The 57,671-nt window shown below is 67.0% G+C and carries 48 protein-coding genes, 1 tRNA gene and 1 pseudogene (2 of these 50 cut by a window edge); 31 read left to right on the top strand and 19 right to left on the bottom strand.

The window, feature by feature from the left end; genetic code table 11:
* Positions 1-1,208, bottom strand: the 5' portion of a protein-coding gene (locus tag ACWDPV_RS02515) for an acyl-CoA dehydrogenase family protein (RefSeq protein ID WP_348806604.1). Its footprint begins 10 nt before the window's first position; the window shows 1,208 of its 1,218 coding nt (coding positions 1-1,208); its start codon is at positions 1,206-1,208; its stop codon lies beyond the left edge, outside the window.
* Positions 1,209-1,337: 129 nt separating this feature from the next.
* On the opposite strand from ACWDPV_RS02515, the gene ACWDPV_RS02510 reads away from it, so the two are divergent.
* The 14 genes from ACWDPV_RS02510 to ACWDPV_RS02445 all read left to right on the top strand — a co-directional run bounded on the left by ACWDPV_RS02510 (position 1,338) and on the right by ACWDPV_RS02445 (position 15,840).
* Positions 1,338-1,529 (top strand): ferredoxin, encoded by a 192-nt coding sequence (locus tag ACWDPV_RS02510; RefSeq protein ID WP_348806605.1) that lies wholly within the window; start codon positions 1,338-1,340, stop codon positions 1,527-1,529.
* A gap of 100 nt (positions 1,530-1,629) precedes the next feature.
* Positions 1,630-2,520 carry a 3-oxoacyl-ACP reductase gene (locus ACWDPV_RS02505; RefSeq protein ID WP_449741630.1) on the top strand — a complete coding sequence of 297 codons (891 nt, stop codon included), beginning with the start codon at positions 1,630-1,632 and terminating at the stop codon, positions 2,518-2,520.
* Positions 2,521-2,601: 81 nt separating this feature from the next.
* Positions 2,602-3,366: an MlaE family ABC transporter permease gene (locus ACWDPV_RS02500; protein WP_348806607.1), complete on the top strand. Its 765-nt coding sequence runs from the start codon at positions 2,602-2,604 to the stop codon at positions 3,364-3,366.
* Between the two features lie 4 nt (positions 3,367-3,370).
* The gene (locus ACWDPV_RS02495) at positions 3,371-4,222 is read left to right on the top strand and encodes an MlaE family ABC transporter permease (protein ID WP_348806608.1); all 852 of its coding nucleotides are present in this window, start codon (positions 3,371-3,373) and stop codon (positions 4,220-4,222) included.
* Between the two features lie 3 nt (positions 4,223-4,225).
* Positions 4,226-5,407: an MCE family protein gene (locus ACWDPV_RS02490; protein ID WP_348806609.1), complete on the top strand. Its 1,182-nt coding sequence runs from the start codon at positions 4,226-4,228 to the stop codon at positions 5,405-5,407.
* Positions 5,400-6,461, top strand: coding sequence for an MCE family protein (locus ACWDPV_RS02485; protein ID WP_348806610.1), 1,062 nt, complete (start codon positions 5,400-5,402; stop codon positions 6,459-6,461). Before ACWDPV_RS02490 ends, ACWDPV_RS02485 begins: the two co-directional genes overlap by 8 nt.
* Positions 6,458-7,696 (top strand): MCE family protein, encoded by a 1,239-nt coding sequence (locus ACWDPV_RS02480; protein ID WP_348806611.1) that lies wholly within the window; start codon positions 6,458-6,460, stop codon positions 7,694-7,696. The genes ACWDPV_RS02485 and ACWDPV_RS02480 overlap by 4 nt, the downstream gene beginning before the upstream one ends.
* A gap of 1 nt (position 7,697) precedes the next feature.
* The gene (locus ACWDPV_RS02475) at positions 7,698-8,969 is read left to right on the top strand and encodes an MCE family protein (RefSeq protein ID WP_348806612.1); all 1,272 of its coding nucleotides are present in this window, start codon (positions 7,698-7,700) and stop codon (positions 8,967-8,969) included.
* Entirely contained in the window at positions 8,969-10,237 is a 1,269-nt protein-coding gene (locus tag ACWDPV_RS02470) for an MlaD family protein (protein WP_449741629.1), read from the top strand. The genes ACWDPV_RS02475 and ACWDPV_RS02470 overlap by 1 nt, the downstream gene beginning before the upstream one ends.
* On the top strand, positions 10,237-11,715 hold the full coding sequence (locus tag ACWDPV_RS02465; protein ID WP_449741628.1) for an MCE family protein: 1,479 nt from the start codon (positions 10,237-10,239) through the stop codon (positions 11,713-11,715). The genes ACWDPV_RS02470 and ACWDPV_RS02465 overlap by 1 nt, the downstream gene beginning before the upstream one ends.
* Positions 11,712-12,644, top strand: coding sequence for a hypothetical protein (locus ACWDPV_RS02460; RefSeq protein ID WP_449741627.1), 933 nt, complete (start codon positions 11,712-11,714; stop codon positions 12,642-12,644). The genes ACWDPV_RS02465 and ACWDPV_RS02460 overlap by 4 nt, the downstream gene beginning before the upstream one ends.
* Positions 12,641-13,321, top strand: coding sequence for a hypothetical protein (locus tag ACWDPV_RS02455; RefSeq protein WP_449741626.1), 681 nt, complete (start codon positions 12,641-12,643; stop codon positions 13,319-13,321). The genes ACWDPV_RS02460 and ACWDPV_RS02455 overlap by 4 nt, the downstream gene beginning before the upstream one ends.
* Before the next feature lie 228 nt (positions 13,322-13,549).
* Entirely contained in the window at positions 13,550-14,527 is a 978-nt protein-coding gene (locus ACWDPV_RS02450) for an isopenicillin N synthase family dioxygenase (protein WP_449741625.1), read from the top strand.
* Complete coding sequence (locus ACWDPV_RS02445; protein WP_449741624.1) at positions 14,524-15,840, top strand: amidohydrolase family protein; 1,317 nt, start codon at positions 14,524-14,526, stop codon at positions 15,838-15,840. Before ACWDPV_RS02450 ends, ACWDPV_RS02445 begins: the two co-directional genes overlap by 4 nt.
* 57 nt (positions 15,841-15,897) lie before the next feature.
* Here ACWDPV_RS02445 and ACWDPV_RS02440 read toward each other — a convergent pair whose 3' ends face one another.
* The 3 genes from ACWDPV_RS02440 to mhuD all read right to left on the bottom strand — a co-directional run bounded on the left by ACWDPV_RS02440 (position 15,898) and on the right by mhuD (position 18,470).
* Positions 15,898-17,385, bottom strand: a complete 1,488-nt coding sequence (locus tag ACWDPV_RS02440) for an aldehyde dehydrogenase (protein WP_449741623.1) — start codon at positions 17,383-17,385, stop codon at positions 15,898-15,900.
* Between the two features lie 126 nt (positions 17,386-17,511).
* Positions 17,512-18,147, bottom strand: a complete 636-nt coding sequence (locus ACWDPV_RS02435; protein WP_449741622.1) for an LON peptidase substrate-binding domain-containing protein — start codon at positions 18,145-18,147, stop codon at positions 17,512-17,514.
* 14 nt (positions 18,148-18,161) lie between these two features.
* Complete coding sequence (gene mhuD, locus ACWDPV_RS02430) at positions 18,162-18,470, bottom strand: mycobilin-forming heme oxygenase MhuD (RefSeq protein ID WP_348806621.1); 309 nt, start codon at positions 18,468-18,470, stop codon at positions 18,162-18,164.
* Positions 18,471-18,600: 130 nt separating this feature from the next.
* On the opposite strand from mhuD, the gene ACWDPV_RS02425 reads away from it, so the two are divergent.
* On the top strand, positions 18,601-19,401 hold the full coding sequence (locus tag ACWDPV_RS02425) for an alpha/beta fold hydrolase (protein WP_449741621.1): 801 nt from the start codon (positions 18,601-18,603) through the stop codon (positions 19,399-19,401).
* A gap of 44 nt (positions 19,402-19,445) precedes the next feature.
* On the opposite strand, the gene ACWDPV_RS02420 is transcribed toward ACWDPV_RS02425, so the two are convergent.
* Positions 19,446-20,504, bottom strand: coding sequence for a hypothetical protein (locus ACWDPV_RS02420; protein ID WP_449741620.1), 1,059 nt, complete (start codon positions 20,502-20,504; stop codon positions 19,446-19,448).
* Between the two features lie 103 nt (positions 20,505-20,607).
* Positions 20,608-21,510, bottom strand: coding sequence for an A/G-specific adenine glycosylase (locus tag ACWDPV_RS02415; RefSeq protein WP_449741619.1), 903 nt, complete (start codon positions 21,508-21,510; stop codon positions 20,608-20,610).
* Between ACWDPV_RS02415 and ACWDPV_RS02410 the strand changes: the two genes are divergently transcribed.
* Together ACWDPV_RS02410 and ACWDPV_RS02405 are read left to right on the top strand one after the other, a co-directional pair.
* Positions 21,509-22,186, top strand: coding sequence for a carbonic anhydrase (locus tag ACWDPV_RS02410; RefSeq protein WP_348806624.1), 678 nt, complete (start codon positions 21,509-21,511; stop codon positions 22,184-22,186). The genes ACWDPV_RS02415 and ACWDPV_RS02410 overlap by 2 nt on opposite strands.
* Positions 22,187-22,306: 120 nt before the next feature.
* Positions 22,307-23,077 (top strand): hypothetical protein, encoded by a 771-nt coding sequence (locus ACWDPV_RS02405; RefSeq protein ID WP_449741618.1) that lies wholly within the window; start codon positions 22,307-22,309, stop codon positions 23,075-23,077.
* 38 nt (positions 23,078-23,115) lie between these two features.
* On the opposite strand, the gene disA is transcribed toward ACWDPV_RS02405, so the two are convergent.
* Positions 23,116-24,228, bottom strand: coding sequence for a DNA integrity scanning diadenylate cyclase DisA (disA, locus tag ACWDPV_RS02400; RefSeq protein ID WP_348806626.1), 1,113 nt, complete (start codon positions 24,226-24,228; stop codon positions 23,116-23,118).
* Between the two features lie 110 nt (positions 24,229-24,338).
* Between disA and ACWDPV_RS02395 the strand changes: the two genes are divergently transcribed.
* The gene (locus tag ACWDPV_RS02395; protein ID WP_449741883.1) at positions 24,339-24,890 is read left to right on the top strand and encodes a PaaI family thioesterase; all 552 of its coding nucleotides are present in this window, start codon (positions 24,339-24,341) and stop codon (positions 24,888-24,890) included.
* Between the two features lie 22 nt (positions 24,891-24,912).
* Here ACWDPV_RS02395 and ACWDPV_RS02390 read toward each other — a convergent pair whose 3' ends face one another.
* From ACWDPV_RS02390 to ACWDPV_RS02370, 5 genes are all read right to left on the bottom strand, one after another.
* Positions 24,913-25,905, bottom strand: a complete 993-nt coding sequence (locus ACWDPV_RS02390) for an alpha/beta hydrolase-fold protein (RefSeq protein WP_449741617.1) — start codon at positions 25,903-25,905, stop codon at positions 24,913-24,915.
* Positions 25,906-26,051: 146 nt separating this feature from the next.
* Complete coding sequence (radA, locus tag ACWDPV_RS02385) at positions 26,052-27,446, bottom strand: DNA repair protein RadA (RefSeq protein ID WP_449741616.1); 1,395 nt, start codon at positions 27,444-27,446, stop codon at positions 26,052-26,054.
* A gap of 76 nt (positions 27,447-27,522) precedes the next feature.
* Entirely contained in the window at positions 27,523-29,331 is a 1,809-nt protein-coding gene (gene selB, locus ACWDPV_RS02380; protein WP_449741615.1) for a selenocysteine-specific translation elongation factor, read from the bottom strand.
* A complete protein-coding gene (gene selA / locus ACWDPV_RS02375) occupies positions 29,331-30,662 on the bottom strand; it encodes an L-seryl-tRNA(Sec) selenium transferase (RefSeq protein WP_449741614.1) in 1,332 nt (443 codons plus the stop codon). The genes selB and selA overlap by 1 nt, the downstream gene beginning before the upstream one ends.
* Before the next feature lie 16 nt (positions 30,663-30,678).
* Positions 30,679-30,774 (bottom strand) — tRNA-Sec (locus ACWDPV_RS02370).
* Between the two features lie 912 nt (positions 30,775-31,686).
* Here ACWDPV_RS02370 and selD point away from each other — a divergent pair.
* Both selD and ACWDPV_RS02360 read left to right on the top strand, forming a co-directional pair.
* The gene (selD, locus tag ACWDPV_RS02365) at positions 31,687-32,685 is read left to right on the top strand and encodes a selenide, water dikinase SelD (protein ID WP_449741613.1); all 999 of its coding nucleotides are present in this window, start codon (positions 31,687-31,689) and stop codon (positions 32,683-32,685) included.
* Between the two features lie 72 nt (positions 32,686-32,757).
* Positions 32,758-33,687, top strand: a pseudogene (locus ACWDPV_RS02360) (GGDEF domain-containing protein); the annotation flags it as partial.
* A 202-nt stretch (positions 33,688-33,889) separates the two neighbouring features.
* Here ACWDPV_RS02360 and nrfD read toward each other — a convergent pair.
* Genes nrfD through fdh form a run of 3 tightly spaced genes read right to left on the bottom strand, consistent with a single transcriptional unit; the run spans position 33,890 to position 39,275 of the window.
* Positions 33,890-34,993 (bottom strand): NrfD/PsrC family molybdoenzyme membrane anchor subunit, encoded by a 1,104-nt coding sequence (gene nrfD, locus ACWDPV_RS02355; RefSeq protein ID WP_449741612.1) that lies wholly within the window; start codon positions 34,991-34,993, stop codon positions 33,890-33,892.
* A 1-nt stretch (position 34,994) separates the two neighbouring features.
* Positions 34,995-35,993 carry a 4Fe-4S dicluster domain-containing protein gene (locus tag ACWDPV_RS02350; protein WP_449741611.1) on the bottom strand — a complete coding sequence of 333 codons (999 nt, stop codon included), beginning with the start codon at positions 35,991-35,993 and terminating at the stop codon, positions 34,995-34,997.
* Entirely contained in the window at positions 35,994-39,275 is a 3,282-nt protein-coding gene (gene fdh / locus ACWDPV_RS02345; RefSeq protein WP_449741610.1) for a formate dehydrogenase, read from the bottom strand.
* Between the two features lie 147 nt (positions 39,276-39,422).
* On the opposite strand from fdh, the gene ACWDPV_RS02340 reads away from it, so the two are divergent.
* The gene (locus ACWDPV_RS02340; protein ID WP_449741609.1) at positions 39,423-39,806 is read left to right on the top strand and encodes a hypothetical protein; all 384 of its coding nucleotides are present in this window, start codon (positions 39,423-39,425) and stop codon (positions 39,804-39,806) included.
* A 43-nt stretch (positions 39,807-39,849) separates the two neighbouring features.
* On the opposite strand, the gene ACWDPV_RS02335 is transcribed toward ACWDPV_RS02340, so the two are convergent.
* Complete coding sequence (locus ACWDPV_RS02335) at positions 39,850-42,126, bottom strand: sensor histidine kinase (RefSeq protein WP_449741608.1); 2,277 nt, start codon at positions 42,124-42,126, stop codon at positions 39,850-39,852.
* A 101-nt stretch (positions 42,127-42,227) separates the two neighbouring features.
* Between ACWDPV_RS02335 and ACWDPV_RS02330 the strand changes: the two genes are divergently transcribed.
* Both ACWDPV_RS02330 and ACWDPV_RS02325 read left to right on the top strand, forming a co-directional pair.
* Positions 42,228-42,875: a response regulator gene (locus ACWDPV_RS02330; RefSeq protein ID WP_449741607.1), complete on the top strand. Its 648-nt coding sequence runs from the start codon at positions 42,228-42,230 to the stop codon at positions 42,873-42,875.
* Between the two features lie 137 nt (positions 42,876-43,012).
* Positions 43,013-45,880, top strand: a complete 2,868-nt coding sequence (locus ACWDPV_RS02325) for an Ig-like domain-containing protein (RefSeq protein ID WP_449741606.1) — start codon at positions 43,013-43,015, stop codon at positions 45,878-45,880.
* Positions 45,881-45,963: 83 nt separating this feature from the next.
* On the opposite strand, the gene ACWDPV_RS02320 is transcribed toward ACWDPV_RS02325, so the two are convergent.
* The gene (locus ACWDPV_RS02320; protein WP_449741605.1) at positions 45,964-46,695 is read right to left on the bottom strand and encodes a hypothetical protein; all 732 of its coding nucleotides are present in this window, start codon (positions 46,693-46,695) and stop codon (positions 45,964-45,966) included.
* Positions 46,696-47,112: 417 nt separating this feature from the next.
* Between ACWDPV_RS02320 and ACWDPV_RS02315 the strand changes: the two genes are divergently transcribed.
* The 5 genes from ACWDPV_RS02315 (at position 47,113) to rlmB (ending at position 51,539) form a co-directional block, all read left to right on the top strand.
* Positions 47,113-47,601, top strand: a complete 489-nt coding sequence (locus ACWDPV_RS02315) for a CarD family transcriptional regulator (RefSeq protein ID WP_449741604.1) — start codon at positions 47,113-47,115, stop codon at positions 47,599-47,601.
* 86 nt (positions 47,602-47,687) lie between these two features.
* Positions 47,688-48,398, top strand: a complete 711-nt coding sequence (ispD, locus tag ACWDPV_RS02310; protein WP_449741603.1) for a 2-C-methyl-D-erythritol 4-phosphate cytidylyltransferase — start codon at positions 47,688-47,690, stop codon at positions 48,396-48,398.
* Entirely contained in the window at positions 48,395-48,853 is a 459-nt protein-coding gene (ispF, locus tag ACWDPV_RS02305; protein ID WP_449741602.1) for a 2-C-methyl-D-erythritol 2,4-cyclodiphosphate synthase, read from the top strand. Before ispD ends, ispF begins: the two co-directional genes overlap by 4 nt.
* A 337-nt stretch (positions 48,854-49,190) precedes the next feature.
* Entirely contained in the window at positions 49,191-50,585 is a 1,395-nt protein-coding gene (cysS, locus tag ACWDPV_RS02300; RefSeq protein ID WP_449741601.1) for a cysteine--tRNA ligase, read from the top strand.
* Positions 50,586-51,539 carry a 23S rRNA (guanosine(2251)-2'-O)-methyltransferase RlmB gene (rlmB, locus tag ACWDPV_RS02295; RefSeq protein ID WP_449741600.1) on the top strand — a complete coding sequence of 318 codons (954 nt, stop codon included), beginning with the start codon at positions 50,586-50,588 and terminating at the stop codon, positions 51,537-51,539.
* A gap of 93 nt (positions 51,540-51,632) precedes the next feature.
* Here rlmB and ACWDPV_RS02290 read toward each other — a convergent pair whose 3' ends face one another.
* Entirely contained in the window at positions 51,633-52,397 is a 765-nt protein-coding gene (locus ACWDPV_RS02290) for a LamB/YcsF family protein (RefSeq protein ID WP_449741599.1), read from the bottom strand.
* A 94-nt stretch (positions 52,398-52,491) separates the two neighbouring features.
* Here ACWDPV_RS02290 and ACWDPV_RS02285 point away from each other — a divergent pair, with 94 nt between their 5' ends.
* The gene (locus ACWDPV_RS02285; RefSeq protein WP_449741598.1) at positions 52,492-54,135 is read left to right on the top strand and encodes a carboxylesterase/lipase family protein; all 1,644 of its coding nucleotides are present in this window, start codon (positions 52,492-52,494) and stop codon (positions 54,133-54,135) included.
* Here the strand turns inward: ACWDPV_RS02285 and ACWDPV_RS02280 are convergent.
* Positions 54,077-54,934, bottom strand: a complete 858-nt coding sequence (locus ACWDPV_RS02280; protein WP_449741597.1) for an alpha/beta fold hydrolase — start codon at positions 54,932-54,934, stop codon at positions 54,077-54,079. The genes ACWDPV_RS02285 and ACWDPV_RS02280 overlap by 59 nt on opposite strands.
* 227 nt (positions 54,935-55,161) lie before the next feature.
* Between ACWDPV_RS02280 and ACWDPV_RS02275 the strand changes: the two genes are divergently transcribed.
* Together ACWDPV_RS02275 and ACWDPV_RS02270 are read left to right on the top strand one after the other, a co-directional pair.
* Positions 55,162-57,207 (top strand): hypothetical protein, encoded by a 2,046-nt coding sequence (locus ACWDPV_RS02275; RefSeq protein WP_449741596.1) that lies wholly within the window; start codon positions 55,162-55,164, stop codon positions 57,205-57,207.
* A gap of 10 nt (positions 57,208-57,217) precedes the next feature.
* On the top strand, positions 57,218-57,671 hold the 5' end (the start) of the coding sequence (locus ACWDPV_RS02270) for a hypothetical protein (protein WP_449741595.1). It continues 1,076 nt past the right edge of the window; the window shows 454 of its 1,530 coding nt (coding positions 1-454); it begins with the start codon at positions 57,218-57,220; its stop codon lies off the right edge, out of view.

Genomic DNA, 57,671 nt, shown 5'->3' with positions numbered 1-57,671 from the left:
TGATGCGGTAGCCCGAGCGCGGCCATCGCGATGATGTCGCGCTGCACCTCATTGGTGCCGCCGCCGAACGTGAGGATCAGCGAGGTGCGCTGGAATCGCTCGACCCGGCCGAGTAGCCGGGCATGGGAACTGTCCGCGCGGATGGTGGCGGCCGGACCGATCACCTCCATGAGCAAACGGTATGCCTCGGTGGCGAATTCGGTGCCGAAGACCTTGGTCGCCGAGGCATCCGCGGGGCTCGGTGCGCCCCCGGAACTGGCCGCGGACGCGATCTTCCAGTTGATCAACTTCAGGAACTCGACCTTCGCGTGCACCCGTGCGAGGTTCTGCCGCACCCAGTCGGTGTCGATCACCCGGCTGCCGTCGCCGGTCTTGGTCTGCTGCGCCCATGCCACGGTCTCGCGCAACGCGGTCTGAATCGGTGCGGCACTACAGAGGGCGACGCGTTCGTTGTTGAGCTGATTGGTCACCAGCGACCAGCCGCGTCCCTCGTCGCCGACCCGCGCGGTGACCGGCACCCGCACGTCGGAATAGTAGGTGGCGCTCGTGTCGACGCCGGACATGGTGTGCACCGGAGTCCAACTGAAACCCTCCGCGTCCGCGGGGACGATGAGCACCGAGATCCCGTGATGCCGCTTGAGTCCGCGGGCGCGACCCTCCTCGGTGAGCACGTCCGGATCGGTGCGGCACGCCAGCCAGATGTAATCGGCATAGGCGACCAGCGAGGTCCACATCTTCTGACCGTTGACCACGTAGTCGTCACCGTCGCGGACTGCGGTGGTGCGCAGCCCCGCCAGATCGGTGCCCGCGCCGGGTTCGGAGTAACCGATCGAGAAGTGCAGGTCGCCCGCGGCGATCTTCGGCAGGAAGAACGACTTCTGCTCATCGGTGCCGTAATGCATGATCGTCGGCGCCACCGAGTTGATAGTCAGGAACGGCACCGGCGCACCCGCGATCGCGGCCTCGTCGGTGAAGATCAGCTGATCCATCATCGAGCGGTTCTGGCCGCCGAACTCCTCCGGCCATCCCAGTGCCAGCCAGCCGTCGGTGCCCATCTGACGTACGACGTCACGGTAGGCATCACCCTCGCCGAGTTCGCCGTCACCGCCGGACAACGCGGCCCGACGTTCCTCGGTCATCAGGCCGGCGAAGTAGGCGCGCAGTTCGCGTCTTAGGTCTGCCTGTGCGTCGGTGTAGGCGATGCGCATGGAATGCTCCTTCATCGGTGGCGCCGATAGTCGGCGAATGCAACGGCACTCGCCAATATCTGAAACACGTTCTAACCTGTTTGACGAAGCCCGTCAACCAGCGGGCGCATGCAAAAGGAGTGTCAGGCGATGAAGATCAAGGCCGATTTCGACCTCTGCGAGTCCAACGCCATCTGCGTGGGGATGGCACCCGACATATTCGACCTCGATGATGACGATTACCTGGTCATTCTCTCCGACGAGGTCCCCGAGGGCAGGGAAGAGGAGCTCCGTCAGGTGGTGGCGAGCTGCCCCAAATCCGCGCTCTCAATCGAGGAGTGAGTTTCTGACGAAACCGCCCCGGAGGTACGGCCGCACCGACTAACCTGTTAGAACAGGTTCTAGTTTCTGTTCGCCGGTGTGTGTCAAGGGGAGGTCTCGCGTGACTGGATCGTTGGAGGGCAAGGTTGCCGTCGTTACCGGCGCAGGAGCCGGATTGGGCCGGGCCGAGGCCCTGGGACTGGCGGCACAGGGAGCGACCGTCGTCGTGAACGACCTCGCCTCGGCACTCGACGCCAGCGACGTCATCGACACGATCACCGCATCGGGCGGCACCGCGATCCCGGTGGCCGGCGACATCTCCGACTCGGCGACCGCCGCCGAGATCATGCGCACCGCCACCGAAGAGCACGGCGGCCTGCACGTGGTGATGAGCAACGCCGGAGTCGTCCGCGACAAGATGCTGTTCAACATGAGCGACGACGACTGGGATCTCGTCATCCGCGTGCACCTGCGCGGGCATTTCCTGCTCAACCGCAACGCGGCCGCCTACTGGCGCGCCCAATCCAAGGCCGCCGGCGCGCCCGTGTACGGCCGCCTCATCAACACCGCGTCGGAGGCCGGGCTCCTCGGCCCCGAGGGCCAGGCCAACTACGGTGCCGCGAAGGCCGGCATCACCGCGCTGACGCTGTCTGCGTCGCGCGCGCTCGTACGCTACGGCGTCCGCGCCAACGCGATCTGTCCGCGCGCCCGGACCGCGATGACGGCGGCGGTGTTCGGGGAGGCGCCCACCGACGGTATCGACCCACTCGACCCCGAGCACGTCGTCCGGCTTGTGCAATTCCTTGCCGGAGCGGATTCCGATTCGGTCACCGGCCAGGTCTTCGTCGTGTACGGTCCTCGGGTCATGGTGATGGCCGCACCGAGCGTGGACCATGTGTTCGTCGCAGACGGGGATGCCTGGGACGCCCACGATCTCGCGAAGACCCTGGGGTCCTACTTCGCCGACCGCGACCCGCGCCGAACCTTCTCGGCGAGCGGACTGATGGGGTGAGAGAATCCAGTGGGTCGATCGTCCCACTGGCGCGGTCTTCAATGGTAGCTTTTGTGTGCTGTACGAGTCGTGAGGAGTGCTGTGCTGAACAAGCTGGCCGGACCCCTCGACGGAGTGGGTGACTTCGTCGCACTCGGCGTCGACTCGACGCGCGAGTTGTTCCGCCGCCCGTTCCAGTGGCGTGAAACGGTCGAGCAATCCTGGGCCATCGCACGCGTGTCGATGGTGCCCACTGTTCTCGTCGCCATCCCCTTCACCGTGCTCGTCAGCTTCACCCTCAACATCCTGCTGCGTGAGATCGGTGCGCAGGACCTGTCGGGTGCCGGTGCCGCGCTCGGCACGATCACCCAGATCGGTCCGATCGTCACCGTGCTGATCGTCGCCGGCGCCGGCGCCACCGCCATCTGTGCCGATCTCGGCGCCCGCACCATCCGCGAGGAGATCGACGCGATGAAGGTGCTCGGCATCAACCCGACCCACCGACTCGTCGTCCCCCGGATCATCGCGTCCACCGGGGTGGCGCTGCTGCTCAACAGCCTGGTCTGCACCATCGGCATCGGCGGCGGATTCGTCTTCTCGGTCTATCTGCAGGACGTCAACCCGGGTGCGTTCATCGCGAATCTGACCCTGCTCACCGGGTTCGGCGAGTTGATGATCTCGATGGTCAAGGCCGCCCTGTTCGGACTGTTCGCCGGTATGGTCGGCTGCTATCAGGGCCTCAACGTCAAGGGCGGCGCCAAGGGTGTCGGCGACGCCGTCAACGAGACCGTCGTCTACTCCTTCATGGCGCTGTTCGTGGTGAACGTGGTGGTCACCGCGGTCGGTCTCAAGGCGACGGCGGGCTGAATCGATGGTCCTTCCGTTCACCACCCGGCTGCGCACCGCGCGCGTCGCGGTCAAACGCGCCGGTGAGGACTGGAACCAGATCGGCGATCAGGCGCTGTTCTACTGGGACAGCATCGTCTCCATACCGCGTGCGGTCCGCCTCTACAAGAAGGAAACCCTGCGGCTGATCGCCGAGATCTCCATGGGCACAGGCGCTTTGGCGATGATCGGCGGCACCGTCGTGGTCGTCGGGTTCCTCACCCTGTTCACCGGCGGAACCATCGCGGTGCAGGGCTACAGTTCGCTGGCCAACATCGGTGTCGAAGCGCTCACCGGCTTCTTCTCCGCCTTCATCAACGTCCGCATCGCGGTCCCGGTGATCTCCGGTATCGCACTCGCCGCGACGATCGGTGCCGGGGCGACAGCACAATTGGGTGCGATGCGGGTCAGCGAGGAGATCGACGCGCTGGAGACGATGGCCATCGCCTCGATCCCGTTCCTGGTGAGCACCCGCATCGTCGCCGGGATGATCGCGATCATCCCGCTGTACTCGCTGGCCTCCCTGGCGTCATTTCTGGCCAGCCGGTTCGCCACCGTCGTCCTCTACGGGCAGTCCCCGGGCGTCTACGACCACTACTTCGACACCTTCCTGATCCCCTCGGACATCCTCTGGTCGTTCGTGCAGGCCATCTGCATGGCCATCGCGGTCATGCTCATCCACACCTATTACGGCTACAACGCCACCGGTGGTCCGGTCGGCGTGGGCGTCGCGGTCGGCAACGCGGTCCGTGCGTCGCTGGTCGTCGTCGTCATCATCACCCTGCTCACCTCGCTGGCCATCTACGGCTCCGACGGCAAGTTCAATCTGGCGGGCTGAGCGATGGCGAAACGACAACAACGCAGCAACACCACGCGCAAGATCGCGGCGGTCATCATGGTCGGCGCCCTCATCGCGATCATCGCAGCGGCATCGGGATCCTTCCTGGGCTGGTTCGCCTCCACCGAAACCGTCACCCTGCAGGCACCACGCGCCGGGCTGGTGATGAGCCCCGATGCCAAGGTGCGCCTACGTGGAGTGCAGGTCGGCAGCGTGAAATCGATTACCGAACAGGGCGATCAGGCGGTGCTCGTCCTCGATATCAACTCCGATCAGATGTCGCAGATCCCCGGCAACGTGACCGCGGCCATCAAGTCGAACACGGTGTTCGGCGCCAAGTCGGTCTACTTCGAGGTGCCGCAGTCGGGGGCGGAAGGCCGGCTGCAACCCGGCCAGGTTCTCGACGCCGATCACGTCGTCGTCGAACTCAACACCGTCTACGAGCAACTCGTCACGGTGCTCGCCGATCTGCAACCGGAGAAGCTCAATGCCACCGTCGGTGCGGTCAACACCGCGCTCACCGGGCGCGGTGAGGCGATCGGCAACGCGCTGGCGCAGTTGTCGGATCTGCTGGGCAAGACCAATCCGCATCTGCCTGAGCTGAATGAGCTGATCCGGCAGACCGCGACCGTCACGAACGTCTACGGCGACGTGATGGGTGATCTGATGCGCACCGTCGACAACGCGGTGTACACCGGAAACACGTTGCGCGCCAACGCTTCCAACTTCGATTCGCTGTTGATCAACGTCACCGGGATGGCCGACACCATCAACGACGACGTGCTGGTGCCGTCGAAGAACGACCTGATGGCGACGCTGACGCAGTTCTCCCCGGTATCCCAACTGCTGGGGTATCAGTCACCGGGCATCTCCTGCTTCCTGCGGACCGCTGCGACCGCCGCGGACATGGCCAAACCGTTGATGGGCGGCAACAACGGCATGCTTCAGCTGTACGCGGGTCTGCTGCCCGGCAAGGAGCCCTACACCTACCCCGAAAGCCTGCCGGAGGTCGGAGCGGCCGCACCACCCACGTGCGCAGGCGGATTGAGCGATCCCAACACCACCGTGCACACCGACTTCTACGTCACCGACAACGCGCCGGTCCCGTATCAGCCGCGGACGACACCAAAGGTCAACCGGCAGAAGCTGTTCAACCTGCTGTTCGGGGAGCCGGCACTTGGATAACCGCGCCCGCGCCTTCCGCGCGACCCTCATCAAACTCGGTGCGTTCGCCATCGTGATGGTCCTGGTCTTCATCGGGCTGGTCGTCGTCTTCAGCAACTACCGACCCGGCAGCTCGGATGACTACAAGGCCCTGTTCACCAGCGCCTCGCAGATCAAACCCGGCAGCAAGGTCAAGATCGCCGGCGTGGAGGTGGGCACCGTCGATGACGTGTCACTCACCCCCGACAACGAGGCGCAGGTGAGCTTCAGCGTCGACGACAAGTACACCGTCCCGACGTCGGTGCGGGCACTGATCCGATATCAGAACCTCACCGGGGATCGGTACCTGGAACTGCAGCAGGGACCCGGCGATCCCGACGACCGATTGTCTTCCGGCGTCACCATTCCCGTCTCGCAGACCGAGCCCGCCCTCGATCTGGACAAACTGCTCGGCGGGTTCAAACCACTGTTCCGGACGCTGGACGCCAACGAGGTCAACGACCTGTCGACCTCGCTCGTCGCGGTCTTCCAGGGGCAGGGCCCGGCGCTGAACAAACTCCTCGCCGACACCGCGTCGTTCACCAATCAGCTCGGTGACCGCGACGAACTGATCGGCAGCGTCATCGACAACCTCAACGACGTGCTCGGCACCCTCGACGGGGATCGGCGCGGACTCGACACCAGCCTCGATCAGCTGCAGATGCTGATCACCGGGCTGTCGGCGCAACGTGGCACCATCGGCAACGCGATCACCCAGACCGCGCAGGTCACCGATTCGCTGACCGACGTCTTGGCGGCGACCCGCCCCGGACTACATCAGACGCTGACCAGCATCGGCACCGCGTCGGGCACGCTGTTGCAGGCCGAGCCGTACCTGCGGTCGCTGCTGCCCCGGTTGCCCACCGACTACAAGATGCTTGCCGACCTCGGCAGCTACGGTGCCTGGCTGCAGATCTATTTCTGCCGGATCCGGTTGTTGCTCAGCGGACCCGACGGCAAGCAGTACTTCTTCACCTCCAACGACGTCATGGGCGACACCACCAAGGCCGGGGGGAGGTGTGCGACGCAATCATGAGTGGATCATTCGGAAACCTCTTCCGCAGCAACCGCTCCGAGTCGGACTCGGCGGATGTGGCACGCGAGAACAAGCGTGGTGGGCGCACCCGCCGGCAGATCGGCGTCATCGGCGTCGTGGTCACCGCGATGGTGGTCGTCGTCGCGCTGCAGATGGACAAGCTGCCGCTCATCTCCCCGATCAGCACCTACACCGCCTACTTCGACGACGCCGGCGGTCTGGTGACCGGTGACGTGGTGATCGTCGCCGGCGTGACCGTCGGCACCGTGGAGGGCATCGAACTGGCCGATACCGACGACGGCACCAAGGCGGCGGTGAGCTTCCGGATGAACGACACCGTGTCGATGGGCACCGACACGCAGGCGGCGATCAAGACCGAGACCGTCCTCGGGCGTCGCAACCTGACCGTGATCCCGCACGGGCCGGGACGGATCGCACCGGGCGGCGAGATCGCCTACCGCAACACGGTCGCCCCATACTCGCTGACCGACGCGCTCGACGACGCGACGTCCACGCTTGCCGAGACCGACACCACCAAGCTCAACAAGGCCCTCGACACCCTGTCGGTGACCTTCTCGGCCACCCCCGATCAGGTGCAGGGCGCCGTCGACGGCGTCGCGAAACTGTCCAAGGCCGTCGCCGACCGCGACAACGCCCTGCGCGCCCTGTTGGCCAAGGCCAACGGGGTCAGCGAGATCCTCGGCGCCCGCAACCAGCAGATCAACCAGCTGCTCGTCGACGCCAACCTGCTGCTCGGCGAACTGCAGTTCCGGCGTGCGGCCATCGCCCAGCTCATCACCGGGACACGCGATGTGGCCGCTCAGATCAGTGGGTTCATCAACGACAACAATGCCGAACTCGCCCCGGCGCTCGACAAGTTCAACTCGGTCCTCGATATCCTCAACGACAACGAGGAGAACCTGAAGAACACGGTGGATCGCCTGGGGCCCTTCGCCAACGCGCTCGGCGAATCGGTCGCCAACGGCCCCAACTTCGATTCTCTCGTCGGCGTCAGCACCTTCGGCGACTACACGGCGACCTTCATGAAGGTGCTCCAGCAGAAGTATCCGGAAGTCGCTCAGGCGTTTGCCTATTCGGGATTCCCGTTGCTGCCCAACGCGTGGAGTCAGGCGCCGGGTGCCGGCTCTCGCCCCGCCCCGGCGCCGGCGCCGAGCCCGACGATTCCCACGCCCCCGCCGGCGACCCCGAATACAACGCCAAGGTCAGGTGGTTGAGATGACCAGACGATTCGGGATGGGGAAGCGGTTCTGGCAGGTCGCCGCGCTCGTGGTGCTGCTCGCACTGCTCGCGACGGCCGCCTACATCGGCTTTCACCGCGCCACCACCAAACGGTTCACCGCCTACTTCGCCACCACCACCGGACTGTACGAGGGCGATCCGGTGAAGGTGATCGGCGTCAACGTCGGACGCGTCACCGCCATCACGCCGCGCACCGGGGATGTGAAGGTGGACATGGAGATCGACCGGGACGTCGACGTGCCCGCCGACGTCAAGGCGGTGGTGGTCGCCCAGAGCCTGGTGTCCGGTCGCTTCGTCCAACTCTCACCGGTGTACTCCGGTGGTCCGCAACTGTCCGACGGCGCCGACATCACCATGGATCACACCGCCGTCCCGATGGAATGGGATCAGGTCAAGGCGCAACTGCAGCGCCTCACCGAGGCCGTCGGGCCGCAGGGTGCCGACCCGGGTACCGCCGCCCGCGCCATCGACGTTGCCGGCCAGAACCTCGAGGGCAACGGGGAATCCATCAACACCTCCATCACCGAACTGTCGGATGTGATGGGCACCTTGGCTTCCGGCCGCGACGACTTGTTCGCCACCATCCGGAATCTGCAGAAGCTGACCGATGCGTTGTCCACCAGCCACGAACAGTTGGTGCAGTTCAACGGTCGCATCGCCTCGGTGACCGACGTCCTCGCCGACAACACCGAATCCCTCGACGGCGCACTGCACAACCTCGATTCGGCGATGACCGACGTGCAGAAGTTCATCGACACCAACCAGTCCGCCATCAACGGCGCCGTGTCGAAACTGGCTCAGACGGCCGGGATTCTGGCCGAGAAGGACGAGCAGATGCGGGGGCTGCTGCATTCGTCGCCCAATCAGCTCGCCAACTTCTACAACATCTACAACCCGCTGACCGGATCGTTGTCGGGCGTCTTCGGACTCGGTATGGGCAACAACCTGATCACCCTGCTGTGCGGCACCATGGAGGCCAACAACCGGCCCGGACAGAGTCAGGTCGACATCGACAAATGCGTCGACACCCTCGCCCCGATCCTGCAGTCGATCGTGGTGGCCTATCCGCCGTTCATGGCCAACCCGGTCAACGGCATCAACGCCACCCCGGACCAGATCACCTATCAGAACACGAGCGTACAGGCGCGTGCGCAACAAGGGATCCGAGACCAGGATGCGGCCACGCGGAAGGCCAACGGCGGTGGGCCGCTTGCCGATCTGCTGGTCCCGTGGGGAGGTGAGGGGTGATGGGTCGCAGGACGTCGCGGATTTCTTCGCGTCGCGGGCGTGGTCTGCGGGCCGCGGTACTCGTCGCCACCTCCGCCGCGCTGGCCTCGGCCTGCGGCTTCGACGGCGTCAACAGCCTGCCGGTGCCCGGCGCGGAGGGCACCGGAGAACACTCGTATCAGATCAGCGCGGTGATCCCCAGCGCCGCCGGACTGGTGAACAACGCGCCGGTCCTCGTCAACGACGCCACGGTCGGCAGTATCGGTGACATCTCGGTGGAGCCCAACTGGAGTGCGAAGGTCGACATCCGGCTCAACCCCGGTGTCAAGGTGCCAAACGGCTCGTACGTGATGGTCGGGATGACCAGCGTGCTCGGCTCCACCCACCTCGAGATCGTCGAACCCGAACAGGCCCAGAACGGCTACCTGCAGGCCGGCGACCAGATACCGCTGCCGAAATGTCCGACGCCGGTCAACATCGCGCAGCCCACCGACGACGCCGTCGCCGATGTGAACTCCGCACAACAGATTCCGGGCTGCAACTACCCGACCACCGAGCAGGTGCTCAGTGCGCTGTCGGTGGTGCTCAACGGTGGTGGCCTCTCGCAGTTCGGTGACATCGTGCACGAGATGAGTCAGATCTTCGACGGGCGCGACGCCCAGATCCGGGCATTGATCCCGCGGCTGACGGTGCTCGTCGGCGATCTGAATCGACAGACCGACAACATCATTCGCGCGACCGAGGGCCTCGACCGGCTCACCACGGTGATAAATCAGCAGACGCCTACGGTGGAGAAGGCACTGCGGGACGGCCCGGAGATCCTGAAGCTGCTCAACGACGAACGCCAGCAGTTCATCTCGGCGCTCGCGTCTGTCGGAAAACTCTCGTCGACCACCAACGACGTCCTCGACGCCAACTCCGAGGACATCAAGACCATCATCGCGAACATGGCCAAGGCGTTCCAGGGTCTCGCCGACGCCGGACCAGGACTTCCCGGGTCGCTGCGAATTCTGCTGACCTTCCCATTCCTCGAGGAGATGATCCCGACCATCGTCAAGGGGGACTACGTCAACTCCGACCTCGTGCTCGACCTCACGGTTCCCAAGTTGCAGCGCAGCATCCTGCGTTCGGTGGGTGTGGTCGGGCCGTCGGGGGTTGCCGGGCAACCGGCCGGCGCCGCCGGACGCGGACTCAACCCGTTCACCTCGCCGCTGCAGTCGGGTGACGAGACCTCTTCGCCGGCAAGCACTCCGGCACCCGCGTCCCCGGCCCCGGCAGGTGGTCGCTGATGAAGATCACCCGCTTCGTCCGGATCCAGTTGATCCTCTTCGCCATCATCACCGTGATCGCGATGGTCGCCATGGCGATCTACTACGTCCGCGTTCCCGCGATGTTCGGCGTCGGGCGTTACACCGTCACCCTGAACATGCCCAACACCGGCGGGCTCTACCAGAACGCCAACGTGAGCTTCCGCGGCGTCAACGTCGGCAAGGTCAGATCGGTCAGCCTCACCGAGGACGGCGTCACCGCGCAACTGGTCATCGAAAATTCGGCCGACATCCCGACGAATGCGGAGGTCACCGTGCGCAGCGTGTCCGCGGTCGGCGAGCAGTATGTGGAATTCACTCCGCCGAGCGGGGATTCGAGTACCGACTTCCTCGCCGACGGTGCGACGGTGTCGGCCAAGGACCAACCGGTGGAGATTTCGGCCGTCCTCGACCAGGCCACCGCGCTGCTCAACAAGGTCGGCGACACCAACCTCCGCTCACTGATCGACGAGGCGTTCACCGCGTTCAACGGAACCGCGGAAGACCTACGGCGGCTGATGGATTCGATGATCCTGCTCGTCGACGACGCCAACAAGAACGCCGACGTCACCATCGACCTGGTACGCCAGGCCGGGCCGCTGATGGCCACGCAGTCGGCGACGGCCGCGCAGATCCGGGCGTGGACCGCCAACGCGGTGAAGGTGACCGACCAACTGCGCGCGAACAATCCGGAGATCACCGACCTGTTGCAGAAGGGCCCGGCGACCGCGGCGTCGGCACAGGAGTTCTTCGCCTCGATGGATCAGTCGTTGCCGCTGCTGCTGGCCAATCTGAACGTGGTGTCTAAGACGACCGCGGTATACCTGCCCAATCTGCAACAGATCCTGGTGATCTATCCGCGGCTGATCAATGCCCTGCTCACCGCGCTGAACGCGGGTGACCCACGGTACGGCCCGAGCGTCGAGTTCTCGCTCGGCTTTCAGGATCCGCCACCGTGCACCATCGGGTATCTGCCGCCGTCGGAATGGCGGTCCCCAGCGGTCCAGACCGCGCGTGACCTGCCGCCCGGCATGCTGTGCCGGGTACCGCAGAACTCACAGATCGCGGTCCGCGGTGCGCGTAACTTCCCGTGCGTCGAGTTCCCCGGGCGGCGGGCGCCCACACCCGCCGAGTGCGCCACCGGCTACAAGCCGCTGAGCAATCGGGTGGTGCCGTTCCCGAACGGCATTCCCGGATTGTTGCCCCGTCCCGCCGGCTACGTGACTCCCGGAACGCCGTCCGATCAGCAGGACGGAACCGCCGTGTACGGCACCACGTACGATCCGGAGTCAGGAGATTTCATCGGCCCCGACGGACGTACCTACAACGCCGGCACCGGGGCGCAGGCAACCGGTACACAGGGCAGCAGCGGGACACAGGGCAGCGGGACGCAGGACAACGAGCAGGGACAGGGCACGTCATGGGAGAGTCTGATCACCGGGGCGGTGACCGACCGGTGACGTCGACGAAGGACGCCGCACCCGAGGGTGCGGCACCGGACGAGGCCGCACGGGTCCCGCCGGTGCCCGTCCGGGCTGCACCGGTCAGATCTGCACCGGTCCGTTCTGCACCACTGCGGCGCCGTAAGTCCGGCAAGAAGAGCGCCCCGGCCGCCACGACGCCGGCCGCCGAGCCCGACGCGGTGCCCGTCGCCGAGCCCGACGCGGATGTCGCGGTCGACGAACCGACCGCGGATGAGTCCGCCGACGTCGAGGCCACCGCACCCGAGAAGGCCACCGTCGATCTGACCAAGCGCGCATGGTCGGCGGACACCACCACCGACCCCGATGACCTGTCGGCCGGGCTCAGCTACCGGGAGCGTCGTCGTCGACGCACCGCCGCCCAGCCCGCCGAACCCGCACCCGTCGCCAAGGTGTCGGCCCTGCGTCGGCGTTCGGACCGCTCGGTTGTCTACCTGGTCGCGATGTCGTTGTCGGTACTGGTCATCGTCGGCTGTCTGGTCGCCTCCGCCGTCTTCACGATCGCCTACGGACGTGTCCAGCATCAACGGGACCTGCGGGCGGAGTACTCGAGTTTCGCCCAGCAGATGACCGTCACCATGACCAGCCTCAATCCCGGCAACGTGGACGCGGCGATGAAGACGATGACCGACCGGACCAGTGGAGCGGCGCAGCAGCGGCTCAAGGACTCGATGGCGCAGGCGGTCTCACTCATCCGGGACCAGAACCTCGATGTGAAGTCGACGGTGATCAGCGACGCCGTCACCAAGGCCACCGACGACGAGGGCACCGTCATCCTGGTGTACGGCTGGCAGATGAAGCCGGAGAATCCGCAGGAGGAGACCATCGTTCAGACCTTCCGGTGGAAGATCGACATCACCCGCATCAACGGTGAGCTGAAGATGACCAGCTTCGAGTGGGTGACATGATGCGCCTTCGGGTTTCGCAGGTCGTCGCCGGCGTCGTCGCGCTGCTCGTCGTCGCATCCGCCGCGCTGGCGGTCACCCTGGGCTACCGGTATCTCGACGCACGCTGGACCGAGGATTCACGTGACGAGTCGCTGGATGCCGCAAAGTCGTACGCCACCACGATGTTCGGCTACGATCCGGGGAATGTTGCCGACCATGTGGCGCGCTCGCAGTCGGTGGTCACCGGGTCGGCGAAGTCCCAGTACGACAAGCTGATCGCCAACCCCATTCCCGGACAGGACATCAACTTCGTCGACGGGGTGAAGCAGCAGCAGGTGGTGTCGCAGGCGGTGATCCAGGACGCCGGCGTCGTCACCAACACCCGGGACACCGCGACGGTGCTGATCTTCATGAATCAGTCGGTCAGTCGTGGCGGCAAGGACCTCATCCGCGTCGATCCGAGCCGTCTCACCTTCAGCATGGTCCGCACCGACGGCCGCTGGCTGATCGACAACATCGACATCATCACCGACGACTCCTTCCGCAGCCGGATCTCGCAGGTGTCGACGCCACCGTCGGGCGCCGTGCCGCTGCCCGCGCCGAGTGCATCGTCGGCGTCGTCGGGTGCCCCGGCGTCGTCGGTTCCGGCGGTCCCCGAATCCGCTGTTCCGGAGGCGTCGACGGCGCCGACGCCCTGACGCCGGTGCTGTTTGCCGGCGCGGGTGCATCGTGGGTCGCGGCCTCGGGTGGCGAGCCGGGTCGTCGCAGGCTAGTCTGTTCCCCACGAGAGCGTATGTAGCAGTCGGCACGAGTCCGGGTGTTCGCGTCCGCCGCGGCCTTTCTCTCAGGTCGCTGCGTTGAAAAGCGCATGTCGCTCTCTTCGCACAAGAGAGATCACCACGATGACGAATACGTCCTCATACGACATGACCGAACTCAATCGCGAAGCCGCGATGGGTGCTCTGGGTACCGAAACCACCGACCGCGAGGTGCGGCGCATCAGCCTCGCCGACTTCGACAATCGGCGTGCACAAATCGCAGACGAACTGTGGTCGGCGGCAACCGATATCGGATTCTTCCAGGTCGTCGATCACGGCATCGACCTGGCGACGGTGCAACACGCCTTCGACATGTCCGAGACGTTCTTCGCGCTGCCCCGCGAGGTCAAGGAGCAGTTCCCGCTGAAGAAGGGCACCAACGCGGGCTGGGAGTTCATGAGCCAGGTCCGGCCGTCGGTCGGGACACCGGACCAGAAGGAGTCCTATCAGGTCACCCTGCCCCGGATGGATGGGCTGTGGCCGTCGGAGGACGAGCTCGCCGGCTTCCGGGCGACGTTGCTCGACTTCGAACACCGCTGCTGGGAACTGGCGATGAACATCCTCGGCTGCTTCGCCGAGAAGCTCGGCTTCGACCGTGACTTCTTCACGCGCGCACACGATCCCGCGTCGTCGACCTATCAGTCGACGCTGCGCCTGCTGCATTACTACGCCTTCCCCGACGAGATGCTCGATCAGGACAACGTGTGGCGCGCCGGTGCACACACCGACTTCGACGCCTTGACGCTGCTGTTCCAGCGCGCTGGTCAGGGAGGGCTGCAGGTGCTGCCGGGCGCCGAGGCGGCCGATCAGGCGTGGACGCCGGTCGAGCCATCCGACGAGGCGATCACCTGCAACATCGGTGACATGCTGATGCGCTGGTCCGATGACCGGCTACCGTCCAACTTCCACCGGGTGTGCGCGCCGCGCCGCGGCGAGTACCAAGGGCCGCGCTACACCATCGCCTACTTCGCGCAGGCCAACACCGACGTGCTGATCGAGAGTGCGGCAGGCAAGTACGAGCCGATCACCGCCGCCGACTACATCGCCGCACGCCTGTCGGCCAACTTCGACAAGAAGAAGCGATGAGCGACACCGTTTTCTCCGACGTCACCGTGTACAGCGGCGGCATGTGGCTGTCGCATCGGGACGTCCGGGCGACCGGCGGTGTGGTGGAGTCGATCGACGAGACCGGTTCCGGTGCAACACCGTCGGACGCGGACATCCGCTCCGGTGGGTATCTGATCCCCGGATTCGTCAACACCCACACGCATCTGCAGCAGTCGTTGATGCGGGGCATCGCAGAATGCACGCCGCTGCTCGAATGGCTGCTCGCCGTCGGCGAGGAGTCGGTGGCGATCACCCCGCAGCGGGCGTACACCGCCGCGGTGGCCGCTTGCCTCGAGGCGCTGCGTTCAGGTACCACCACCGTCGTCGAGCACATGTGGCCGCACCCCGACGACGAGGTGCACGGTGCGATGATCCAGGCGTTGCGTGACACCGGGATTCGCGCGGTGCTCGGACGTGGCGTCGCCGACCGTCCCGATGCCACGCGCAAGTGGGGTTTCGAACCGCGATTGATGCAACCGCTCGATGAGGTGTGCGATCACATCGATCACCTCCGGGACCAGGTGGCCGGTTCACCGATCAGCATGGCGCTCGCAGTGCCGAATCCGCGCTCGCTCACCGAGAACGGGATGACGCACCTACGGGAGTTCGCGCAGGTGCGGGACATGTCGGTGTCGATCCATCTGCTCGAGACCCCCACCGACGACCGGATGTGCCTTGAACACGCCGGCGTCGGCGCCGTCGAATACCTCGACGGCGCAGGCTTTCTATGGGATCGGGTGCTGGCCGTGCACTGTGTGGAACTCGACGACGTGGGGCAGGGGATTCTCGCCGAACGCGGAGTTGCCGTGTCGCACAACCCGTTGTCCAACATGCGTCTCGGAAGCGGGGTGGCCCCGATCCCGCAGATGCTCGACCGCGGGCTCGCGGTGGGACTCGGCGTCGACGGTGCGGTCAGCAACGACACCCAGGACATGCTGGAGACCTTCCGGGTCGCCGCCTACCTGCAGCGTGCCATGCACAAACGCGCCGACCTGCTCGGCTTTGGCGAGATGCTCGACATCGCCTGCGGCGGAGCCAATGTCGCCCTCGGGCTGCCGGAGATCATCGGCGGCGTGAGTGTCGGCGATCCGGCGGATCTGACGCTGATCCGCTTCGACCGCGACTATGCGACGCTGCCGGTCCGTGACCCGGGCGCCTCGGTGCTGACCACCGGATCACCCCGCATCGTCGACACCGTGATGGTCGACGGGCAGGTCGTCGTCGCCGACGGCCGCAGCACGCGCATCGACGAGGGCGAGTTCACCAAAGAGGTTCTGGCACTACAGAAGTAATGTGCCCACTCGACGGGGATGGGCGCCCACTCGACGGAGACGGGCGCCCACTCGACGTCACTGCGGGTCGTAGCCCATCGGCAGCATCGTCGACTTGTGTTCGACGAAGGACTCGAGCCCTTCGGGGCCGCATTCGCGGCCGATGCCGGAGCTCTTGAACCCACCGAACGGTGAACCGGGGTCGATGGCGTAGAAGTTGATGCCGAAGGTGCCGGTGCGGATCTTGCCGGAGATCTCGATGCCGCGTTCCACATCGGAGGTCCACACGGAACCGGCGAGACCGTAGTCGGAGTCGTTGGCGATGGCGATCGCCTCGTCGACGTCGTCGTAGGTGATCACCGACAGCACCGGACCGAAGATCTCCTCCTGCGCGATCACCATGTCATTGGTGACGTCGGTGAAGATGGTCGGGGTGAGGAAGTGGCCAGCGGAAAGTCCCTCGGGCCGCCCGCCTTCCAGGGCTGCGGTGGCTCCGGCCTGCTTGCCGGCGGCGATGTAACCCTCGATCCGCCGTAGTTGCCGATCACTGATCACCGGGCCGAGCTGGACCTCCGGGTCGGTCGGCAGGCCGACCTTCATCGCCTTGGCGGCCTCGACCATCGCGGCGACGATCTCGTCCTTGCGGCTGCGCGGCACCAGCACCCGGGTCTGGGCGACGCAGGCCTGCCCGGTGTTGAACAGTCCGAGGAACACCAGCATGCCGATGTTGGCGGCGACGTCAACGTCGTCGAGGACGATGGCCGCCGACTTGCCGCCCAACTCCAGCGAACACCGTTTGAGTGACTGGGCACAGGCCGCGCCGATCGCCTTGCCCGCGGCGGTCGATCCGGTGAAGGTGATCTTGTCGACCTCGGAGTGGGCGACGAGCGCTTCGCCGGTGGCGGTGCCGCCGGGTACCACCGAGATCACGCCCTCGGGCACGCCGGCCTCGGTGAAGATCTCGGCAATCAGGTTGGCGGTCAACGGGGTTTCCGGTGCGGGCTTGAGCACCACCGAACAGCCGGCGGCCAGAGCGGCGCCGAACTTGTTGCACACCAAGAACAATGGGACATTCCAGGCGGTGATCGCGCCGACCACGCCCACCGGTTCGCGGGTGATGCGGGTGGTGCCGAACATGCCGGTGCGGTACTCCTCCCAGGCGTACTCGCGGGCGGCGTTGGCGTAGGCGCGCAGCACGCCGGTGCCGGGCAGCTTCTGCAGCATGTCCACCGCACTCGGCGGGGCGCCCATCTCCGCCGACACCACCGCACCGATCTCGTCGATGCGGGCGTCGATCAGATCGGCGACCCGATCGAGGACATCGGCGCGTTCGGCAGCCGGTGTCGCCGACCACACGCCGGAGGTGAACGCCTCGCGGGCGGTGCGCACTGCGGTGTCGACGTCGGTCTCGTCGGCCAGCGGGACCGAGCCGATACGTTCGCCGGTGGCGGGGGAGAACACCTCCAGTGTCTCGGTGGAATGCGGGGCGACCCATGTGCCGCCGATGTACAGCGCGCTCTGGTCGGTCCCGATGCCGGTGTGCACGGCCTCGACGGTGTCGGTCATGAAGGTGCTCCTCGCCTAATGCCTGTGTCCGCGTGCACGCGGCGATGCGCGCGGCGGGGTGTGAACTACTCCACAACCAATACTAGAACACGTTCTAATTCGAGTCGACGGGGATGACGAAGTCGCTCACCCGCCGAAACGGATTCGGGCCTCGAGGGTGGTGATGGCGTCGTCGAACACGTGGTGGCGGGCGGGGCCGTCGCCGGCCTCGAGGAGGGCCTGGCGGTCGGCGGCGCCGAAGGGCAGCCGCGCCGCCCAGCCGAAGATGCCGACCTCTTCGAGGTCGGCGGCGTCGAAACGGGGGATGTCGTCACCGACCGGGAGGTCGCGGCGGGCGAAGGAATCCTCGATGAGGGAACGGATGCGTGAGCCGAGTGTTACCAGGGCCGCGGTGGTGGCGTCGTCGGCGGGAGGTTCCGGCAATGGCGTGATGTCGGCGCGCGGGTACGGGTCGTCGGGCAGCCACCGATTCACGCGGAACCGCCAGGTCCCGGTGCAGGACAACAGGGATTGGCCGTCGGGATCGCGGACGACGGTGTCGATGGTCGCGAACGTGCCGATGCCGGTCCGTGTGTCGCCGCCGCCCACCTCGTGGCCGCGTTCGATGAGCACGACACCGAAGCCGTGCGCGTCATCCGGCACCAGAGGCGACGGCGGTGCCTCCGCGGACAGACAGTCGTCGAGCATCTGCCGATAGCGGGGTTCGAAGACCCGCAGAGGTAGACGTTCCCCCGGCAGCAGCGCGCTGCCGAGGGGGAACATCGGGCTGAGGATGCTCAGGAGCTGGGCTTGGCGTCGAGGACGACCTCGAACTCGAGGAGATCCGCGCCGGTGGCGACCGGCTTGGCGCGTTCACCGGCATGGGCCTCGCGGGCAGGTCCGGCGGCCCACGCCTGGAAGTCCTCGTCGGACTCCCACTGCGTCACCACGAAGTACCGGTCGTCGCCCTTGACCGGGCGCAGCAACTGGAATCCGAGGAAACCCTTGGAGCCGTCGACGGAGTGGGCGCGGTGGGCGAAACGCTTCTCGAGTTCTTCGCCGGAGCCTTCGGGGACATGGATTGCGTTGATCTTCACTACTGCCATGCATCAACCCTAATCACCTCCGCGCTGCGTCGAGTAGGGCCTTGGGGCGCGGTTGTCGCTGCCGGAGCCGCCACCAGGGCCCGGAGTGGCGCTGCGGAGCAGGTGTGGACCGCCCGGGTAACCTCGGTGCGTGCCGATTCCCGCCGCCGACCTGGGCTTACTCGATCATGGTGGGCCCGGCGTGGACGATCCGGACGTGGGCGTCGGTCCCATCGTCCTGGTGCACGGCCTGATGGGCCGCGGCCGCACCTGGCGCCGTCAGATCCCTTGGCTGCGCCGGCACGGCCGGGTGTTCACCTTCGACGCCGCATTTCATACCGGCCGTGATGCCTCGGCCGATCCAGACATCTCCACCGAACGTTTCGTCGCCGATCTCGCTGAGATCCTCACCTGGATCGACCTCGGACCGGCCGTGGTCATCGGGCATTCGATGGGCGGCCTGCACGGCTGGTGCACCGCCGCCGCCTACCCCGAACTGATCTCTGCGCTCGTCATCGAGGACATGGCGCCGGACTTCCGCGGCCGCACCACCGCCAATTGGACACCGTGGTTTCAGTCGTGGCCCGAGCGATTCGACGACGAACGGAATGCGGTTGCACTGTTCGGCCCGGTCGCCGGACGCTACTTCTACGACGCCTTCGACGATGGCCGGTTGCACGGCGACCTCGACGTGTGGGCGGCCATCGCGGAGGAGTGGGGACAGCGAGAGTTCTGGGGCCAGTGGCGCGCCGTCGGCGTGCCGACGCTGCTGATCGAAGCCGGGAACGGCGTCACCCCACCGGGACAGATGCGAAAGATGGCCTCGGTCAACGACTCCGCGACCCACATCGCCGCTGTGGGAGCCGGGCACCTGGTGCACGACGACGCCCCCGACTTCTACCGCGGTGCGGTCGAGGCATTCCTGTCGGGATTGCCGTTCACGCGGGGGTAGCGACGGGGGCGTCGTGTGTTCTCGGTCGTTCTCGGGGTGGGTGACTACTGCGGGGCGGGTGCCACGTAGCCGCCGGACAGGCGCCGGTAGCAGTGGGCGTAGAAGAGCTGACCCAACGGCCAGGTCACAATCAGGCCGACGTAGCACAAGATCGTGCCGACATAGGACAGCACGTAGGACACGACCAGTGTCAGAAGCGAATTCGATACCGACGACCGTGCCAACTGGCTGGACGCCTTCATCGCCTCGGTGACCGACAGTTTCTTGTCGATGACGAAGAAGATCGAGAACTGCAGCAGGAAGATCGCGATCAGACCCGGGATGACGCACAGCACCAACCCGACCGCGGTGATCAGACCGACGAGTATGGCGGTCCCGATGACCACGCCGAGACGTTCCGGCTTGAGGAAGGTTCCCACGGTCACCGGCTGGCCGTCGGCAACCCGGAGCGCACCGGTGATCATCCCGGCAGAGAGATAGATGATCGCCACGAAAACGATCAGATACAGCAGAATGCCCGCGATGACACCGCCGGCACCGATTCCGGTCGTCGTCGCCTCGTAGCTGTAGCCGTAATCACCGGAGACCGAGGTCGTTGTTGTCGTCCCGAAGATAGCCAAGATGGCGAAGTACAGGCCCGCGCCGATACCGCCGATCAGGAACAACAGCAGACCCGGCACGATCATCGGACCGGGATTGGCCTTGAACTGCGCCCACGCCCAGCTCAGTGCCTCACCGATGTTCACCTGTTGCGGCGGACCGGCAACCGGTGCGCCGGGCGCGCCGGGTTGCCCATACCCCGGCGCGGGCTGACCGTACGACGGCGGCTGCCCGCCGCTGGGTGGCTGGCCGTAGCCGCCCGCCTGCTGACCGTATGACGGGGGCTGCTGACCCGACGGTGGCTGGCCATAACTCGGTGGCTGCTGCCCGTAACTCGGCGGTTGCTGCCCATAGGACGGCGGCTGCTGCCCGTATCCGGGGGGCTGCTGACCGGGCGCCCCGTATTGGGTCTGTCCGTACGGATCGGGACTGGCGGGCGGTGGAGTCTGCCCGGGCGTCTGCGGCTTGTTGAAGTCGGGACCCTGATTGGGCGGTTCTGTCATGCGACGAAGCTAGCAATACCGGCACCGTAAGAGAAGAGTTTCCACGCTGATGTCATCGGTGGGTATACAGGCCGACCGACCGGCGGCGCCGTCATCGGTCAAGTCATCCGGCGTCACCGTCGCCGGCCAGGCAGTATCGTCCGTCGCGGGTCAGTTCCACCAGTCCGTCGGTCAGCAGGGAATCCAGGGCGCGGTCACGCTGGCCGCCGTCGGTGGTCCAGACCGCGTCCAGGCGTGGTCGTTCAACCGGAATCGTGCTGTCGCGCAACACATCCAGCAACAACCCCCGCACCTGTCGGTCGGTCCCGGCGAACTTCTGGACTCGTTTCTTCGGACCGGTGTGGGCGGGACGGCCGAGCCCGACCCAGGTGCACGCGGTCACCGGGCAGGCATCGCAGCGGGGATTGCGGGCGGTGCACACCAGCGCGCCGAGTTCCATCAACGCGGCCGAGTAACGGGGCGCGTTACGCGCATACGAGCCGTCGGCGGCGCGCGGAAGCAGCGCTTCGGCGTCGGCGAGATCGCGCTTGGACGCGTTGCCCGGTTCGGCGCGGCCATGCACCGCGCGTGCGATCACCCGCCGCACGTTGGTGTCGACGACCGGCACGGACTGTCCGTAGGCGAAGCAGGCGACGGCCCGCGCGGTGTAGTCGCCGATGCCGGGCAGGGTGAGCATCGTCGACACGTCGTCGGGAACACGGTCGTCGTGATCGGTGGCGAGCACCTTGGCGCATTCGTGCAGACGCAGCGCGCGGCGCGGATAGCCGAGTTTGCCCCAAGCCCGCAGCACGTCGGCGGGACTCGACGCGGCCATCGCCGACGGTGTCGGCCAACGCTGCACCCACTCGGTCCACGGGCCGACGACCCGCGACACCGGGGTCTGCTGCAGCATGATCTCGCTGATCAGGATCTGCCAGCCGGACAGTCCTGTCGCGCGCCACGGCAGATCACGTTCATTGCGGTCGAACCAACTCAAAACCGCCGACGGTGGCAGACTAGTCCCCATGATCGGACTGACCCCCAAACGCGCATGGCAGGTTCTGCTCGAGGGCAACAGGCGTTTTGTCGCCGGCGAATCGCAACATCCCAGTCAGGGTATCGAGGACCGGCATCGCCTCGTCGCCGGCCAGCATCCGCACGTCGTGCTCTTCGGTTGCGCCGATTCCCGCCTGGCCGCCGAGATCATCTTCGATCAGGGGCTCGGCGACATGTTCGTGGTGCGCACCGCCGGTCACGTCCTCGACTCGGCCGTGCTCGGCTCGCTGGAGTACGCCGCCGAGGTCCTCGAGGTACCGCTGATCGTGATCCTCGGCCACGACAGCTGTGGTGCCGTCAAGGCCACCCTCGACGCCCTCGATGAACTGCAGATACCGGGTGGATACATCCGCGACGTCGTCGAACGCGTCACCCCCAGCATCCTGGCCGGCCGCAGCGAGGGACTGACCCGCGTCGACGAGTTCGAGGCCCGCCACGTCGTGGAGACCGGGCAGCTGCTGATGCAGCGCAGCCGCATCATCGCCGACCGCGTGGCCGCCGGAAAACTCGCCATCGTGGGCCTGACCTACGCACTGAGCGAGGGGGCCGTGCAGCTGCGCGGCGTGTACGGCGACATCGGGTCGGCCGACGTGGTAGTCCCGACCGTGGTCAAGCCGGCCGCTCTCCCCGAGGCCGAATCCGCCTGAGGCCTGACCGGCTCAGACCTGCATAGGCGTTGGGCCCGATACCTCACACGTCACACAAATTCATGCGACACGCCGCGCGTGGTCGCCGGGACCTGTCCGAATCGCCGTTAGCGTTGTGGCGTGATCGAACCGCAGGGCCCGCTCCCACCAGAAATCTATTGGCGACGACGCATTGTCGCCGGTGGAGTGCTGGTTGCCATCGTGGCCCTGGTGATCGGGCTGGTCGTGTGGACGCAGAGCGGCGGAAGTGACGACACCTCCAACACCGCTGCCACCGGAACCCCGTCGTCGACGACACCGTCGACGGCCACCACCAACGAATCCGTCGACCCGTCGCAGGCACCGTCCGGTGGTGGGGTCGGGGGCGGTGGCGGAGGTGGTGACGCCGGTGCTGCCGGTGCCTCGGAGAGCAGCGCGGCGCCATCCGGCGAGGCCGCCCCGTCGACGCCCGGTGCCACCCCGGTCGCCGGAGAGGCGGGCGTCCCGCTGTGCCCGGACAACAGCATCGCGGTGGTCCTCTACACCGACAAATCGACCTACACCACCAACAGCCAGCCGGTCTTCACCCTGGTCACCACCAACGCCGGCCTCAGTGCCTGCACACGTGACGTCGGCAAGGCCGCGCAGAACGTCGTCGTCCGCACCCTCGACGGAACCCGGACGCTGTGGTCGGCGCGCGACTGCTCGCCGATCAACACCGTCAACAACGTGGTCCTGCAGCCGCAGCAGCAGGTCAAGGACACCATCACCTGGTCCGGCACCACCAGTACCTCCGGCTGCAAGACGCCGCGCGAGCCGGTTCCCGCCGGTTCGTATCAGGCGATCGGCAAGATCGGTGAACGCGAATCCGAGCCGGTGACCTTCAACTTCGTGGCGCCGGCGACGCCGTAACACCGTCCGGTCGTCACAGGGTCTGGTCGTAATAGCGTCTAGTCGTACCGCTCGATACTCGACTCGGCCAGCCGCGACAATCCCTCGCGGATGTGGCGGGCCCAGATGCTGCCGATCCCCTCGACCGCCTGCAGGTCCGCCGCCGACGACGCCAGCAGTGCCTGCAGGGTGCCGAAACTGCGCACCAGGCGGTCCACGTGGGCGAACTGCAACCGTGAGATGCGGGCGAGCATGCGGTAACCGCGCGGACTCATCGCGGTGTCCTGTGCCTCGATGGTCGTGGGGTAACCGAACGCGCCGGCGAGCAGGGTGAGATCGAGGAGATCGGCGTCCGACAACGCCTCGATGGTCTCGAGGGTGCTGTGTACCTCTTCGGTGGTCGCGGGTTCGGGGCTGGCGTAGTAGTCGCGGACCAGCAATTCGCGGACGGCGTCGTTCTCCGCGATCAGTTCCTCGAGTTGCAGGCTCACCTGGCGGCCGTTGACGCCGAGTTCGAGGACATACTCCTCGATTTCCACGCCGACGCGCCGCACCATCTCCATCCGCTGGGCCGTCGACATGGCGTCGCGCAGCAGCACGTAATCCTCGATCTCGGCACGTCCGAGCGCGGAGATCACCTCGTCGAGGCGGGCCTTGTAGCGCTCGAGGGTCGACAGGGCCACGTTGGCGCGCGACAGGATCGGGTCCGGGCTCTCCACCACCCGCCGCACACCGTCAGCGTAGACACTGACAATCGACATCGACGCACTCACCGAGATGACCGGATGACCGGTCTGGATGGCGGTGCGTTCGGCCGCGCGGTGCCGGGTCCCGGACTCCTCGGTGGGGATCGACGGGTCGGGCACCAGCTGCACGTTGGCACGCACGATGTGCTTGCCGTCGGTGGACAGGACCACCGCACCGTCCATCTTGGCCAGCTCCCGCAGGCGGGTCGGCGCGAACTCGACGTCGAGGTGAAAGCCGCCGTCGCAGATGCGTTCCACGTCGGAGTCGTGACCGAGCACGATCAGGGCGCCCGTGCCGCCGCGCAGGATGCGTTCGAGACCATCGCGCAGGCCGGTGCCGGGGGCCACGCGGGCCAGCGTCGCCTTCAACAGTTCCGATCGTCCGCCGTCGGGGCGGCCGTGATCCGACCTGACTCCGTCGACCATGCTGGTGCATCCTCTCGATCATGCGGATCCACCCGTGACACTGCGAGTGGTGACATGGCCTAGGGTAACGCTGCGTGAGCACCCCATCCGGACCGGCGCCTGCGCGCGGCATGGCGATACCCGACGATCTCGAACCGATGCAGCGGCATCCGAAGGCTGCCGGGCCGGACCAACCCATCCGGATGCACAATCCGATGTGTCTCGGCTGCGGCGAGGACGCCCCGCGCGGTCTGCATCTGGTGGTGCGGGCCGGACCCGCGGATGTCGCAGACGGTTTCTCGGTCGAAACCGAGATGTTGGTCGAGCCGTGGATGGAAGGCGGTCCCGGCGTCATCCACGGCGGCATCCTGTCCACCGCCTTCGACGAGGTGATGGGAACCGCTCCGCTGCTCGTCGGGCCGTCGGCGGTCACCGTGCACCTCGAGGTCGACTTCATCGCGCCGATAACGATCGGCTCGACCCTGCACCTGAGTGCCCGCCTGCTCGGCCGGCAGCGCCGCAAGGTCTATGTTGCGGCCAGCGCACATCTCGGTGATCCGGATTCTGTTGTGGCGATCGGGCATTCGATCTTCGTGACCATCAATCCCCGGGAGCATTTCGCCGACCACCTGGACAACAGTCAGATGGCCGACGAATACCGACAGCGTCTGTCCCGTCCCTGACGGACGCCGCCGGTGATCGTCATCAGCCGTTCTTGAACCATCCGGCGCGTTCGATGTTCCAGATGCCCTGCTGCCAATAGCCCCAGGCATGGGTGCCGGTGATCGGGAAGTCGGTACGCAGGTTGACCCCGAATGCGGGAGCGAGGAGCGCGAACGAACGGCTCTGCTCGCCGGCGACGGCCTCGATCGCCGTCGAGTTGAAACCGGTGAACAGGAAGCCGGCATTGTTGGCGCCGGCCGGCTGATGATCACCCCAGATGCCGGTACCCGCATACACCCACAGGTGGAGTCCACTCATCCACGGCAGATTCTCGATGGGGGACTTGTTGAAGGCCTGCAAGTTCGGGAACCAGCCCCACATATCGTTGAGGTTGTACCGACCGGCGTCCCACGCGGCCAGACGCATCATCGTCTGCATGCCGGTGGCGACGATGTTCATGAATCCCGACATCGACACGACCCGCGAATACAGGTCACGTCGCTGGTTACCGATCATCACCGCCTGGCTCGCCGACATCGACAGGCCGACCAGAGTGCGGTTGTGGAAGGCGTGCTTGTCCAGGAACTGGGGAAGGCTGTTCTTCAGAACCGATTCCCAGCGGTACGGGTTGACCTGACCGGCGCTGGTGCTCGGGGCATTCCAGTCGGCATAGAACGACGACTGCCCTCCGATCGGCATGACGACGTTGTAGCCGTGCTGCGACAGATACGCGACGTTGGTCTCGCGTTCCCAACCATTGTAGTCATTCGTGGCGCGCAGGCCGTCGAGGAAGATGACGGTCGGGGCGTTGGCCGGCGCGGTGGTCTGCGACGGCCAGGCACGCACCCACACCGGGTCGTCCATGCCATAGTTGTTGATCTTCTCGTTGATGAAGCCCTTCACCTTCGCCGCGGGTGGCCCCCAGGCGGTGGCGGTGGCCGCACCTGCCAGCAACGCGGCGACGGTGAGGATGGTGGCGATCACCGTGAACATCAGACGACGCACGCCCATGACGTGGCCAGACTTCGACAACATGCGACTCATTCCCGGCGAAGTGATGAAGCCGAGTACCCCGGCCCCCGACGCCGATACCCTACGCCACCTGTTGCCGGATCGTTACCCGTGCGAAGCGTGCATTCGGCACCAATCGGTCTCGCCGTGCGCCGGATCACAGGAGCCGCTCAGAACGGCGCCTCCACAACCTGCAGGGTCGACGCGGTGAATGCCTTCCCGGTGGCCTCCGCCAGGTTGGCGACGCGGGTGATGCGAATTCCCTTCGGCAGTTTCTCGTCGGTGCCGGACGGGATGAGGACGTGTCCGAATCCGAGGCGTTTGGCCTCGGCGACCCGGCGCGCGACCGCCGACACGCGCCGCACCTCACCGGCCAGGCCGACCTCACCGATGACCGCGGTGCTCCGCGGGATCGCCTTGTTCTGCAGGGCGGAGAACAGGGCGAGCGCGATCGCCAGATCCGCGGCGGGTTCGGTCACCCGCATCCCGCCGACGGTGGACACGTAGGCCTCGCTCTTGCCGATCGCCTCGATCCTCATCCGGCTCTGCAGGACCGCGAGGACCATCGCCACACGCGGTGAATCGAGCCCCGACACGGCGCGACGTGGGGTGGCCATCGTGGTCGGGGTGGTCAACGCCTGGATCTCACCGGCGAGGGCCCGTTTGCCGTCCATGGTGATCAACGTCGCCGAACCGCTCACGTCGGCGGCGTGATGGTGGACGAAGATACCGGACGGGTCGGTGACCTGATGGATGCCGTCGTCGCGTTGTTCGAAGCAGCCGACCTCGTCGGCCGCGCCGAACCGGTTCTTGATGCCACGCACCATCCGCAATGACGAGTGCCGATCACCCTCGAAGGACAGCACCACGTCGACGAGATGCTCGAGCGACCGCGGGCCGGCGACGGCGCCGTCCTTGGTGACGTGCCCGACGAGAATGACCGCGATGCCGCGGTTCTTGGCCAACGACACCAGCGCGGTGGTGACCGCGCGGATCTGGGTGACCCCGCCGGTCACCCCGTCGGCCCCGGCGGCGACGACCGTCTGCACCGAGTCGACGATCATCAGTGACGGATTGACCGCATCGACATGTCCGAGAATCGTGGCGAGATCGGACTCGGCTGCAAGATAGATGTTCTCGTGTACGGCGTCAGTGCGTTCGGCGCGCATCCGGACCTGACCCGCGGATTCCTCACCGGTGATGTAGAGCGCGCGCCGATCGGATTGCGCCCAGTGCTTGACCGTCTCGAGCAGCAATGTCGACTTGCCGACACCGGGCTCACCGGCCAGCAGGATCACCGAGCCCGGCACCACCCCGCGACCCAGGACGCGATCGAACTCGCCGATACCGGTGGGGACGGCCGACGACGAAGACGCGTTGACCGCGGTGATCGGGACGGCCGGGCTGGTCGGGGTGATGGTGGCCGTCGTGGCGCCGGCCGAGGACGCGATGGTGGTGACCTCGTTGAGGGCGCCCCAGGCGTGGCATTCGGGGCACCGCCCGAGCCACTTGGGCGCCTGATAGCCGCACTCATTGCACCGGAAAACCGACTTGGATTTTGCCACGGAGATCAGACTACGGTCGACCTCCGACAAGTCGGCTCAGGCGCGGTGGCGGCTGTGGACCGAGGTCAGCCCGCCGTCAGCGGATCACCTCGCGGTGGCCGGCGTCGATGCGGCGCGTCCAGCCGCGGGCGTCGAGGTGCTCGAGTAGCGGGATGACGACCCGCCGTGTGGTGTGCAGGGCACGGCGGGCGGCGCTGGTGGTGAACGGCTGCTCGAGAGTGGCCAGGGTGCGCATCGCCAGCGCCGGCGCCGTGGGGGCTAGGACGACGCCGGCGCCGAGGCGCAGTAGTCGTCGGGCGCGTTCGGCGGCGGCGAGTTCCCGGTCGCCGAGGCCGAGTGCGGTGAGGTCGTCGGCTTCGGGTGCGGCGAACGGGTCGGCGGTCAGTCGCCGTTCCAGTGCGGCGACAGCGTCCTCGGCCGGTCCGAGGTCAGTGGTGCGTTCCCGGGTCGCGAGGTGCCCGTTCTGGTGATCGACACCGGACCGGGCGATCACCGCGTCGACGAGTGCGGTGTCGTCGGGGATGTCGAGGAGTGTGGGGACCGAGGCGCGGGACAGGCCGGGGGTCAGCGGGTCGTCGCGGTGGGTCGCGTCGACGGCGAGGCGCAGGCGATGTGCCCAGTCGTCGAGTGCGGTGGTGTCGACCCACCATTCGCCGATGGCACGCACCGTTTCCGGTGGCGGATCGTCTGGCGTGTCGTCGGTGCCGATGAGCCCGAGACGGCGGAGGTGATCGACCCGGACGACGCCCCGTCGGGACACCTCGGCTTCTACGCTGGGGACCGACTGCATGGATGCCAATTGGGTTGCACGCCTGACGCCGTCGCCGCGGCGGCGCAGTTCCGGCGGATCGGCGTCGAGGATGCGTGCCCCGCCGACGATCCGGGTTCCGGGATCGCGCAACACCATTCGGTCACCGACGATCAGAGGGAGCGCATGGTCGAGATACAGCCGGGCGTGGTCGGCGCCGAATGGCCGGAGGCGGGCCGGTTGCGCGGAGGTGCCGATGTGGACTACGAGATGTTCTGGAACACTGCTGAAGTCGTCACCGCTGACCCGTGTGATGTCAACAATGGCGGTGTGTCGCCAGGAGTCGGGGGTGAGCAACACATCGCCGCGTGCGACGTCGCCGGTGTGGACGCCACGCAGGTTGACCGCGGTTCGACGGGTCGGGCCGATCTCGTTGCGTGGGTGCCCCTCGCTCTGCAGTCCGCGGACGGTGACGGTCCGGGTTCGGTTGGCGGCTGTGGACAGTTCGAGGCGGTCACCGGTGTGAATGGTTCCGGCGGAAAGGGTTCCGGTGACGACGGTTCCGGAACCGCCGATCGTGAACGACCGATCGACCCAGAGTCTGGTGGGTGCCGACGGTGACGGTGACGGGCCTTCGGCGAGAACGGTGTCGAGTGCGGCACGCAGCTCGTGCAAACCTCTCGCGGTTGCCGCCGAGGTGATCACCACGGGTGCGGAGGCCAGTCCGGTCGAGGACAATCCGGTCAGGGTGTCGGTGATGGTCTGGGTGATCCGATCGTCGGGGGCGAGGTCGGACCGGGTGATGACGATGACGCCCTGGTCGATCCCGAGCGCGGCGACCGCGTCCCGGTGATCCTCGGATTGGGCCTGCCAACCCTGATCGGCGGCGACGACGAACATCACGACGGGTGCGGCACCGAGTCCGGCCAGCATGTTGCCGAGGAATCGCTGATGGCCGGGTACGTCGACGAATGCCACGTCGGCGCCGGAAGGCAATGTGGTCCAGGCGAATCCGAGGTCGATGGTGAGGCCGCGTCGACGTTCCTCCTCCCAGCGGTCGGGTTCCATCCCGGTGAGGGCGTGAACCAGGCGACTCTTGCCGTGATCGACATGTCCGGCGGTCGCGACGACGAACACTATGAACCGGGGGTGGGTGTGACGCTGGACGGGGATGCGGTGGCGGCGCGGAGTGCGGTCAGGACGATGTCGTCATCGGCTTCCGGAATGCATCGGAGGTCGATGAGACTTGCGCCGTCGTGGACGCGGGGGAGTACCGCGGGTTCGCCGCTGCGCAGGCGCGCGGCGGCTGACTCTGGAAGTTGAAGTGCCCAGCCCGGCAACGGAACTCCGGGCGCACCGCCACCTCCGACGCGGCCATCGTGGGGGACGACCGGTACGTTCAGTTCGGCGGCCAGTCGTTCGGTGCGGGCACGTAGGCGCGCCGGGTCGGCGTGCAGGTAGGCGGCGACCGGTGGGGTTGCGCCGATGAGGGTGGCCTCCAGCGCCGCGAGGGTGAGCTTGTCGGTTCGTACCGCCCGGGCGAGCGGATGTCGGGACAGTCGGGTGATCAGCTCCGCGTCGCCGAGCATGATCCCGGCTTGTGGTCCGCCGAGAAGCTTGTCACCACTGGCGATCACGAGGTCGGCGCCCGCGTTGAGCGCCGTCGTCGCGTCCGGCTCGTCGGGCAGCATCCCGTCGGGTTGCAGGAGTCCGCTGCCCAGATCGACGACGAGAGGGATGCCGCGTTCGGTGCACAGTCCGCGGAGTTCGGTGAGTCCGACCTCGCTGGTGAACCCGTGGACCCGAAAGTTGCTGGGGTGCACCTTCAGTACGCATCCGGTGTCGGGGCCGATGGCGTCGGCGTAGTCCCGCAGGTGGGTGCGGTTGGTGGTGCCGATCTCGCGGAGGCGGGCACCTGTGGACATCATGAGGTCGGTGAGCCGGAATCCGGCGCCGATCTCGATCATCTCGCCGCGACTGATCACCACTTCGCGGCCGATGGCCAATGCGGTGGTGGTCAGCAGGAGCGCGGCGGCGCCGTTGTTGACGACGAGGGCGTCACCCGCGGCCGGACACGCGTCGAGAAGTGCCTGGCGGGTGGCGGTGCCGCGTCGTGACCGGGTGCCGGTGTTCAGATCCAACTCCACGTCGACGTATCCGCCGGCGGCGACCACCGCGGCGAGGGCTGCCGGTGACAATGGCGCCCGGCCGAGGTTCGTGTGCACGATGACACCGGTGGCGTTCAGGACGGGTCGAAGACTGTGCGGGAGTCGGACCGCCAGATTGTGGGATACCACCTCCGCCACGTCGGTGGGGGCGATCTCGCCTCGTCGGGCAGCGTCCTGTGCGTCGCGGATGACGTCTCGGATGACGTTGTCACCCAGACATTTCCGGGCATCGACGACACTCGGTTCGGCCAGCAGCTGATCGGTGCGTGGGATCTGCCGACGCGGATCTGCAGGCGTCACCGAACCTCCTTGGTCGTGGCGGAGGCGGACGGGAATCGAACCCGCCAGACCGAGATACTCGACCTCACCGGTTTTGAAGACCGGGGGGACCACCAGGAACCCTGACGCCTCCATGCCGTAACCAACTTAGGCCATTGTGCCGGTGAGGTCGATCCGTTGGGTTGGGGTCGTGGCGTAGACAGCACGTCGATCGCGGTCCTGAGTTTCTCTCCGAGTACGGCGTGCAGGCCGCCGGCGACGGTGAGGCGTCCGTGGTCGGAATCGCGGAGGTCCAGGGTGTTGATGGAGCGGTCTTCGCCGGTGGGTAGTCCGTCGGTGTCGTCGGCTTGCTGGTTGCCTCGGTTTTTGGCGTAGTCACGGATGTCGGCGGGGGTGGAGCGGGCAGTGGCGTGTCCGAGCAGGGCGATGCTGTGTGCGTCGCGTTCTTCGGCGGTGACGGGTTGTCCGGATCGTTTCTCGATGTGTGTCAGTCCTCTCACGATGGCGTCGGCGTGTGCGCCGAGAGTGTGCCCAACGAGGTGTGGCGGTGCACAGGAGTTCCTACAGCTCACGTTCCCCCGATGTCATCCACCGCAGTACGCCGGGTTTGCGGTCGTAGCAAGGGACAGTATTCTCCAAATCCGTTGCTGTGCATAATATGTGGTCTGTGGATAACGTGGTGTCGACGGGACTTCTTGTCGGCGGGGCGCGGCATGGACTGCTCTCTTGTCGGAAGGTGGTGTAGTGGTGGGGGTTTCAGTGTCATATTCGAGGTCCCGACCTCGACAAGCTCGGCCCGGCGGACCGACCCTCCGCTTGCGCTCCGGGTCGGCTCGACCGGCGGGATGGGACCGACTCGACCGTAATATGTGCGCTGTCAACGGAATAGAGAGCGGTGTCGGTGGGGATGAGAGCGCTGTCAGTGACGAGGAGAGCGCTGTCAACGGAATAGAGAGCGCTGTCAGTGAAGGGGAGGGCGCTGTCGTTGGGATGGTGGGCGTGAATCGGCGGTGCAACAGAGTTCGCGGCGCCTACCATCGGAGGCATGAGTGCCATCGATGACCCGCGGACCTTGCGACTGACCGGATTTGCCCACGGCGGGGGATGCGCGTGCAAGATTCCGCCGGGCGAGCTCGAGCAAGCGGTCGCGGGGTTGACCGGGCAGAGCGGGGACAACATCCTCGTCGGACTCGACGACGGTGATGATGCCGCGGCCGTGCGGGTGCGTGATGACCTCGCGGTTCTGTCCACCGCCGATTTCTTCACGCCCGTAGTCGACGATGCGTATACCTGGGGTGCGATCGCGGCGGCCAATGCCCTGTCCGACATCTACGCCATGGGTGGGCAGCCCGTCGTGGCGATCAATCTCGTCGGCTGGCCACGCGATGTCCTGCCCATGGAACTGATGACCGAGGTGTTGCGAGGCGGACTCGATGTCGCGGGCCGTGCCGGATGTCCGGTGATCGGTGGCCACAGCATCGATGACCCCGAACCCAAGTACGGGATGGCCGTCACCGGGACCGCCCGCCCGGACCGGTTGATCCGTAACGACGCGGCGGTCGCCGGACTGCCCATCACACTCACCAAACCGATCGGGGTCGGCCTCCTCAACAACCGGCACAAGCAGACCGGCGAGACCTTCGGTGCCGCGGTCGAGGTGATGACCACACTCAACGGCCCGGCGTCGGAGGCCGCCCTGGCCGCCGGGATCCGAGCCGGCACCGACGTCACCGGCTTCGGATTGCTCGGACACCTCCACAAGCTCGCCCGCGCCTCGGGTGTGGGCGCGATCATCGAGCGTCAGGCGGTGCCCGCCGTCGACGGTGCCCTCGACGCACTCCACGAGGGATTCGTCTCCGGCGGCACCCGACGCAACCTCGACTGGGTCCGCCCCCACCTGCACGCCGGCGCCGGTATCGACGAGCAGGATCTCCTGTTTCTCGCCGACGCCCAGACCTCCGGTGGGCTCCTCCTGGTCGGGGAGGTGCCGGGCTATCCGGTGATCGGCGAGATCGTCGAGGCGCCCGGCATCGTCGTCCGATAGACACCCGGCGACCTGATAGCAGATTCGCTATACTCCCAGCAGCAATTCACGTGGGCGTAGAGGGGGACTTTGATGCCCAACAGTGTGTCGGGTCTTGCTGCGTGGTTCTTTCGTCGGGGCGAAGTGGAGTGGGGGGCTCCGTTCTTCGCCCGTCGGGGAAAGTCGACCATGAAGCGCGTGGTCTTGTCGATCGGCGCCGCGACGCTGGCACTGACATCGACGACGGCGGCGCTTTCGCCGCCGAACGAGTTCAGTGCACCAGTGCGCGCGGCAATGGTCGTCAGCGCGGTCGCGGCAGTCCTCTACGCACTCCGGATGTGGACCTCGCCGTTACCCGGCAGCGGTGGCGCAACGGTGGCCGCACTGGCGAGCACCGCGGGTATCTCGGCGGCCTGCCTCGATCATCCCTCCGCCGCGATAGGTCTGGCCGGAACCGCGCTGTTCTTCCTGATCAGCGTCTTCATCGCCTTCTACTGCAATCCCATGACCCACCTCGTGCATGCATTGGTTGCTGCCACGGTGATCGCGATCCTCACCGTGCGACTGGCCGATGGCGGTGCCGAACAGGTCGCCTTGGCGATCTCCAAGGGCGCCGGGCCGATGGTTCTGGTCCTGATAATCTTCCCGGTCTGCCACTACATCCTCTCGCTGCTCGGCTCCGATGCCCTGGTGGCTCATGACGATCCGCTGACTCGACTGGCGAATCGTCGGGGGCTCACCACATTTGCCAGAGCATCCGCCAAGCCCGGCCGCCACATGACCGCCGTTCTCGTCGACATCGACGACTTCAAGTTGATCAACGACACCTACGGTCACGCCGTCGGCGACACGGTGCTGGTGCAGGTCGCCAATCGCATCGCCGATCTCGCCGCAAAACTGAAGTCGCAGAACCGCAACGTCATCAGCGCGCGCACCGGCGGCGAGGAATTCGTCATGATCATCGACGCCGACCTCGCCTCGGCATGCGCCGCCGCATCCGACCTCTGCGCGGTGATCGCCGACCACATCTCACCCCCCGGTCACCGTCAGCATCGGCGTGAGCGTCACCACCGTCACCGAATGCTGGGATCTGGAGGAGCTGATCAGGACGGCAGACCGGGCCATGTATCGCGCAAAGATGCAGGGCGGCAATCAGGTTGCCGCAGCCGACGACCCGCCCGCCTCCGTCGAGGGCCGAATCCCGGTGTGGGTGTTGCCCCGAGATTCAGTACCCGGTGGTGATGGAGTCGTCGACGATCCCGGAGGCACGACGGGCGGCGAGACGCCGCTTCTGCGGGATGATGGTGTACCGGGGATCCTTGGCGGACTCGATACCGGCGTGAAAGACCCCGAACCGGGTACACGCCGACGCCGCCAGCAGCGTCACGCCCGACGCCGCGGACAGAATGCGTGAGCGGCCCGACACCACCGCGCCGATCCCGCCGACGACGGCGAGACGCTCGGCCCAGCGCATCAATGTGCCCGGCGTCCCGTGGTGCAACGGCTCGGCGGCAACGGGATCCATCCGCGACTCCATGATGCGGGTGGCCGCCACATCGCCGGCGGCACCGAGTGCTGCGAGGACACGTGCGGGTGCGGCCTCGCCGAGCGGTGTGGTCACCATCGCCAAACCGCTCGCGGCGAGACTCGCCGAGCTGACGAAGACGAACGGCAGGTCGCGGTGCATCGCATTCCACGTCGGTGTCGCCGTGTCGCCGAGCAGCACCGCCGTGTACACCGCGAGGAACGGCCCGACGCCACCCGCGGCCAACCCGGCCGGAGCTTCGACGGTTCGCAGCACAGATCGTAACGGCCCCAACGGGAGTCGTTCTCCGGTGAGTCGATCGATGTCGGCCACCGCGGCCACGCCGAGTGCACCGGAGAAGGCAGACAGAATCCATGACCCCACACTCATCGGTGAGGTGACCTTGAAGGTGCGCAACATGTTGTAGAAGCGATCGGGGCGGCCCAGATCGGCGACGAGAGCGACCGCGCCCACGCCGACCGCCGCCAGACCACCCAATCGTGTGTTGCGCCGCAACGTGTCTCGTCCGGTCAGCTGGGCACCCGCGGCGAGGACACCGGAACCGCCGGCGACTCCGCCGAGGAAGAGATAGAGCGCGATCTCGTCACCCCAGGGTGGTGGCTTGACCACCGGGTGGCCGTAATAGCCGGCGCCGGTCAGCTTTTTGACCTCGACGTCGGGAACCATGGACATCTCGGCGCTGCCATCGGCACGGCCGGAGCGGCGGAGGGCGCCGATTCGTTTGCCGCGGCGCCTCTTTCGCGACGGTTCGGGCGGCCGGGTGGCGTCGTAGTCGGAGGTCATGTCACCGTCGACCGGTCAGGAACGAGATGGCCGCTGCCGCAAGCATTCCGGCCGCGGCGACTCCGGCGCGACGGTACATGCTCGGCAGGTCGGCGGTACATACCCGAGGGTCCGGTGGCAGGCCGTACACCTCGGGTTCGTCGAGCAGCAGGAATACCGAACCGGTCCCGCCGACACCGTCGTTCTCGTTGGCGCCGTACAGCCGTGCCTCGGTCATCCCCTGGGCGTGCAACTGTGCGACGCGCTCGTGGGCGTTCTCGACGAGATCGTCGTGATCGCCGAACTTGATCGACGTGGTCGGGCAGGTCTTGGCGCAGGCCGGGGTCTCGTCGTCGACGAGGCGGTCGTAACAGAGCGTGCACTTCTGTGCCACACCACGTCTGGGCACCTCGGGTTGTTCACCCTTGCGTTCACCCTGCCGGGTGGTGGGGGCGGCGGTGCCGTCGGCCCGTCGCTCCACCACCCCGAACGGGCAACCCGCCACGCAGGTGCCGCATCCGTTACACACGTCGTGCTGCACCACCACCGTGCCGAACTCGGTACGGAACAGCGCCCCGGTCGGACAGACGTCCAAACATCCCGCGTGCGTGCAGTGTTTGCACACATCCGACGACATCAGCCACCGGAACTCGGGGGTGTCGGGAGTGACGGCCGCGAGTGCCTCGGGTGGATCCGGCGCCATCGGAGGAGGCATCGGCATCCCGAGATCGGTGAGCTGCCTGCCGGATTCACGGGCGGTCTCGATGCGTTCGCGATCCTGCTCGATGAATGCGACATGCCGCCAGGTGCTCGCACCCAGGGCGACGGTGTTGTCGTAGGACATGCCGGTCAGCTCGAGGTCGCCGTCGCGGGGATTGCGGTTCCACTCCTTGCAGGCCACCTCACATGCCTTGCAGCCGATGCAGATCGACGTGTCGGTGAAGAATCCCTTGCGGGGACGCTCGCGATCGCCCCAATGCGCGTCGGCACTCGGATCGGTGGGTCCGGACAGCTGCCCCATCTACTCCTCCTCCCGCTCGGTGAGCCGGACGTTGTCGGTCTCGACCGTCGTCCCCGAACGACGCTGATACTCCGCCACCAGATCCAGCAGTGCCTGCCCACGTGGCCGCCGACCGGCGACCACATCGCAGGAACCCACCTTGGATTCCTGGATCTGGACGTTGGGATCCAGTGTGACACCGATCAGATCGTTGGCGGCGTCACCGCTGACCACGGCGTCCGAGCCCACCCCCCAGTGATAGGGCAGGCCCACCTGGTGGACGTCGCGGCCGTTGATCCGCAGCGGGGTGAGCCGGTCGGTCACCAGCACCCGCGCCTCGATGGCCGCACGCGGCGAGATGATGGTCGCCCATCCCTCGTTCACCAGTCCGCGTTCGGCGGCGAGTTCCGGTGACACCTCGCAGAACATCTCCGGCTGCAACTCCGCCAGGAACGGCGACCAGCGGCTCATCCCACCCGCGGTGTGATGTTCGGTGAGCCGGTAGGTGGTGAACACGAACGGATACACCTCGCTGCCCGGGGAGCCGGCGCTCGGTGCGTCCAGATTGTCGGTGCGCGCGAAGATCACCCGGGCGGGCGCCTGCTGCTGCGGATACAACGCGTTGGCCACCGGTGATTCCTGCGGCTCGTAGTGCGCCGGCAACGGGCCGTCGACCAGACCCTTCGGCGCGAAGAGCCATGCCTTGCCGTCGGATTGCATGATGAACGGATCGACACCGGAGAGTCCCTCGGCGCCACCGAGTTCCGGGTCGGGTCGGGTATCGGGAGCCTTGTCGACCGGGAAGTCCGGGACGTCGTCGCCGACCCAGCGACGCGCTTGCGCATCCCACCAGAGGTAGCGTTTGCGTTCACTCCACGGTTTGCCGTCGGGATCGGCCGATGCCCGGTTGTAGAGGATGCGCCGATCTGCCGGCCACACCCAGCCCCACTCGTGCTGGCTCACCGAATTCCCGCCCTGCGGAACCCGTCTCGCGGCCTGATTGCTGGCGTGCGCGTACACGCCGGTGTAGATCCAGCAGCCACCGGCCGTGGTCCCGTCGGCACGCATCTGGGTGTAGGAGGTGAGATTGTCGCCCTGCTCCGGCCCAGAAGTGAAGTAGCCGTTGATCTCCGAGAGCACCGACTCCGGTTCGGGATTGCCGTGCTCGTCGAGCGGATAGTCCCACGTCATGTCCAGTAGCGGGCGGTCGCGTTCGTCGGTGGAGTCGGCGAGTCGTTCCCGAATCCTCTTGCCCAACTCGTAAAAGAAGTCCAGTTCGCTCTGTGCCTGCCCGGGCGGTGCCACCGCCTGATGGCGCCACTGCACCATGCGCTGGGTCTGGGTGAACGACCCGGCCTTCTCGACGTGCGTGGCCGCGGGCATGAAGAACACCTCGGTGCCGATGTCGGTGGAACGCAGTTCACCCGAATCGATCTCGGGGCCCTCCTTCCACCAGGTCGCCGACTCGATCATGTTGAGGTCGCGGACCACCAGCCACTTCAGCTTGGACATGGCGAGGCGTTGTTGCCGTCCGTTGGCCGACCCGACCGCCGGATTCTGGCCCAGCACGAAGTACCCCTCGACCGTGCCGTCGAGCATGGCGACCGTCGTCTGGTACGTCCCGGCCGGCCCGTTCAGCCGCGGCAGATAGTCGAAGGCCCAATCGTTCTCGGCGGTCGCGGCATCTCCGAACCACGCCTTGAGCAGGCTCACCATATACGCGTCGGCGTAGGCCCAGTAGCCCTTCTGATGCGGTGACCCGACGGCGTCGAGGTAGTCACCGAAGCTGTCGTGCTTGCCGACCGACGGCATCGGCAGATACCCCGGCAGCAGATTGAACAATGTCGGGATGTCGGTGGAACCCTGGATGCTGGCATGCCCGCGCAACGCCATGATGCCGCTGCCCGGCCGTCCGACGTTGCCCATCAGCAACTGCAGAATCGCTGCGGTGCGGATGAATTGGGCGCCCAGCGTGTGCTGCGTCCAGCCGGTCGCATACCCGAAACAGGTGGTGCGTTCACGTCCCGAGTTGTCCGCGATCGACTCGGCGAGATAGGTGAACTCCTCGATGGAGATGCCGCACATGTCGCGCACCATCTCCGGTGTGTAGCGGGCGAAATGGCGCGAAAGGATCTGGAACACCGACCGCGGATGGGTGAGCGTCTCGTCCCGATAGATGCCCGACGGATCGAGGGCGGGACCACCCGAACCGTGCGACTCACCCACGCCGCGTTCACCTTCGGTGGGTGCGGAGCGGTCCCGGCCGGAACCGGCGTCGTCACCGCCCTCGGCACGGTCATACGCCCACGTCGACGGGTCATAGCTGCCGGACTCGGGATCGAAACCGGAGAACAGACCGTCGAGATCCTCGGTGTCGCGGAACTCCGGAGACACCAGCGTCGCCGCATTCGTATACGCGACAACGTAATCCCGGAAGTACCGCTCGTGGGTGATCATGTAGTTGATCAGGCCACCGAGCAACACCACATCAGAGCCGACGCGGATCGAGATGTGCTTGTCGGCGTTGGCCGAGGTCCGGGTGAACCGCGGGTCGACGTGAATGACGCGCGCTCCCCGCGAGCGTGCCTCCACCACCCACTGGAATCCGACCGGATGTGCCTCGGCCATGTTGCCGCCGATGAGCACGATGCAGTCCGAATTGGCCATGTCCTGCAGTGATTGCGTGGCGCCGCCGCGTCCAAATGAGGCTCCCAAACTGGGAACAGTGGCGGAGTGTCATATACGCGCCTGATTCTCGATCTGGACGGCACCTGCCGCGGTGAAGAGCTTCTTGATCAGATAGTTCTCTTCGTTGTCCAGTGTCGCGCCGCCCAGCGAGGCAATTCCCATGGTGCGCCGCAGGATTCGGCCCTGATCGTCGACGTCCTGCCAGGTCCGGCGTCGTGACTCGACGAACCGGTCGGCGATCATGTCGATCGCGGTGTCCAGATCGAGGTCGGTCCACTCGGTGGCATACGGCGCGCGGTAACGGATCTTCTTCTGCCGCAACGGGTTGTTGACCAGCTGCTCGCTCGACGCACCCTTCGGGCACAGTCGACCGCGCGAGATCGGGGAGTCGGGATCACCCTCGATCTGGGTGACGCGCCCGTCCTTGACGTAGACCTTCTGCCCGCAGCCGACGGCACAGAACGGGCAGACAGTCTGCACCACGGCGTCGGCCGTCGCGGTCCGCGGCACCACCGCGCGGGTACGCGCCGACTGCACGGCCGGACCACGGCCGAACGTGTCGCCGGAGCGCAATTGCCGGAAGACCGGCCACTCCAGGGGGCTGAAGGAGGGCACGAGGCGAGTCTAGCCCGGCGGCCGTCGTCACGGCCGGTGGTGCCCCCAAAAGATGGGGCATGTGCCCGGATCGGGAACTCTCTAGCGTTCGTGGTGACACGGACAGACCCGTGTGACCAGCGTGAATTGGATCGAAGGAAGGCCCTGATGAAACTGACGAGGTTCGTCTCCGCGTCCGCATTCGCCGTCGCCGCAGCAGCGGCGATGGCAGCGCCGGCACACGCCGACGTCGAGTCGATTGCCATCGCCGACCCCCTCGGGGGTTCGTATGCGAGTTCGTGTACCTATCGGGTCGTCGGTGCGGCGACCGGCAACTCTCCGGTGAGCTTCCTCCAGAAGGCCCCCGGCTCGGCGGTGTTCGTCCCGGTGGGAGCGAATGCGTTGCCCATCAACGGCGGTGTCGCGTTCTCCTGGACGCCGTCGACCGCAGGGAAATACACCCTGAAACTCGAACAGGGCTCTACGTCGAAGGAGGAGACCGTCGATGTTGCCACCGGAATCAACCTGGGCAGTCTCTGCATGGCGCTGTGAGGCGAGTCCCGCGGCGCGTGCGCCGATACCCGACGCGGGTGCGTCATCGAGGTTGCTGGGTGGCCATCTCAGTGACCGTCGATCGCACGTGCCCGGCTCGATCGATGTCGATCCATTCGCAGCGATCGCCGTCCTCGGTCACGACGGTCACCGCCATCGATCGGGCCGGTGGCAGGCTACGTATCCGCACCGTGCCGGCCCGGTTGGCGGCCAGAGCGTTCACGATGACGCGACGCGTGGCGTCGTCGAGCGGAGTCGATCGATCGGTGTCGTTCCCGTCGAGACCACGGTCATCGAGCAGGGTGACCGTCACCCCGCGTCGGCGTGCATCGACGACGGCCGCGTCGACGTCGGGGGTACACAAACCCCTGGCACGCAGGAGGTCTCGAAGTCGCGCCTCGGTCAACTTGCATTGCGCTCGGGTGGCCTCGTCGATTCGAGCACCCTCCGCCAGCCGCAGCAGCAGTGGGCGCGCCAGGGCGGTGACGGGGGTCAGCTGGAGTTCTCGCTCATGCGCCGCGGCCTGGGCTGCGGCCGCGTCGGCGGCGGCCCTCGTCGCCCGGCTACGTGCGTCAATGAGGTTGCGCGCCAACGTCCGGTTGACCCGCGCGAAGACGATCGCGATGGCGACGAAACCACCCGACGGGCCGATCAGCAGAATCCCGGGCAGCGCTGTGCCCTCACGCACGAATGACCACGTGCCGACCACCATCAGCGCCGCCAGAAACCCGATGATCGCGGCATATGAGCGGCGGCGCATCCCCAGGATCGACACCACCAGCGCGGGAGGTCCGCTCACCCACAGTGGAATTGCCTGAATGCCGTCGTCGAGAGAGAACAGGTAGGTGGCGCACATGAATGCCGGAGTTGCCGCGATGATCAGCGTCGGCAGGCGCGGTGGCCGGTCGGAATCGCCGGTGACCAGCAAGGCGGTCGACACCGCGAGAGCGGCGATGACGACGACCGGAACCCACCACGGCACCGCTCCCGGGGTGGCCACCGCCGATGCCGCGATCACCGCCACCACCAGTGCGCCGAGGCGGCGGCCGGTCGGCGATCGAATGCCGAGCAGATCGGTGGTGTTGACGGCGGCGGGAACGTCGGTCGCGCGCCATGACACCGTGACGGTGGTGCCGGTTCCGGGCGACGAGGTGATCACCGCGTCGCCACCGCGCACCCGGCGCATGCGTTCGCGGATGGAGAACGCGATCCCGAGTCGTTCCCGCGGCGTGGCGGCGGGATCGAAGCCCGCGCCCTCGTCGGTGACGGTGACGGTGACCCGATGATCGGTGACGCTGATGTGGGCGCGACGCGGTCGGTCGGCGGGGACATGCCGGTAACAGTTGCGAGTGGCCTCGGCGGTGGCACCGACCAGTGCGGCGATCGCGTTCACCGGATAGGTCGAGGAAGCGTGCGCTCGCACGTCGGTGGTCACGTCGATCCCGGGATCGTTGTGCCGCGTGGCGTCGGCGATCGCGGCCGCGACGCGATCCGCATCCGGATCGAGTCCGGCGTTGGTCGCGCGAACGGTGGAATCAAGCGCCTCGAGGGCACGCGCGGCGCGCCGCGGCAGATGCGCCGAATCGGGGTTGCGGTCGGCCTCCAGCAGGCTCGCCATGATCTCGTCATGCGTCAGCGCCCGTGCGACGGTGCGTTCGGCGGAACGGGCGGTGGTGGCGGCGGTGTCCTCGGCGAGCGCGATCGCGGTGGCCTCGGTCCGATCGAGCTCGGCGGCCGTGCGCAGACCCGAGATACCCAGGGCCAGCGGGACCACGGCGAAAGCTGCGCTGCACGCCGCGTCGGTGAGCATCGTCGCCATCCCCGAAAAGCTCTGTGCCACATTGCTGGTCAACCGGATTGCGACGGCGATGGCGAGCAGGTAGACGGCCGCCACGGCCGGTGGCCAGGCGATCATCGCGCAGATGCTGCCCAGCACCACGAACGGGCCCAACCAGAACACCGTGGCGTCATCGAGATGGGTTCCGTCCCAGGCCACCCACCACAGGGCCACGGCCACCAGGATGCCGAGGGTGCCGACCCGCGCCCAGCGTCGGAGCCAGGTCGTATCCCAGGACAAGGCGCCGTACAGGCCGACGACCAGGCCGGGCACCACGACGATGGCGATGGCGACCGGCGTCCACCAGAACGCCGACACGGCCCGGGCCTGCGCCACCGCGGGCAGCAGGAACGGGAGGAAGACGAGATAGGCCACGCCCGCGAAGATGCCGTAGTGGCGCAGGGTGCGGGCGACGGCGGAGTTGGTGTCGGCAGGCCCGGTCATCGGCATCACGAGCCGGGTGAGGGACCTGGGTGAGCTCACCGTGCGAATTATCCCGATGTCGGCATGAATTCGTTCGGACTCTGAGCGAATGACATGACAATTGGTTTCGATAGAGGACACATGACATGCGGAGGTGGACGATGACGTGGCGCATCGGAGTGGTCGACGACCACGAATCGGTGATCGAGGGCGTGCGGGCGTTTCTGGGCGACTCATCCGACGTCGAGTTCGTGCGGGGCGCTCCGACGGTCGCCGGGCTGCTGACGGCGCTCGGCGACGACGGGCTCGACCTCGTCGTGCTGGATCTGCGACTCAACGACGGCACCACACCCGCCGACAACATTGCCGCGTTGGCCGACGCCGGGATGGCGACCCTGATCTACACCTCCGGCGATGAGCCGTACCTCGTTCGTGAGGCCGCCGGTGCCGGCACCCTCGGAGTGGTGCGCAAGAGCGCCGCCAAGGCCGAGGTCTGCGCGGCCATCCGCGCGGCCGCGTCGGGGTCGACGGTGCCGTCGATGGAATGGGCGGCCGCCCTCGACTCCGATCCCGGCTTCGTCAACCTCTCGCCGCGTCTGCGAGAGGTGTTGGAACTCTACGCATCCGGCGGGTCGGCCGGTCATGTTGCCCGGGTGACCGGGCTGTCGGCGGACACGGTCAGTGAGTACATCGACCGCATTCGGACGAAATACCGTGAGGCACATCGTGATGCGCCGACGAAGACCGACCTCTACAAGCGTGCCGTCGAGGACGGGTGGCTGCCGATGCCGCATCGTGGGATGGGCTGATCGTCCTCGTCGTCGCTTGGCTGGATGCCCCCCAAAGAGGGGGCTGTCGGAGATCGTGACGGCTTCGTAGCGTCAGAGGTGTTGAAGCGCCGGACTGTTGACCGGCGCACACACTCATGGCGTGAAGGAGATCGGCGATGACGAGTTCACGAGCTTCGGGTGGTGTCCGGCGCGCCAGGGTGGCCGCCGCCGGCGTGGGAATCGGGGCGGTGCTGTGGTGGGGTGGCCAAGCGACGATGACGGGCTGGGCGTATGCCGAGCCCGACGACTCGTCGGCCGTCGCAACGCAGGAGGCGGTGCCCGGTTCCGACGATGAGACAGACGCGGCGGATGTGCCGGACGACACCGCAGGTCAGGCGGTGGAGTCCGAACCGGTGGCACCCGAGTCTGTGGCGCCACCATCGGCCGAATCGGGCGACGCCGGGGCGACGGTGACGGAACCGGCCGCGCCGGCAACTTCCGAGGAACCTGCGGTGACACCGCCGGTCACAGAAGTCGAAGCGGCGCAGGGCCCCCTCGCGCAAAACGAGCAACCTGCCTCCCAACCCTCCGCTATCTCCGAACCTGCTGATGTGCAAGCGGTTACGTCCGTCGAAGCCCCCGCATCACCAGGCGTATCTCCTCAGGGATCGGTCGAAGACCACACACCCTCGACCGGTGACGCTCAGCCCGACGATTCGGAGCCTGCTGCGGTATCCCGCGCGGCGGCCCTGCTGGACGTCGAGGCGCCGCCCACGGTGGCCGCCGGGCCGGTGACCGTGGTCGGTTCGACACCCGCGCCTCTCACGATCGTCGACGGTGTGCCGGTGGTGAACGCACCGACGAAGTTCGTCGCCACGGTGCTGGGATTCCTGGGATTCAACCCGTTTGCCGACACCGCCGGCGGGACCACGGTCCCGTCACCGGCATTGGTGTTCGCGTGGGGTCTGTGGCAGCAGATCAACCGTCGCGTGTTCAATTCGTATCCGGTGCTGTCGCCGTCGACACCGACAACCAATTCCGATGGGACGGTGCGTGGTTCGCTCGGTGCCAGCGATCCGGATCGAGATGTGCTGACCTACACCCTGGTCACCGCGCCCGAGCGCGGGACCGTGGTGATCAACCCCGACGGAACCTATGTCTACACCCCGGATGCGGAGTATGCACACGAACTGTCTGTGAATGGTGGTAGCGCGTCCGGATCGGATTCGTTCACCGTCTCCGTCAGCGACGACACCGCGGTCAACGGTTCGCACCTGCACTGGCTTTCGGCGACAGAGCGGTCCTCGGGTACGTCGACGGTCGCGGTGACGATTCTGCCGACGAATGTCGATCCGGAACTGTCGGTGGGTTCGTCGCCGTCGGGTGCCTCGACGGTGTACACGGTCGCCGCCAGTGACGCCGATGGTGATCCGGTGACGGTGTCGGCGTCGACGCCCGCGCATGGAACTGTTGTCGACAATGGTGATGGGACGTGGACGTATACGCCGAATGCCGGTTACGCACATGATCTTTCGTCGGGTGGGTCGACCACTGCGGGGAGCGATTCGATCGTGTTCGGTGCCGGTGATGGGCATGGTGGTGCGGATTCGGTGACGGTGACTCCGTCGATCGCGCCGACGAATGTGTCGCCGGTGGTGTCGGTGGTGACGAGTTGGGCGAACGCGGATGGGTCGACGACGTACGTGTTGACCTCGGTCGATGCCGACGGGGACGCGACCACAATGGCCATCTCGGTTGAGCCACAGCATGGTTCCCTGACCGTCATTCCCGATGCGGCGGGCGGGCCGTTGATCATCTACACCCCGGACCCGAACTACGCGCATTCGCTGAGTGCGGGTGGGGCGAGCATCGCGGGAGAAGATTCGTTCACCGTCACCGTTACCGACCACCACGGAGGTCAGAGTTCCTCGTCGCTCACTCCCTCGATCACCCCGACGAATATGGTGCCCACCCTGACGGTGTCTTCGGTGACTCCGGTGGCCGACGTGATCGCCACGGGGGCGTCGACCACCCCGAACGCCGTCACTGTCGGTTCCGACGGCCTCCTCACGTATGTCGGAGGTACCAACGCCGGCGAGGTCTACATCATAGACTCCGACCCCACGAGTGCGACCTACAACGAGATCGTCGGCACCATCGCCTCACCGTACGCAACGGGTGTTATTGCAACGCCCGACGGGCACACGCTCTACGTCGCCAACATGTATTCGCCGGGAACAGTGTCGGTGTTCGCCGTGGATCCGTCGAATCCAGGTGTGGCGACGGCGATCACGACCCTATCGCTCGGGCCCTTCCCCGGTGACCTGGCGATCAGCCCGGACGGACACACGCTGTATGTCGCGACGACGTCCGATGTGCGTGCCTTCGACATTTCCGGTGGCCCGGACCATGTGACACCGACGGCCACGTATCTGCCGGGTGTGTTTGTCACCGGAGCAGTGGTCAGCCCGGACAACACCCGGCTCTACCTCACTGGTGGAAGTAGCGTCTACGTCATCGACAACGATCCGGTCAGCGGGACATATCGGCAGGTGGTGGGCACGATCGCGATTCCCGCAACGACCGGGGCCGCGATCAGTCCGGACGGCTCGAGGCTCTACGTCAGCAGTCAAAGCAGCCAGGCGATATCGGTCGTTGATGTCGATCCCGCCAGTCCGACATACAAGCAGATCATCGCCACCGTACCGACCACCACCGCGACTGCCAGCGATCTTGCCCTGACCCCTGACGGAACGCGCTTGTACGTCACCCACTACTACGCCGGAACGGTAGAAGTCGTACCCACTGGAGTGTTGACCGGGTCGGCGGCGGCAACCGACGCCGAGGATGACACAGTCGCCTTCGCGATCACCACCCAACCTGCCCACGGCGCCGTTGCCATCGATCCGGACACCGGTGACTGGGTGTACACGTCCGCCACGCCGGGGACCTTCGCGGCAGACAGCTTCGTCATCACCGCCAATGACGGGCACGGTGGGTCGACGTCGCAACTCGTGACGATCGGCGGCTCTACCACCGTGTGACGACCGGCTCACACAGCAACGCGGGCTGCGTCCGGAATGGACGCAGCCCGCGTGATTGCGTGTGGCGCTATGAGGCGATCAGCTCAGTGCCCGCCTTCGCCTTCGCTCTCGGCCTCGCCGCCGCGCGGTGTGTCGACGCGGGTCGCCAGGATCGTCGAGTCAACGGCGGCGTCGACGGGGACGGTGCCCGCGTCGGTCCAGTTGCCGTTGGCGTCCTGAACCTCGAAGTAGAAGGTCAGTTCGGTGGTCAGGCCCGCGGCGACCGACTCGCCGGTGCCGTTGAGGGTTGCCTCGATCGCGGCCTCACCCAGTTGCGGGGCCTCGACCTCGCCGACGCTCGGGCCGGCCGACGCGGAGGTGGTCGGGGATTCCGAGGCCGTCTCCGATGCCGACGTCGTCTCCGATGCCGATGCAGCGGCACTGGATTCCGATGTCGTGATGCCGGCCGGGTTCGAGTTCGCCGGGTTACCGGCGCGCACCAGCATGCCCGGATCGATGGTGGGTTGTGCGCTCAGCGTGACCTTCGCCGATGACGGTGCACCCTGCTGGGTCACCTCGACCTTGGTCAGGCGGTAGATCTTGGTCTGTCCGCTGTTGATGACGGCGAAGGACACCTCGAAGGGGCCGCCGTTGTCGAAAACGTCGCCGGCCTTGTCGGCGGGGTAGATGATCTGCACGTTGCGGACCTCGACCTCGCCCCACGTCGCTGCCGCGTTGCCGCCGTTGACGGCCGGGAGCTGATTTGCGGTCTGCGAGATCTGACCGGCACCGCAGCCGGTGGTGCCGAGCGCGACCGCGACACCGATCGCTGCCATCGCGGTGGCCGTTGCCAACCGTCGTGTGACCGAAGGCCGCCGCCCAAATCGAGTTGGCACAGACACCCGTTCCTCCCAGGTAATCGAACGCGAAAAAACGCAGTGAGGGACACCCTGCACTACGCAGCGTAGTGGGCCCGGGTCACAAAATCCCGGCGGGGTGCCAGATTGGTCGGAACGGACTGTCGTGGTGGCCGGTTCGGGTCATCGAGCGGAAGGGGAAGGGGGGTGCGAATCGGCGTCCGGAGCCGACGTGAATCCGACTCTTGCGCTTGTGAACTTCCCTTGTTATGGCACATCGCTCCACCTGCCGAAACATCCCCGGTCAGCCGAGTGCAGGGCCGTGACCTGCACCGTTGTCTGGGCCGTCTGGGGCGCCCGTGTTAGACTGGCCATACTCGAAAGGGGCACGGAACATTGAATTTCAAAGTTGGCGACACCGTTGTCTATCCCCATCACGGTGCTGCTCGGGTCGAAGACATCGTGATTCGGACCATCAAGGGCGAACAGATCGAATATCTGGTTCTCAAGGTTGCCGACGGTGACATGACCGTCCAGATTCCCTCGTCGAAGCTCGAGTACGTCGGCGTTCGTGACGTCGTCGGTGAAGAGGGACTCGACCAGGTTTTCCAGGTTCTCCGCGCTCCACACACCGAAGAGCCCACCAACTGGGCGCGTCGCTTCAAGGCCAATCAGGAGAAGCTCATCTCCGGCGACATCATCAAGGTCGCCGAGATCGTTCGTGACCTGTGGCGTCGTGAGCAGGACCGCGGTCTGTCCGCGGGTGAGAAGCGCATGCTGACACGCGCGCGTCGCGTGCTCGTCGACGAGCTCTCGCTGGCACAGAACACCGACGACGAGAGGGCCACCAGCATTCTCGACGAGGTCCTCGCCGCCGCATCCTGATCGCACTTCGCTTGTGATCAGGATTTTTCTTTGACCAGTTCTTGTGCTGTGCGCGCGGCAATCGCGGTGATCACAGCAGGCCGGCGATGACCGACTCGGATGTGCGGGTCGGCATCGTCGTTCCCGCAGCAGGCTCGGGCACCCGGCTGGGTGAACCGATTCCCAAGGCATTCGTGGACCTCGGTGGTCGCACCATCCTGGAACACTGCGTCGACGGACTGACCGGGCTCTCGGCGTCCGTCGTCGTGGTGGTTCCGGTGGAGCTCATCGACCGTGCGCGTGCGCTGGTACCGGCATCGGTTGTCGTGGTGGCTGGCGGCGCCCATCGATCGGACTCGGTGCGGGCCGGGCTCGCCGCACTCGACGACGCCGACGTCGTGCTCGTCCACGATGCGGCGCGTGCGTTGACGCCGGTATCGGTGTTTCGGCGCGTCATCGCCGCGGTGGTCGGTGGACACCGGGCCGTCGTGCCGGGGTTGCCCGTCGTCGACACCCTCAAAGAGGTCGAACCGGGTGGCGACGCCGAGCGTGTCTTGGGCACCGTGGATCGCGAACCGCTGCGGGCCGTGCAGACGCCTCAGGGTTTCACCCGCGAGGCCCTCGCCGCCGCCCATGCCGACGATTCCGGACTGGCCACCGACGACGCCGGACTCGCCGAGCGTATCGGCATCCCGGTGCACGTCGTCTCCGGCCATCACCTCGCCTTCAAAATCACCACCCCGTGGGACCTGCGAATCGCCCGAGACCTCGTCGCCGAACGTGACTCGGCGGCCGCACCCGGAGGAGAAGAGGCATGAGAGTCGGTATCGGCTCGGATGCGCATCGCGTCGTGGACGACGTTCCCTGCTGGATGGTCGGACTGCACTTCCCCGACGACGCCGGCTGCGAAGGGCATTCCGACGGCGACGTCGGCGCTCATGCGCTGTGCGACGCAGTGCTGTCGGCGGCCGGACTCGGCGACGTGGGCTCGGTGTTCGGCACCGGACGCCCCGAATGGGACGGCGTCTCCGGTGCCCGGATGCTCGAGCACGTGGCCTCGCTGGTCGCCGACGCCGGGTTGACCGTGGTCAACGGGGCCGTTCAGGTGATCGGTAACCGCCCGAAGATCGGTCCGCGACGCGCTGAGGCGCAACGTGTGCTGTCCGAAGCGCTGGGGGCGCCCGTCTCGGTGTCGGCAACCACCACCGACGGCCTTGGCATGACCGGACGTGGCGAAGGAATCGCCGCGGTGGCGACCGCGCTCGTCGAATAGCAGTCGGTCAGCCGTTGGTTACCCCGGCACGGTGACAGCGCTTTGCAGTGCGTTTACAGCGCTCTCGTGGTCGTTGACGGCGCTCTGAGTTTCACTGACAGCGCTTTCTGGGTCGTTGACAGCGCTCTCATGAGCATTGATAGCGCGTGAGTGAGCGCTGTCAGTGGTGGGGAGGGCGCTGTGAGCGTCGGGCGGGGCGCCGTCAGCGCAGGGGAGGGCGCTGTCAGTGGTGGGGAGGGCGCTGTGAACGTCGGGCAGGGCGCCGTCAGTGGTGGCGAGAGCGCCGTCAGCGCAGCGGGGCGAGAACGGCAGCGGTCGCCGGGTAGAATCGCACGTCGTGACCCTGCGCCTGTATGACACCGCCACCCGAGAGGTACGCGACTTCGTTCCGTTGTCGCCCGGGCATGTGTCGATTTACCTGTGTGGCGCCACCGTTCAGGGAGTGCCGCACATCGGTCACGTTCGCAGCGGTATCGCCTTCGACATCCTGCGCCGCTGGCTGCTGCATCGCGGCGACGACGTGCTCTTCATCCGCAATGTCACCGACATCGACGACAAGATCCTGCGTAAGGCCGCCGACCATGATCGTCCGTGGTGGGAGTGGGCGGCCACCCACGAGCGGGAGTTCTCCTCGGCCTACAACGCGCTCGGCGTGCTCCCGCCGTCGGGGGAACCACGCGCGACGGGCTTCGTCACGCAGATGGTCGAGTACATGGAGCGCCTGGTCGACCGTGGCCACGCCTACGCCGCCGACGGTAACGTCTACTTCGACGTGCGTTCACTGCCCGACTACGGGGCGCTGTCCGGGCACAAGCTCGACGACGTGCACCAGGGTGAGAGTGCCGGTACCGGCAAACGGGATCCGCGGGACTTCACGCTGTGGAAGGCGGCCAAGCCCGACGAACCCTCCTGGCCGACCCCGTGGGGACGCGGCCGTCCGGGCTGGCATCTGGAATGCTCGGCGATGGCCACCTCACTGCTCGGTGCCGAGTTCGACATCCATTGCGGTGGAATGGATCTCATCTTCCCTCATCACGAGAACGAGATCGCGCAGGCGCATGGCGCCGGTGACCCGTTCGCGCGGTACTGGCTGCACAACGGCTGGGTCACCATGGGTGGGGAGAAGATGAGCAAGTCGCTCGGCAACGTCGTGTCGATCCCGGCGATGCTGTCGAGGTTGCGTCCGGTGGAGCTGCGCTACTACCTCGGCAGCGCACACTATCGGTCGATGCTGGAGTACTCCGACGACGCGCTCACCGAGGCCGCCGCCGGTTACCGTCGCGTCGAATCCTTTGTGGAGCGCGTGAATTCGCGCGTCGGCGACGTCGCGATCGGCGAGATCGCCGCCGACTTCGCGACCGCCCTCGACGACGACCTCGGCGTGCCCGCCGCTCTGGCCGCGATCCACAACACGGTGCGGGCCGGCAACACCGCACTCGACGGTGGCGACGGCCCCGCGGCCCTGGCCGCGGCGTCCTCGGTGCGGGCCATGATGAGCATTCTCGGCGTCGATCCTCTTGATGCGCACTGGCATTCGGACGCCGCCGACGATTCGGCCGCCACCTCGGCGCTGGACGTCCTGGTGCGGGCGGAGTTGACCCGTCGTGCTCAGGCGCGGACGGACAAGGATTGGGCGACCGCCGATGCGGTGCGTGACCGGCTGGCCGAGGCCGGTATCGAAGTGACCGACACCCCCGATGGGGCCCAGTGGAGCTTGAAAGGTCGGGAGTAGATGGCGGGCAATTCCAAACGTAAAGGCGCCGTTCGTAAGACGGGGTCGAAGAAGGGGCAGGTCGTCGGCTCCGGTGGTCAGCGTCGTCGTGGCCTGGAAGGTCGCGGCGCCACCCCGAAGGCGGTCGACCGCTCCTACCATCCGGCGCACAAGCGAGCCAAGGCTGCGTCGAAAACCGCTGCGGGACGACCGAAGTCGCGCGCCAAGGATGACGGACCCGAGTACGTCCTCGGACGTAACCCGGTGGTCGAGTGTCTGCGCGCCGAGGTTCCGGCGACCGCGCTGTACGTCGTCACCGGCGGCGATCCCGACGACCGCGTCGCCGAGGCCGTGCACATGGCCGGCGACCGCGGTATCACCATCCTCGAGGTCGGCAAAGGTGAACTGGATCGCTTGTCGGCGAACGGCTTACACCAGGGTGTCGCCCTGCAGGTGCCCGAGTACCGCTACGCCCATCCCGACGACCTGATGCGTGATGCCATCAACAGTGGCACCCCGCCGCTGCTGGTCGCGCTCGACAACATCACCGATCCCCGCAACCTCGGGGCGGTCATCCGTTCCGTGGCGGCCTTCGGCGGTCACGGGGTGCTGATCCCGCAACGTCGGAGTGCGTCGGTCACCGCGGTGGCGTGGCGGACCTCCGCCGGTGCCGCGGCCCGGCTGCCCGTCGCGCAGGCGCCGAATCTCACCCGCACGCTCAAGGAGTGGGCCGCAACGGGAGCTCAGCTGGTCGGCCTCGACGCCGAGGGCGATGTGACCCTGGATGACTACGACGGCACCGGCCCCACCGTCATCGTCGTCGGCTCCGAGGGCAAGGGGCTGTCGCGGTTGGTGCGTGAGACATGCGACTCGATCCTGTCCATCCCGATGGCCGGCGACGTAGAAAGCCTCAACGCGTCGGTGGCCGCGGGCGTCGTGCTCGCCGAGTTCGCGCGGCAGCGTCGGATCGGGTAGTGCCCACTCGACGCGAAACGGCGCCCACTCGACGGGAAGCGGCGCCCACTCGACGGGAAACGGCGCCCACTCGACGGAGAACGGCGCAGCCGCTCAGCCGGCGCTGATCTCGATTCCCGAGCGCCGTAACGACTCCCGCACATGACGTGCGTGCGCGACGGCACCGGGGGTGTCGCCGTGCAGACAGATGGATTCCGCCGACACCGTGACCACCGCGCCGTCGACGGCCACCAGGGAGCCCGTCTCGACCAGGCGCAGCACCCGTTCGGCGATCTCGGTGCTGTCGGTGAGCACTGCCCCCGGTTCCGAACGTGACACCAGGGTGCCCTCCGGGGTGTAGGCGCGATCGGCGAAGGCCTCGGCGATCACCGGCAGCCCGGCATCGGTGGCCCGGCGCAGCACCGGTGAGTCGGCGAGGCCCATCAGCGGCAGATCGCCGCCGAATTCGCGCAGCGCGGCGATCACCGCATCCGCCTGCCGTTCGTGATGCACGATCGTGTTGTAAAGCGCCCCATGAGGTTTGACGTAGGTGACCGACGTGCCCGCCGCTCGGGCGATGGCGTCGAGGGCACCGATCTGATAGACGAGGTCGGCGATGAGCTCGGCAGGGGCGATGTCCATGAAACGACGCCCGAATCCGGCGCGATCGGGATAGGAGACCTGCGCACCCACCCGCACCCCCGACGCCGCGGCGGCCCGGCACGTCGCCAGCAGCTCGGCCGGGGTGCCCGCGTGGAACCCGCAGGCGACGTTGGCGCTGGTGACGATCTCCAGCATCGCGTCGTCGTCGCCGACGCCCTCGCCGAGATCGGCGTTGAGGTCGATGCGCGACGGCGCGTCCGCGGTGTGTGAGGTCACGGCCGCAGTGTAGGTCGCGACTCGGGTCAGGCGCATACCACCGCTCCGCACACACCGCCGAAGTACGCATCTGACCGCGCGGTAGATTCGGGGCATGGCTCTGATCGACACCAAGGTGACCACTACCGACGGCGTTGTCGGTGGCGTCCGGGGTCGCCGCACTCGCCGCGGCACCATCAGCTGGCGCGGTATCCCGTACGCGGCCCCACCGGTGGGTCGCGGCCGATTCGACGCCCCGCAGCCGGTGACCCCGTGGAACGGGGTGCGCTGGTGCACAGCCTTCGGTGACGCGGCCGTCCAGGACAAGCTGCTGACGGCGACCGGCCCGGGACGGTTCCAGCCGGTCAGCGAGGATTGCCTGACCCTCAACGTCTTCTCCCCGGAGACCGAGCCCAGCACGCCCCGCCCGGTGATGGTGTTCATCCATGGCGGCGCCTACATCCTCGGGACCGCCGCCACCCCGCTGTACGACGGCACGCACCTCGCCCGGTCGCAGGACGTCATCGTCGTCACCATCCAGTACCGGTTCGGACCGTTCGGGATGCTCGACTTCAGCGGGTATTCGACGTCGGAGCGGCACTTTGACGAGAACCCCGGGCTCAAGGACCACATCGCCGCTCTGCACTGGGTGCAGCGCAACATCGGTGCCTTCGGTGGTGACCCCGACAACGTGACGATCTTCGGGGAGAGCGCCGGTGGTTCGTCGGTGCTGATGCTGCTGGCCGCCCCCGCCGCGCGCGGACTGTTCGCCCGCGGCATCGCCGAGAGCCCGGCCGCCGATCTGACCATCTCCAAGGACAGTGCGGCGGTGTTCGCCGACGAGTACCTGAGGTTGGTCGCCGATCCGGCGCGTCGTCGTCCCCCGGCCGACGAGCAGCGTGAGCCGATCACGCCGACCGAGGCCACCCGGCTCCTCGACGGGGCGTCGCCGACACAGCTACACAAGGCGGGGATGCGGTTGATGAAGTTCGCGCGGAACACCCCCACCCCCCTGGAACCGGTGCCCTTCGGCCCGGTGTACGGGGGCGAGTCGTTGCCGTACACGCCGGTCGAGGCGGCCCGTAAGGGCCAGACCGCCGCGGTGCCGCTGATCATCGGGACCAACCGGGACGAGGGCCTGCTGTTCGACAAGTTCTGGAAAATGCTGCCCGAACCGGAGCAGACCCTGCTCGCGGTGCAGGACAACGCGGCGCGCGACGCGATCATGAACAGCTACGCCGGCGGTGCCGCCGATCGTGTCCGGTTGGCCGCCGACGGCATCTTCTGGGCGCCCGTCACCGGCTTTGCCGACGCGTACCGCGCCATCGCCCCCACTTACGTCTACCGATTCGACTTCCACACCAAGGCGCTGGCGAAGGTCGGCGTGGGCGCCACCCACGCCACCGAACTGTTCGCCGTGTTCGGGGCGTACCGCACACCGACATTCGCGGGACTGGCCGCAGGCGATTGGCGTGCGGCCGGCGCGATGGTCGGTGAGGTGCAGTCGCGCTGGGGCGATTTCGCCCGTGGCGGGGAGCCGGGCGAGTGGCCCCGCTACACCGAGGAACACCGCGAGGTGCTGATCCTCGATCGCCGGGTCCGCGTCGAATCCGATCCGGACGCGGCGCGCCGGGAGGCCTGGGATCGTGGTCGAGCCCTCGTCCTGCTGACCGGAGATGGTGACGGCGCGCCCGCCGATCTCACGGACTCCACTCCCGCGGGGGTTCTGCTGCCAGAAACGACGACACCAGCGGATTGACGAGATCGGGGGCCTCGATCGGCAGGATGTGAGTCCCTGGCAGCACCGCGAACCTGCCGTTCGGCAGAGTGCGTGCCAACGCGAGGCTGTGCTCGAGGCGCACCACACCGCGGTCGGCGGCGAGCACCAACGTCGGCGCCGCGACGGTGGCGAATTCGGCCAGCGGGTACTCGGGCCCGTCCCTCAGCAGGGTTTCGGATTTGCGGTAGATCTCGTTGAAATGCTCTGGGCTGTCCGGACTTTCGGCCTTGTACCCCTCGCGGAGGAATTCGACGAGGGCGGAATCGCGTGCGGCGAGGCGGTCGAAGAAGCCGGCCGCGGCCCGACCGTCGGAGTTCATGTAGTGGCACATCAGTACCACGCGAGAGACGAGGTCGGGGCGGGCCCGGGCCACCAGCAGTGCGCGCACCGCGCCGTCGCTCCACCCGACGAGGTGCGCCGGTCGGCCCACCACCGACTCCAGATAGGCGATGGTCTGCGCGGTCATCGCCTCCATCGACCAGTCCGCGTCGACGTCCGGGCTGTGGCCGTGACCGGTCAATTCGGGGACGTGCAGCCGTAATCCGACGTCGCTCAACCCGGCGATCTGGGCACCCCACGTGGCCGCCGACGCAAAAGCGCCGTGCAGCAGGACCGTCGGGGCTCCGGCGGGATCGCCGCCGCGGAAATGCCACAACAGGTTTCCGTCGACGTCGACGTAGGAGCCGCCGTCGACGGTGTCGCCGGCATGGATGGTGTGGGCGGTGCCGACGCCATGCGTGGCGCCAATCGACGAGGACGTCGACCGATTCTCAGGCATCGGCGACAGCGGGGTCGAGCAGAAAAACGGGCAGAACGAGGGCTTGCATGAGGCCCATGCTCCGGACCCGCAATGTCTCACCGAGAACGATTCGGACTCGAAATGGCATCACCTCGCCTCGGTCTGTGACACCCGACGCACCGCGCGCCCGTACAAGCAACGCGAGCCGACCATTACGCGATAGCGTAAACCCACACCGTTGGTGGGGGGCCTGATCCGAAGGAAGCATGAACGTCGTCCTGCGAAGTTCTCCTTTGTTACGTGCTCTGGCTGTGAGTCTGCTCGTCGTGGCGATGGCGGCTGCGCCCGCCGTCGGCGTCGCTGCCGCGGCACCGGGTGACCCACCGCCGCCCCTGTCGCTGGACTCGCTCGGATCGTCGTCGGCGATCACCTTCCCCGGTCAGCAGGGACAGGTGAGTATGTCGATCCCGGTCCCGCAGGACCTCACTCCCGATGTGCTGCGCGGTGTGACGTCGGTGCCGCCGTTCGTCACCGGTGGTGAGGTCGACGTCTATCAGGGGGAGCGACTGATCTCCCGGACGCCGGTCGATCCGGCCCCGAACTCGCCGATCACGTTGCCGCTGCGTGGCCTGACCGTCGACGGCAATGCCGCCGAGATCACGCTGCGGTCGTATCTGAGGGTGGACGGACTGTGCAGGTTCGATCCCGACAACGCGTTCCGGATCTCCGGCGCCACGGTCACGTTCACCGGTCGCGAGGCGATTCCGACCACCGTGGCGCAGTTCCTCCCGCCGATCCTGCGCGATCTGGCGATCATCATCCCCGACGATGTGCAGCAGGCCGAGGGGGCCGCCGCGGTGAACCTCGCGGCCGCGGTCACCGCGCATTACGGCACCGCGCAAGTCGGCATCACCACCGTCGTTCGGCCGCGTTCGGATCTGGCGCCGAGCGATGCGCCCGGACCGCTGGAACGGCAGATCGTCGTCGACTCGTCGGCTCCGACGGGCCTGACGTTGCGGGACGGCCCGGAAGGGTCGAAGTACCTCGTCGTCGGGGGCGCCGGCGACGCGTTGGTGACGCAGAGTGAGTTCCTGACGACCGATCTCGACGCGATCGCGCTGAGCTCGTCGGCGGTGGCCGGACCGCTTTATGACGCTCCGCAACTCACGCCGGACGTCCAGACACTCGCCGACCTGGGGGTCAGCGACCAGCGTGTGACGTCGTCGTCGTGGCCTAGTCTCACCTTCGGTGTCGACCAGACGCGCCTGGGCCGCCCATCGACGAACATCCGGGTGCAGTTGATGGGCACCTACGCTCCCGCCGGTGGCGACAGCGCGGTGATCTCGGTACGGATCGGCGACCGCGTGATCGCGACGCTGCCGACCGATTCGTCGGGGACCTACAACAGCTGGGTCGACATCCCGAACGATCTCGCCGCGCGGTACACCGAGGTCACCGTGACCCTGGAGCGCAGTGGGTTGCTCGAGGGCTGCGGCAACGGTACCCGCGCCAACCTCACGCTCAGTTCGACCGGGCAGATCACCTCCGACGTGGCCGATCCACCGCAGCCGTCGGGCCTCGGATCGGTACCGCAGTCGCTGATGCCGTGGACGCAGATGGCCTGGACAACCGGTGATGCCGCCGACGTCTCCCGCGGCGTGGAGATCGCTGCCGGGCTGCAGCGGATTTCGGTGGTTCCCTTGGGGCTTCGTGTGGTGTCGGTGTCGGAGGCGTTGTCCTCGGAGCTGCCGGCGATCCTGATCAGCGCCGAGGGTAAGGACATACCGGACATCGATCTTCCGGTCAGCGCCGACGGTGGTGAGGTCACTGTGCGGTCGTCGTCGGGTTCCACCTCGTCGGTGACACTGGATCCGGCGCTGCGCTACGGCGTCCTGCAGGCGACGCGGGCGGGTGACCGGACGGTGCTGGTGGCCGGTTCCACCGGCGACGCGAGAGACCTCGACGACCTCCTGGACTGGTTGGCCGACGACAACCGGTGGACGTCTGTCTCCGGGGACGCGATCGCGATCGTCAAGGTGCGCGATCAGCAGCCGCTCTACATCGATGCGGACAAGGCCGCCCCGGCCCCGCCGGCCGAAGCCGCGAGCATCCAGAAGACCATCGGGCTGGTTCTCGCCGTGGTCGCCGTTGCCTTGATCCTGGGTGGGGCGGTGATCCTGGTGGAGATCGCCCGGCGTCGGCGCGCGACGCGACACGATCCAGGGGCTGGACCGTCGGAAGATGTTGCGCCCGAACCGGATACGGCGGAGGGCGGCGCGCCGGATTCGGGTACGCCCGACGCGGATCGGTGATCGCCGCGTCATGACAGCGACCGCACCACCCACCGAGGCGTCGCAGGGCGCGACGCCGGTCGCGTGGCTACGCACCAACCCGGGGGTGCTCACGCTGCGGTGGCTGGCTCTGCTGGCGCTGACCACGATCGCCTTCTGGCGCACCATCATCGCGGTCGTGGACGAGATGCGCTCGCTGACCATCATCATCTACGTGCCGGTGCTGATAGTGCTGGCGATCATCGCGGCGATAGGCACATCCTGGCGCCGGGCTCCCGAGCCGCCGATCTATGACCGGCAGACCGATGTCATTGTCGGGCTGATCGTCATGGTGGTCGCGGTGGCGGTTCAGGTGATGGTCAACCCGCGGTACGGGCAGGCCTATCTCACCACCCACATGGACCTGCTCGCGTTGTGGCTCTTCTTCCTCGCGGCCTCGATCATGATGTTCGGGTTGCGTCCGGTCTCCCGGTATCGCTGGGTGT

It is taken from the genome of Gordonia sp. NPDC003504 (genome assembly GCF_053587995.1).
Note: the sequence above shows the minus strand (reverse complement) of the source record. Positions and strands in the feature narration are given on the sequence as shown.

Excerpts from the sequence above, each read along its gene's own strand:
- ACWDPV_RS02510 (WP_348806605.1), top strand. The coding sequence starts at position 1,338 with ATGAAGATCAAGGCCGATTTCGACCTCTGCGAGTCCAACGCCATCTGC.
- ACWDPV_RS02495 (WP_348806608.1), top strand. The coding sequence starts at position 3,371 with ATGGTCCTTCCGTTCACCACCCGGCTGCGCACCGCGCGCGTCGCGGTC.
- ACWDPV_RS02490 (WP_348806609.1), top strand. The coding sequence starts at position 4,226 with ATGGCGAAACGACAACAACGCAGCAACACCACGCGCAAGATCGCGGCG.
- ACWDPV_RS02480 (WP_348806611.1), top strand. The coding sequence starts at position 6,458 with ATGAGTGGATCATTCGGAAACCTCTTCCGCAGCAACCGCTCCGAGTCG.
- ACWDPV_RS02475 (WP_348806612.1), top strand. The coding sequence starts at position 7,698 with ATGACCAGACGATTCGGGATGGGGAAGCGGTTCTGGCAGGTCGCCGCG.
- ACWDPV_RS02470 (WP_449741629.1), top strand. The coding sequence starts at position 8,969 with ATGGGTCGCAGGACGTCGCGGATTTCTTCGCGTCGCGGGCGTGGTCTG.
- ACWDPV_RS02465 (WP_449741628.1), top strand. The coding sequence starts at position 10,237 with ATGAAGATCACCCGCTTCGTCCGGATCCAGTTGATCCTCTTCGCCATC.
- ACWDPV_RS02455 (WP_449741626.1), top strand. The coding sequence starts at position 12,641 with ATGATGCGCCTTCGGGTTTCGCAGGTCGTCGCCGGCGTCGTCGCGCTG.
- ACWDPV_RS02450 (WP_449741625.1), top strand. The coding sequence starts at position 13,550 with ATGACCGAACTCAATCGCGAAGCCGCGATGGGTGCTCTGGGTACCGAA.
- ACWDPV_RS02445 (WP_449741624.1), top strand. The coding sequence starts at position 14,524 with ATGAGCGACACCGTTTTCTCCGACGTCACCGTGTACAGCGGCGGCATG.
- ACWDPV_RS02440 (WP_449741623.1), bottom strand. The coding sequence starts at position 17,385 with ATGACCGACACCGTCGAGGCCGTGCACACCGGCATCGGGACCGACCAG.
- ACWDPV_RS02435 (WP_449741622.1), bottom strand. The coding sequence starts at position 18,147 with ATGTTCCCCCTCGGCAGCGCGCTGCTGCCGGGGGAACGTCTACCTCTG.
- mhuD (WP_348806621.1), bottom strand. The coding sequence starts at position 18,470 with ATGGCAGTAGTGAAGATCAACGCAATCCATGTCCCCGAAGGCTCCGGC.
- ACWDPV_RS02420 (WP_449741620.1), bottom strand. The coding sequence starts at position 20,504 with ATGACAGAACCGCCCAATCAGGGTCCCGACTTCAACAAGCCGCAGACG.
- ACWDPV_RS02410 (WP_348806624.1), top strand. The coding sequence starts at position 21,509 with ATGATCGGACTGACCCCCAAACGCGCATGGCAGGTTCTGCTCGAGGGC.
- ACWDPV_RS02415 (WP_449741619.1), bottom strand. The coding sequence starts at position 21,510 with ATGGGGACTAGTCTGCCACCGTCGGCGGTTTTGAGTTGGTTCGACCGC.
- disA (WP_348806626.1), bottom strand. The coding sequence starts at position 24,228 with ATGGTCGACGGAGTCAGGTCGGATCACGGCCGCCCCGACGGCGGACGA.
- ACWDPV_RS02395 (WP_449741883.1), top strand. The coding sequence starts at position 24,339 with ATGGCGATACCCGACGATCTCGAACCGATGCAGCGGCATCCGAAGGCT.
- ACWDPV_RS02390 (WP_449741617.1), bottom strand. The coding sequence starts at position 25,905 with ATGTTGTCGAAGTCTGGCCACGTCATGGGCGTGCGTCGTCTGATGTTC.
- selD (WP_449741613.1), top strand. The coding sequence starts at position 31,687 with ATGAGTGCCATCGATGACCCGCGGACCTTGCGACTGACCGGATTTGCC.
- nrfD (WP_449741612.1), bottom strand. The coding sequence starts at position 34,993 with ATGACCTCCGACTACGACGCCACCCGGCCGCCCGAACCGTCGCGAAAG.
- ACWDPV_RS02350 (WP_449741611.1), bottom strand. The coding sequence starts at position 35,993 with ATGGGGCAGCTGTCCGGACCCACCGATCCGAGTGCCGACGCGCATTGG.
- ACWDPV_RS02340 (WP_449741609.1), top strand. The coding sequence starts at position 39,423 with ATGAAACTGACGAGGTTCGTCTCCGCGTCCGCATTCGCCGTCGCCGCA.
- ACWDPV_RS02330 (WP_449741607.1), top strand. The coding sequence starts at position 42,228 with ATGACGTGGCGCATCGGAGTGGTCGACGACCACGAATCGGTGATCGAG.
- ACWDPV_RS02325 (WP_449741606.1), top strand. The coding sequence starts at position 43,013 with ATGACGAGTTCACGAGCTTCGGGTGGTGTCCGGCGCGCCAGGGTGGCC.
- ACWDPV_RS02320 (WP_449741605.1), bottom strand. The coding sequence starts at position 46,695 with ATGGCAGCGATCGGTGTCGCGGTCGCGCTCGGCACCACCGGCTGCGGT.
- ispD (WP_449741603.1), top strand. The coding sequence starts at position 47,688 with ATGACCGACTCGGATGTGCGGGTCGGCATCGTCGTTCCCGCAGCAGGC.
- ispF (WP_449741602.1), top strand. The coding sequence starts at position 48,395 with ATGAGAGTCGGTATCGGCTCGGATGCGCATCGCGTCGTGGACGACGTT.
- rlmB (WP_449741600.1), top strand. The coding sequence starts at position 50,586 with ATGGCGGGCAATTCCAAACGTAAAGGCGCCGTTCGTAAGACGGGGTCG.
- ACWDPV_RS02285 (WP_449741598.1), top strand. The coding sequence starts at position 52,492 with ATGGCTCTGATCGACACCAAGGTGACCACTACCGACGGCGTTGTCGGT.
- ACWDPV_RS02280 (WP_449741597.1), bottom strand. The coding sequence starts at position 54,934 with ATGCCTGAGAATCGGTCGACGTCCTCGTCGATTGGCGCCACGCATGGC.
- ACWDPV_RS02275 (WP_449741596.1), top strand. The coding sequence starts at position 55,162 with ATGAACGTCGTCCTGCGAAGTTCTCCTTTGTTACGTGCTCTGGCTGTG.